Source organism: Pseudomonas brassicacearum (genome assembly GCF_918698105.1).
Lineage (GTDB): Bacteria > Pseudomonadota > Gammaproteobacteria > Pseudomonadales > Pseudomonadaceae > Aquipseudomonas > Aquipseudomonas brassicacearum_F.
On record NZ_CAKKMI010000002.1, the window covers coordinates 57,471 to 115,141 of the forward strand.

Annotated in this window: 43 protein-coding genes (2 of these 43 cut by a window edge); 20 read left to right on the forward strand and 23 right to left on the reverse strand. The window is 60.9% G+C overall.

Annotated features, from left to right (window positions below; all coding sequences use genetic code 11):
* Together ligD and LQ215_RS01365 are read right to left on the reverse strand one after the other, a co-directional pair.
* Nucleotides 1–203 carry the beginning of a DNA ligase D gene (ligD, locus tag LQ215_RS01360; RefSeq protein ID WP_230147063.1) on the reverse strand. The gene continues 1,765 nt to the left of window position 1, outside the view, so 203 of the gene's 1,968 nt are visible here — the first part of the coding sequence; it begins with the start codon at nucleotides 201–203; the stop codon falls past the left edge of the window.
* 32 nt (nucleotides 204–235) lie between these two features.
* Nucleotides 236–1,126, reverse strand: coding sequence for a Ku protein (locus LQ215_RS01365; RefSeq protein ID WP_230147064.1), 891 nt, complete (start codon nucleotides 1,124–1,126; stop codon nucleotides 236–238).
* Nucleotides 1,127–1,326: 200 nt separating this feature from the next.
* Between LQ215_RS01365 and LQ215_RS01370 the strand changes: the two genes are divergently transcribed.
* From LQ215_RS01370 to LQ215_RS01385, 4 genes are all read left to right on the forward strand, one after another.
* On the forward strand, nucleotides 1,327–1,668 hold the full coding sequence (locus LQ215_RS01370) for a hypothetical protein (protein ID WP_230147065.1): 342 nt from the start codon (nucleotides 1,327–1,329) through the stop codon (nucleotides 1,666–1,668).
* 47 nt (nucleotides 1,669–1,715) lie between these two features.
* The gene (locus LQ215_RS01375) at nucleotides 1,716–2,864 is read left to right on the forward strand and encodes a PQQ-dependent sugar dehydrogenase (RefSeq protein WP_230147066.1); all 1,149 of its coding nucleotides are present in this window, start codon (nucleotides 1,716–1,718) and stop codon (nucleotides 2,862–2,864) included.
* A gap of 328 nt (nucleotides 2,865–3,192) precedes the next feature.
* Nucleotides 3,193–4,200: a threonine ammonia-lyase, biosynthetic gene (ilvA, locus tag LQ215_RS01380; protein ID WP_230147067.1), complete on the forward strand. Its 1,008-nt coding sequence runs from the start codon at nucleotides 3,193–3,195 to the stop codon at nucleotides 4,198–4,200.
* Nucleotides 4,201–4,584: 384 nt separating this feature from the next.
* Nucleotides 4,585–4,866, forward strand: coding sequence for a DUF1652 domain-containing protein (locus LQ215_RS01385; RefSeq protein ID WP_230147068.1), 282 nt, complete (start codon nucleotides 4,585–4,587; stop codon nucleotides 4,864–4,866).
* Between the two features lie 81 nt (nucleotides 4,867–4,947).
* Here LQ215_RS01385 and LQ215_RS01390 read toward each other — a convergent pair whose 3' ends face one another.
* The 10 genes from LQ215_RS01390 to LQ215_RS01435 all read right to left on the reverse strand — a co-directional run bounded on the left by LQ215_RS01390 (nucleotide 4,948) and on the right by LQ215_RS01435 (nucleotide 16,595).
* Nucleotides 4,948–5,886 (reverse strand): carbohydrate kinase family protein, encoded by a 939-nt coding sequence (locus LQ215_RS01390; protein WP_230147069.1) that lies wholly within the window; start codon nucleotides 5,884–5,886, stop codon nucleotides 4,948–4,950.
* 12 nt (nucleotides 5,887–5,898) lie between these two features.
* Nucleotides 5,899–7,386: a xylulokinase gene (gene xylB, locus LQ215_RS01395; RefSeq protein ID WP_230147070.1), complete on the reverse strand. Its 1,488-nt coding sequence runs from the start codon at nucleotides 7,384–7,386 to the stop codon at nucleotides 5,899–5,901.
* A gap of 207 nt (nucleotides 7,387–7,593) precedes the next feature.
* The gene (locus LQ215_RS01400; protein ID WP_230147071.1) at nucleotides 7,594–9,075 is read right to left on the reverse strand and encodes a mannitol dehydrogenase family protein; all 1,482 of its coding nucleotides are present in this window, start codon (nucleotides 9,073–9,075) and stop codon (nucleotides 7,594–7,596) included.
* 15 nt (nucleotides 9,076–9,090) lie between these two features.
* Complete coding sequence (locus LQ215_RS01405) at nucleotides 9,091–10,194, reverse strand: ABC transporter ATP-binding protein (RefSeq protein WP_230147072.1); 1,104 nt, start codon at nucleotides 10,192–10,194, stop codon at nucleotides 9,091–9,093.
* Nucleotides 10,195–10,334: 140 nt separating this feature from the next.
* Nucleotides 10,335–11,165, reverse strand: coding sequence for a carbohydrate ABC transporter permease (locus tag LQ215_RS01410; protein WP_230147073.1), 831 nt, complete (start codon nucleotides 11,163–11,165; stop codon nucleotides 10,335–10,337).
* A gap of 10 nt (nucleotides 11,166–11,175) precedes the next feature.
* A complete protein-coding gene (locus LQ215_RS01415) occupies nucleotides 11,176–12,108 on the reverse strand; it encodes a carbohydrate ABC transporter permease (protein WP_024618342.1) in 933 nt (310 codons plus the stop codon).
* 157 nt (nucleotides 12,109–12,265) lie between these two features.
* Nucleotides 12,266–13,576 carry an ABC transporter substrate-binding protein gene (locus LQ215_RS01420; protein ID WP_230147074.1) on the reverse strand — a complete coding sequence of 437 codons (1,311 nt, stop codon included), beginning with the start codon at nucleotides 13,574–13,576 and terminating at the stop codon, nucleotides 12,266–12,268.
* A gap of 301 nt (nucleotides 13,577–13,877) precedes the next feature.
* Nucleotides 13,878–14,783: an AraC family transcriptional regulator gene (locus tag LQ215_RS01425; protein WP_230147075.1), complete on the reverse strand. Its 906-nt coding sequence runs from the start codon at nucleotides 14,781–14,783 to the stop codon at nucleotides 13,878–13,880.
* 70 nt (nucleotides 14,784–14,853) lie between these two features.
* Nucleotides 14,854–16,146: a glycosyltransferase gene (locus tag LQ215_RS01430; RefSeq protein ID WP_230147076.1), complete on the reverse strand. Its 1,293-nt coding sequence runs from the start codon at nucleotides 16,144–16,146 to the stop codon at nucleotides 14,854–14,856.
* Nucleotides 16,147–16,223: 77 nt separating this feature from the next.
* A complete protein-coding gene (locus tag LQ215_RS01435) occupies nucleotides 16,224–16,595 on the reverse strand; it encodes a response regulator (protein WP_230147077.1) in 372 nt (123 codons plus the stop codon).
* A gap of 259 nt (nucleotides 16,596–16,854) precedes the next feature.
* Here LQ215_RS01435 and LQ215_RS01440 point away from each other — a divergent pair, with 259 nt between their 5' ends.
* Genes LQ215_RS01440 through LQ215_RS01460 form a run of 5 tightly spaced genes read left to right on the forward strand, consistent with a single transcriptional unit; the run spans nucleotide 16,855 to nucleotide 23,392 of the window.
* Nucleotides 16,855–20,337: a response regulator gene (locus tag LQ215_RS01440; RefSeq protein ID WP_230147078.1), complete on the forward strand. Its 3,483-nt coding sequence runs from the start codon at nucleotides 16,855–16,857 to the stop codon at nucleotides 20,335–20,337.
* Nucleotides 20,337–21,152: a CheR family methyltransferase gene (locus LQ215_RS01445; RefSeq protein ID WP_230147159.1), complete on the forward strand. Its 816-nt coding sequence runs from the start codon at nucleotides 20,337–20,339 to the stop codon at nucleotides 21,150–21,152. Before LQ215_RS01440 ends, LQ215_RS01445 begins: the two co-directional genes overlap by 1 nt.
* Complete coding sequence (locus LQ215_RS01450) at nucleotides 21,149–21,736, forward strand: chemotaxis protein CheB (RefSeq protein ID WP_230147079.1); 588 nt, start codon at nucleotides 21,149–21,151, stop codon at nucleotides 21,734–21,736. The genes LQ215_RS01445 and LQ215_RS01450 overlap by 4 nt, the downstream gene beginning before the upstream one ends.
* Before the next feature lie 5 nt (nucleotides 21,737–21,741).
* Nucleotides 21,742–23,022, forward strand: coding sequence for a hybrid sensor histidine kinase/response regulator (locus LQ215_RS01455; RefSeq protein WP_230147080.1), 1,281 nt, complete (start codon nucleotides 21,742–21,744; stop codon nucleotides 23,020–23,022).
* The gene (locus tag LQ215_RS01460; RefSeq protein ID WP_230147081.1) at nucleotides 23,015–23,392 is read left to right on the forward strand and encodes a response regulator; all 378 of its coding nucleotides are present in this window, start codon (nucleotides 23,015–23,017) and stop codon (nucleotides 23,390–23,392) included. Before LQ215_RS01455 ends, LQ215_RS01460 begins: the two co-directional genes overlap by 8 nt.
* Before the next feature lie 217 nt (nucleotides 23,393–23,609).
* Here the strand turns inward: LQ215_RS01460 and LQ215_RS01465 are convergent, their stop codons facing one another.
* The 8 genes from LQ215_RS01465 to LQ215_RS01500 form a co-directional block, all read right to left on the reverse strand.
* Nucleotides 23,610–25,283 (reverse strand): response regulator, encoded by a 1,674-nt coding sequence (locus LQ215_RS01465; RefSeq protein WP_230147082.1) that lies wholly within the window; start codon nucleotides 25,281–25,283, stop codon nucleotides 23,610–23,612.
* Nucleotides 25,280–26,782 (reverse strand): ATPase domain-containing protein, encoded by a 1,503-nt coding sequence (locus LQ215_RS01470; RefSeq protein WP_230147083.1) that lies wholly within the window; start codon nucleotides 26,780–26,782, stop codon nucleotides 25,280–25,282. The genes LQ215_RS01465 and LQ215_RS01470 overlap by 4 nt, the downstream gene beginning before the upstream one ends.
* Before the next feature lie 323 nt (nucleotides 26,783–27,105).
* Nucleotides 27,106–28,164 (reverse strand): tetratricopeptide repeat protein, encoded by a 1,059-nt coding sequence (locus tag LQ215_RS01475; RefSeq protein WP_230147084.1) that lies wholly within the window; start codon nucleotides 28,162–28,164, stop codon nucleotides 27,106–27,108.
* 299 nt (nucleotides 28,165–28,463) lie between these two features.
* The gene (locus LQ215_RS01480) at nucleotides 28,464–29,885 is read right to left on the reverse strand and encodes an efflux transporter outer membrane subunit (protein WP_003202299.1); all 1,422 of its coding nucleotides are present in this window, start codon (nucleotides 29,883–29,885) and stop codon (nucleotides 28,464–28,466) included.
* Nucleotides 29,882–33,061 (reverse strand): efflux RND transporter permease subunit, encoded by a 3,180-nt coding sequence (locus LQ215_RS01485; protein ID WP_230147085.1) that lies wholly within the window; start codon nucleotides 33,059–33,061, stop codon nucleotides 29,882–29,884. The genes LQ215_RS01480 and LQ215_RS01485 overlap by 4 nt, the downstream gene beginning before the upstream one ends.
* A gap of 15 nt (nucleotides 33,062–33,076) precedes the next feature.
* The gene (gene mexE, locus LQ215_RS01490) at nucleotides 33,077–34,330 is read right to left on the reverse strand and encodes a multidrug efflux RND transporter periplasmic adaptor subunit MexE (protein ID WP_230147086.1); all 1,254 of its coding nucleotides are present in this window, start codon (nucleotides 34,328–34,330) and stop codon (nucleotides 33,077–33,079) included.
* Between the two features lie 271 nt (nucleotides 34,331–34,601).
* Entirely contained in the window at nucleotides 34,602–35,366 is a 765-nt protein-coding gene (locus tag LQ215_RS01495) for a substrate-binding periplasmic protein (RefSeq protein ID WP_230147160.1), read from the reverse strand.
* Between the two features lie 241 nt (nucleotides 35,367–35,607).
* A complete protein-coding gene (locus LQ215_RS01500; protein ID WP_230147087.1) occupies nucleotides 35,608–36,486 on the reverse strand; it encodes a LysR substrate-binding domain-containing protein in 879 nt (292 codons plus the stop codon).
* 103 nt (nucleotides 36,487–36,589) lie between these two features.
* On the opposite strand from LQ215_RS01500, the gene LQ215_RS01505 reads away from it, so the two are divergent.
* The 4 genes from LQ215_RS01505 to LQ215_RS01520 all read left to right on the forward strand — a co-directional run bounded on the left by LQ215_RS01505 (nucleotide 36,590) and on the right by LQ215_RS01520 (nucleotide 40,010).
* Complete coding sequence (locus tag LQ215_RS01505; protein ID WP_230147088.1) at nucleotides 36,590–37,015, forward strand: VOC family protein; 426 nt, start codon at nucleotides 36,590–36,592, stop codon at nucleotides 37,013–37,015.
* A 101-nt stretch (nucleotides 37,016–37,116) separates the two neighbouring features.
* A complete protein-coding gene (locus tag LQ215_RS01510) occupies nucleotides 37,117–37,737 on the forward strand; it encodes a TetR/AcrR family transcriptional regulator (RefSeq protein ID WP_003202289.1) in 621 nt (206 codons plus the stop codon).
* 138 nt (nucleotides 37,738–37,875) lie between these two features.
* Complete coding sequence (locus tag LQ215_RS01515; protein WP_230147089.1) at nucleotides 37,876–38,688, forward strand: thioesterase family protein; 813 nt, start codon at nucleotides 37,876–37,878, stop codon at nucleotides 38,686–38,688.
* 50 nt (nucleotides 38,689–38,738) lie between these two features.
* Complete coding sequence (locus LQ215_RS01520) at nucleotides 38,739–40,010, forward strand: OmpP1/FadL family transporter (protein WP_230147090.1); 1,272 nt, start codon at nucleotides 38,739–38,741, stop codon at nucleotides 40,008–40,010.
* 86 nt (nucleotides 40,011–40,096) lie between these two features.
* Here LQ215_RS01520 and LQ215_RS01525 read toward each other — a convergent pair whose 3' ends face one another.
* Together LQ215_RS01525 and LQ215_RS01530 are read right to left on the reverse strand one after the other, a co-directional pair.
* Entirely contained in the window at nucleotides 40,097–40,882 is a 786-nt protein-coding gene (locus LQ215_RS01525; protein ID WP_230147091.1) for an SDR family NAD(P)-dependent oxidoreductase, read from the reverse strand.
* Between the two features lie 65 nt (nucleotides 40,883–40,947).
* Nucleotides 40,948–42,408 carry an efflux transporter outer membrane subunit gene (locus tag LQ215_RS01530; protein ID WP_230147092.1) on the reverse strand — a complete coding sequence of 487 codons (1,461 nt, stop codon included), beginning with the start codon at nucleotides 42,406–42,408 and terminating at the stop codon, nucleotides 40,948–40,950.
* A gap of 209 nt (nucleotides 42,409–42,617) precedes the next feature.
* On the opposite strand from LQ215_RS01530, the gene LQ215_RS01535 reads away from it, so the two are divergent.
* The 7 genes from LQ215_RS01535 to LQ215_RS01565 all read left to right on the forward strand — a co-directional run bounded on the left by LQ215_RS01535 (nucleotide 42,618) and on the right by LQ215_RS01565 (nucleotide 57,310).
* Nucleotides 42,618–43,727: an efflux RND transporter periplasmic adaptor subunit gene (locus tag LQ215_RS01535; RefSeq protein WP_230147093.1), complete on the forward strand. Its 1,110-nt coding sequence runs from the start codon at nucleotides 42,618–42,620 to the stop codon at nucleotides 43,725–43,727.
* Complete coding sequence (locus LQ215_RS01540; protein WP_230147094.1) at nucleotides 43,724–46,804, forward strand: efflux RND transporter permease subunit; 3,081 nt, start codon at nucleotides 43,724–43,726, stop codon at nucleotides 46,802–46,804. Before LQ215_RS01535 ends, LQ215_RS01540 begins: the two co-directional genes overlap by 4 nt.
* Nucleotides 46,805–46,856: 52 nt before the next feature.
* On the forward strand, nucleotides 46,857–48,143 hold the full coding sequence (gene fabF, locus LQ215_RS01545; RefSeq protein WP_230147095.1) for a beta-ketoacyl-ACP synthase II: 1,287 nt from the start codon (nucleotides 46,857–46,859) through the stop codon (nucleotides 48,141–48,143).
* A gap of 927 nt (nucleotides 48,144–49,070) precedes the next feature.
* Nucleotides 49,071–50,786, forward strand: coding sequence for a type I secretion system permease/ATPase (locus LQ215_RS01550; protein ID WP_230147096.1), 1,716 nt, complete (start codon nucleotides 49,071–49,073; stop codon nucleotides 50,784–50,786).
* A 19-nt stretch (nucleotides 50,787–50,805) separates the two neighbouring features.
* Nucleotides 50,806–52,116, forward strand: a complete 1,311-nt coding sequence (locus tag LQ215_RS01555; RefSeq protein ID WP_230147097.1) for an HlyD family type I secretion periplasmic adaptor subunit — start codon at nucleotides 50,806–50,808, stop codon at nucleotides 52,114–52,116.
* A 1-nt stretch (nucleotide 52,117) separates the two neighbouring features.
* The gene (locus tag LQ215_RS01560; protein WP_230147098.1) at nucleotides 52,118–53,443 is read left to right on the forward strand and encodes a TolC family protein; all 1,326 of its coding nucleotides are present in this window, start codon (nucleotides 52,118–52,120) and stop codon (nucleotides 53,441–53,443) included.
* A gap of 108 nt (nucleotides 53,444–53,551) precedes the next feature.
* On the forward strand, nucleotides 53,552–57,310 hold the full coding sequence (locus LQ215_RS01565; protein WP_230147099.1) for a M10 family metallopeptidase: 3,759 nt from the start codon (nucleotides 53,552–53,554) through the stop codon (nucleotides 57,308–57,310).
* A 97-nt stretch (nucleotides 57,311–57,407) separates the two neighbouring features.
* On the opposite strand, the gene LQ215_RS01570 is transcribed toward LQ215_RS01565, so the two are convergent.
* On the reverse strand, nucleotides 57,408–57,671 hold the 3' end of the coding sequence (locus LQ215_RS01570; RefSeq protein WP_230147100.1) for a DUF4198 domain-containing protein. The gene runs 561 nt beyond the window's last position; 264 of the gene's 825 nt are visible here — the last part of the coding sequence; its start codon lies beyond the right edge, outside the window — the gene reads right to left on this strand; it ends in the stop codon at nucleotides 57,408–57,410.

The following is a 57,671-nucleotide window of genomic DNA, read 5'->3' on the forward strand; positions in this document are numbered from 1 at the left end:
TCCCCACGTTCGATGCGGGTCAGCAGCCGATATCCGTGGAACTGGACTTCATAGCGCCATTCGCCGGTGGGCGGTTCTTCCACGGGCGTGGCCAATTGCGGCGACAGGCGCTCTGGCAGGCTGTTTTGAGAAGCCTTGCGGGCCGTCGTAGCGGCCGATTCGGCGTTGGACAAACGAGCAGATTCACTCTCGGCGTTGGCCATGACAGATTCCCTTGTATTGCACACGCCAGGGTCTACCCCCGGGAGGCCTTTGTGGCTTTTTTGGCAGGAGCGGATTTGCGGGTTTTCGCAGGTTTTGCAGGGGCCTTGCCGGCGGACTTGTCGGTGGCCTTGCCTTTACCGCCCAGGCTGCGCTTGAGCAATTCGGTAAGGTCGATGACATCGGCGGTCTTGCGTTGTTCTTCGCCTGGGTCGGTCTCCACCGCTTCGAGGCGGCCCTCGTTGGCCTTTTTCTCCACCAGTGCCATGATCTTGTCTTCGAAGCTGTCCCGGTATTCTTGCGGCTCCCAGTCGGCGCTCATGTCTTCGACGAGGCGCTTGGCCATGTCCAGCTCGCCCTTGGCCAGGGTCGGGTTCGTCACCTCGTCGCCCAGCTCCAGGATATCCAGGTCGCGCACCTCCGCGGGCCAGCGCAGCATCACCAGCACCAGCGCCGATTCAAGAGGCATGAGCGCCGCCAGGTGCTGGCGGGTATGCAACACGACATGGGCCAGGGCGACCTTGTTGGTCTTGACCAGGGTTTCTCGCAGCAGGGCATAGACTTTGCCACCGCGTTTGTCGGGGGCAAGAAAGTAGGGGGTGTCGATGTTTTGCAAGGGAATCTTCTCGCTGTCGACAAAAGAAAAGATATCGATGGTCTGGGTGGACTTGGGGTGGGCGGAACGAATTTCTTCCTCGCTGAGCAGCACATACTGGCCCTTCTGGTACTGGACGCCCTTGACGATGTCTTCCTTGGTCACTTCCTTGCCCGTGACCTTGTTGACCCGCTTGTAGCCCACCGGGTCCATGCTGCGCTTGTCCAGCCAGTCAAAATCCACACCCTGGGAAGAGGTGGCCGACACCAGTGCGACAGGAATGTGGACCAGCCCGAAACTGATTGCGCCTTTCCAGATTGCCCGTGCCATGGTGATGTTGTCCTTGCCGGTGGATGTCTTTCTGGTGACCTTCGCGCCCTGGGAAAAGTTTCCATTGTGGAAGCGAGCAAACCCACTTCCACTTTGGCTCGCAGACGTTTCGTTACATCTTCACCCGGACATTTCGCTTAACAAGGGCGAACCTGCGGCGTAGCGTGTTTTCGATATGCCTGAACTCAAGAGGTGTCCGAATGAACAGGCTGATAATTGCCATCATGACGCTATTGCTGACCGCCGCCGCCCAAGCCGCCACGCCATGCGGAGGCCCCGTGGTTCTGGCCCAGAATCTGCCGGGTAACAACAATCCCTACAACAGCCCGACGCGGCGGGCCAATCCCAACAGCATGCAGGGCACGCGGCCCAATGTGCCGACGATTCATGACAACTCGACAGTGCCGGTACCGCGCCCACCGACCCTGGAGAACGGCGGCATCGGCAATGGTTACCCCCGGTCCGGCCAGCCATCGGGTTCGCCGCGCCCCACCATCGAGTCTCCTACACCACCCAGGAGCACCCAAAATGGCAACCGCTAGGGACTGGAGACCGTCGCTCTTTTTTTACACCACAGAAGGAATTGTGCATGTTGCGTAAAACACTCCTGGCCGCCTGTTGCGCCAGCGTTGCCCTGACCCTTGCCACGCCGGCTGCTGCGGCGCCGACCCAATCATTCAAGAGCGAGGAGGGCACCGTGGAAGTGACCACCGTGGTCAAGGGGCTGGAGCACCCTTGGTCTGTCGCATTCTTGCCAGGCCAGCAGGGCATGCTGGTGACGGAGCGACCGGGCAACCTGCGCGTGGTCAGCCCCGATGGCCAATTGTCCGCCCCCTTGAGTGGCGTGCCGCAAGTGTGGGCAAAGGGCCAGGGCGGGCTGCTGGACGTAGTGCTGTCACCCGACTTCAAGCAGGACCGTACCGTCTACCTGTCTTATGCCGAGGCGGGCGCAGACGGCAAGGCCGGCACCGCCGTGGGGCGCGGACAACTGTCCGAAGACCTCAAGAGCCTGAAGAGTTTCGACGTGATCTTTCGTCAGCAACCCAAGCTATCCACGGGCAATCACTTCGGCTCGCGCCTGGTCTTCGACCGCGACGGCTATTTGTTCATTACCCTGGGGGAAAACAACGAGCGGCCCACCGCCCAGGACCTGGACAAGCTGCAAGGCAAGGTCGTGCGCATCTACCCCGACGGCAAGGTGCCCGACGACAATCCGTTTGTCGGCCAGGAAAACGTCCGTCCCGAGATATGGTCCTACGGGATGCGCAACCCCCAAGGTGCTGCCCTCAACCCTTGGAATGGCACATTGTGGGAGAACGAACACGGGCCCAAGGGCGGTGATGAACTGAACATCATCGAGCGCGGCAAGAACTACGGCTGGCCATTGGCGACCCATGGCATCAACTACTCCGGCGCCCCGATTCCCGAAGCCCAGGGCAAGACTGCCGAGGGCACCGTTGGGCCACACCACGTCTGGCAAGTATCACCGGGGCTCAGCGGCATGGCGTTCTACGATCATGATCGCTTCAAGGCCTGGCAGCGCAGCGTGTTCATGGGTGCGCTGGTGTCCGGGGAGCTGATCCGCCTGCAATTGCAGGGCGACAAGGTCGTCCACGAAGAGCGTTTGCTGGGTGAACTCAAGGCGCGAGTGCGGGATGTTCGCCAAGGCCCGGACGGTTATCTGTATGTGCTGACGGATGAGGACGACGGCGCGTTGTATAAGGTCGGACTCAAGTAATTGTAGATGTGGGAGCGAGCTTGCTCGCGATGGCTTTGGGTCAACCGACATTGATGCTGACTGACACACCGCTATCGCGAGCAAGCTCGCTCCCACAGGTAATGCTGTTCACTTAAGACTGTCGCCACAGCTAATCAATATTTGCCATTGACTTGCCACCAACGCACCGCTAATTTCCAACCATGACTTCAACCGTACTGCGCAGCCAGCCAAGCATTATTACCGCCATTCCTTATTTGGCGGGTTAGCTGACGGCTGCACCCAACCCGCCCTGGAGGCGGGTTTTTTCTTTCTGTCTCCTGGGCTCCGCCCGAACCAGGAGATCGCCATGACCGTTACCCGCACCGAGCAAGCCCTGCTTGAGCATTACGTTAAGAAGATTCTCGCCGCGCCGGTCTATGAGCTGGCCGTGCGCACGCCGCTGCAAGCGGCTCCCGCACTGTCCGAGACCTTGGGGAACCGGATCCTGCTCAAGCGCGAAGACCTGCAACCGACCTTTTCCTTCAAGATCCGCGGTGCCTACAACAAACTCGTGCAACTGACCCCGGAGCAGCGCGCCCGTGGCGTCATCACTGCGTCTGCCGGCAATCATGCCCAAGGCGTTGCGCTGGCGGCACGGGAATTGGGGATTTCGGCGAGTATCGTCATGCCCGTAAACACCCCCCAATTGAAGGTGCTGGGCGTACGCAACCGAGGCGCCGAAGCGCTGCTGCACGGGGACAGCTTTCCGTTTGCCCTGGTGTACGCACTGAACCTGGCCGAGCAAACCGGACGGGAGTTCGTCTCGCCTTTCGATGACCCGGACGTGATCGCCGGGCAAGGCACCGTCGCCATGGAAATCCTGCGCCAGCACCCCGGCCAGTTGGATGCGATTTTCGTCCCGGTCGGCGGTGGTGGGCTGATCGCCGGGATCGCGGCCTACGTCAAGTACCTGCGCCCGGAAGTACGCATCGTCGGCGTCGAGTCGCAGCATTCTGCCTGTCTCCAGGCGGCGCTGGCAGCCGGCGAGCGAGTAACCTTGCCAGCGGTGGGAACCTTCGCCGATGGCGTGGCCGTGGCGCAGATCGGCGCCCATGGCTTCGATATCTGCCGTTTCTGCGTCGATGAAGTGATGACCGTGAGCAACGACCAACTGTGCGCCGCGATCAAGGACATCTATGACGATACCCGTTCCATCACCGAACCGTCGGGCGCACTGGCGGTGGCAGGCATCAAGCAGTACGTGGCGCATACGGGCGCGCGAGGCCAGACCCTGGTGGCGATCGATTCCGGTGCCAACATCAATTTCGACAGTTTGCGCCACGTGGCCGAGCGTGCGGCGCTCGGCGCAATTTGATTTTTTTACGCTACGTCACACTTTTTTTGAAGCAGGCGACGGATGCCCACTTGCATCTCCACATTAGGGGCTAATCTAGGTTGCGAACAGGATTAAAGCCATTGCAGTTTGCACGGATAAAATAGCGTTCCCTTGCATTTTGCACGAGACCCCTGGCGCAGAAAGAAGCTAAACGCTTGATTCAGATCACTCCGCAGGGTCGTCAATACAGGCATGCTTCTTGCGGGATGATGCAGGAGTTCGCTCAACGAACCCGATGACTGAAAACGCTGGAAAGAACGAACGAACGGCACGGTATTCGTAGTCCCAGTCCGCAGGGAAGAAACGGACGAAAATACCGCCGACGTGAACATAAGTTGGCCGCCTCAACAGGAGAGAGTCGCCATGTTTCTATCTGCCCTCGAAATGCGAAACATCATTGAAAGCAGCTTGCTGCCCAAGCGCTCGCAATGCACCTTGTCACCTGAGCTCAAGATGACGGTCAAGATTTACGACGATCATGAAACCGACCGCGTGGCCTTGGTCAAGACCGATATCGATGCCAATAAACTCACCGGTTGCCGGGCCATCAACGACCTGATCGCCGAGCTGCGTACCGAGCTCGATCACAACCCTGCGGCTGGCAATCACTTTCATCAGCAACACCAGCGGATGACTGGCCGCTGATAACGGCCTTGTCCTTGTAAGCCTGACGCTCGGGTCCGGTCATGTCCGTACCCGGCGTCCAGTTTTCTTGCGATGTGTCATTCAGTTCAATTGTTGCCTGTAGGGCAGGTCCGGCCCGGTTCTGCTGCAAGTCAGGGCGGCGGCGCGAATGGCGAACTCAAGCATTGCGCTGATCTGTTCCCGGGTCAGGGTGTGCAAGCCCTCCACCGAATCCAATTGTTGTTCAGTCAGCCATGCAATCAGCGCGGCCTGGAAAGTGTCGCCTGCACCTACGGTATCGGCGATCTTCACCGGACAGGAGGGCAGCGACCATGAGCCGTGTTGGCGACTGAAGACCGTAGCGCCCTGGCCGCCACGGGTCAGGAAGACCAATTGGCAGCCGTTCCCCAGCCAACCTTCGATGATCGCCTCGGGTGCCTTCGCGGGATAGAGCAGGCCCAGGTCTTCGTCACTGACCTTGATCAGGTCGGCATATTGCACCAGCGTCGCAATCCGTGAGCGCCACAACCCGATATCCGGTTGCGGGTTGAGCCGCACGTTCGGGTCGAGGCTGATCAGGCGCCGGCCGCTTTCGCGTTGTATCAGGGCCAGGAGCGTGTCGGCGACGGGCTGGACCACCAGCGAGAACGAGCCGACATGCAAGCCGCGCACCTCGGGGCCCAGGTCCGGTAGATGGGCCAGGCTCAGTTGTCGGTCCGCACAGCCTTCGCCGCGAAAACTGTAGTGGGGCGAACCGTTGGCGCCTACGGCAACCATTGCCAGGGTGGTCGGTGCGTCGAAATCCACCAGGTATTGGGCGCTGACCCCTTCATTGAGCAGTACCTGGCGCAAGCGCCGGCCCAGGTAGTCGGTGGACAGCCCGGTAAACAGCGCCGATTCAATACCCAGGCGACGCAGCCCCACGGCCACGTTGAACGGTGAACCGCCGGCAATGGCCTTGTAGTTCACTTGCGAGGCGGAGCCATCCGCCTCGGTCTCACTGAAAAAATCAAACAGCGCCTCACCACACACCAAATACATAGTTTCCCGCTCTCAAAGGGTTGCGACGTGTTGTCGATAACGTTCATAAGCCTGTTGCGATGCCGCGACATGCGCGGCAATTGGCCGGGTTTCGCTGGTCGGGTCGAGCTTGACGCAGCGCTCGCACAGCTCGGCCAGGCCCGTCTGTGAACCGGAGTGGCACCATGCTGCCTGGATCGCCGCCCCCAAGGCAGCGGCTTCGCTCTGTTCGGTGCAAATGACCGTGGTGTCCATGGTGTCGGCGACGATCTGCCGCCACTGCGCGCTCTTCGAGCCACCGCCGATCAGGCGAATGCTCTGGGCCTGGAGTCCGTTGGCCCGCAGCAGGTCCAAGCCATAGCGCAAACCGAAGGTCGTGCCTTCGACCACGGCGCGACACAGGTTGGCCCGGGTCAGGTTGGTGGTGGTCAGGCCCAGCAGGCTGCCGGTGGCATGGGGCAGGGCGGGAACACGCTCGCCGTTGAGGAACGGCAGCATGCACACGCCCTCGGCACCAATCGGAGCCTGGGCTACCAGGGCGTTGAACGCGTCGATGTCCAGCGCCAGCAATTCGCGAATCGCCCCGGTGGCGTTGGTCAGGTTCATGGTGCAGATCAGCGGCAGCCAGCCACCGCTGGAGGAGCAGAACGTCGCCACGGACGGTTGTGGACTGACCGCAGGTTCGGCGGCATAGGCGTAGACCGTGCCGGAGGAACCGAGGCTCATGGTGATCACGCCGGGCTGGATATTACCCGTACCGATGGCACCCATCATGTTGTCGCCACCGCCACTGGCCACCACCGCCTCGGGGTTGATGCCCAGGTGCGCAGCAATGGCTGGCAGGATGCGTCCGACCGGTTGGTGGGCCTCGATCAGTTCCGGCAGCGCCGCCTGCAAGCGTGCGCTGGGGTCGATGTGTTGTAACAGTTGCACGTCCCATTGGCGGGTGCGTACGTTGAAATAGCCGGTTCCCGAGGCATCGCCGTATTCGCTGCAATGGCGGCCGGTGAGCCAGTAGTTGAGAAAGTCGTGGGGCAGCAGGACGCTGGCGATGCGTTCGAAAACCTGGGGATGCTGCTCCCGCGTCCAGAGCAGCTTGGAAACCGTGTAGCCCGGCGCGATCACCACGCCGAGGCGTTCGAGGCTGCCGTCTTCACCGCCCAGGTGCGCCAGGAGCCGATCGTTTTCCGGCGTTGTCTCGGTGTCGCACCACAGCTTGGCCGGGCGCAGCACCTGGCCTTGGTCATCGAGCAACACCAGGCCGTGTTGCTGGCCCGAGACGCCGATGCCGAGGATCGCCTGGCCATCGACCCCAGCGTCCGCCAAGGCTTGCTGAGTCGCCTGGGTGAATGCATCGAGCCATTGCTGAGTGTCTTGTTCACGACGGCCGTTGGGGCCGCTGATCATGGCGTGCGCCGCGGCACCCTGGCCCAGGACCTGGCCACTGGTCGCGTCCAGGATCAGCGCCTTGGTGCCTTGGGTGCCGCAGTCGATGCCCAGGAACAGTTGTTGGTTTGTCATGGAAATCCTCGGTCGGCAGGTCAATAACCAGCAGGTAATAGCAATTCGTCAACAAACACACGATCCGTGGCGAGGGAGCTTGCTCCCGCTGGGCTGCGCAGCAGCCCCCAGTCCAGGCAACGCGATGAACCTGACAAACCCAGGGGGTCGCTTCGCAACCCAGCGGGAGCAAGCTCCCTCGCCACAACAGCGGTTCGCGGTCGATCCTTAGTTCGCGTCAGCCAGCACCCGCTCAAGCGTTCGAGTGACCCCATGCTCGCGCAAGCTGTTGCAGCACCATTCGAATGCTGCCACGAACTCCGGCGAGCGGGGAATGGCGGTGCCAAAGATTTCTTCTACCTCCAGCACCCGCTGGGTCACCAGTGCATCGTCCGCCACCAGTGCCTGGCAGAACGCCGCCCGTGGGTCCGGGATTGAATACGTCACGCCGTTCTCGTCCACGCCCTTCAGGTACACGGCCCAGGCGGCTACCACCAGCGCCGCGCGACGGGTTTCGCCACCGTCGGCGATCAAGCGGTTGATGGTCGGCACCGTGAATTTTGGAAACTTCGACGAGCCGTCCGAACAGACCCGTTCCAACTGGTCGGCAATCGCCTGGTTGGAAAAACGCTCCATCAGGGTGTTCTTGTAGTCGGTCAGGTCGATGCCCGGCACTGGCGCCAGTTGCGGCGTCACGTCCAGGTCCATGTAGGCGCGCATGTAACGCACGAACAGCGGGTCGTTCATGGTCTCGTGGACGAAGCGATAACCCTTGAGAAAGCCCAGGTAGGTCAGCGCCAGGTGGCTGCCGTTGAGCAGCTTGATTTTCATCTCTTCATAAGGTGTGACGTCATCGGTGAATTGCACGCCGACCTTTTCCCAGGCCGGGCGACCGTTGACGAACTTGTCTTCCAGGACCCATTGCACGAACGGTTCGCAGACCACCGGCCAGGCGTCGTCGATGCCATGTTCGTCATGCAGTTGCAGGCGATGGGCCACGCTGGTCATGGGCGTGATGCGATCGACCATGGCGTTGGGGAAGCTGACGTTGCGGTCGATCCATTGCCCCAGCTCCGCATCGCGCAGCGCGGCGAAGGCCAGCAACGCCTTGCGAGTCACGGCGCCGTTGTGGGGCAGGTTATCGCAGGACATCAGGGTGAACGCCGGGGTGCCGGCCGCCCGGCGCTTGACCAGGGCGGCGCAGAGGAAACCGAAGACGGTTTTCGGCGCGTCAGGATGGGCCAGGTCGCGCTGGATCTGCGGCAGGTGGGCCATGAACTCGCCGTTGCTGTCATCGATGCAATAGCCGCCTTCGGTAATGGTCAGCGAGACGATGCGGATCTGCGGGTCGGCCAGTTTGTCGATCAGCGCCTGGGCGCCGTCTTCGGCCAGCAACATGTCATTGATCGCGCCGATCACCCGCACTTCGGTGTCATCGGTGTCGCCCAGTTCGTACAGGGTGAACAGGTAGTCCTGGCCGGCGAGGTCATCCCGGGCACGGCGATCTTCGGCCCGCAGGCCCACGCCGCAGATGGCCCAGTCCAGGTCGGTGCCGGTATTCATCAGCGCATCGGTGTAGTAGGCCTGGTGCGCCCGGTGGAAACCGCCGACGCCGATGTGGGCGATGCCCTGGCGGATGTCGCCCAAAGGGTAGGCGGGCAGGGCGACGCCAGGGTTGAGGTTGTGCAGGTTCTGTCGGTTGAGTTTCATCGCAGGTCTCGGCAATCAGGCGGCGGCGCGCAGCGCGCGGGTCACCGCAACGCCCTCGGCATCGAATAAGTGGCAGTGTTCAGCGTCCAGGTGCAGGCTCAGTTGCTCGCCGAAACGGCTCGCCAGGTCGCCGCGCACGCGCATGGTCAAGGCTTCGCCGGAGGCGGTGACGACGTGACAGAAGGTGTCGCTGCCCAGCCGCTCGCTGACGTCGGCGGTGACTTGCAGGGTGCAATCACCCGGTTGCGCCAGGTTCAGGTGTTCCGGGCGGATCCCCAGGGTCACCGCGCCGCCGACGCTCAGGCTGGCACCGCTCAAGGGCAGGCTGATGCGAGTGCCGGCGTCCAGCAGCACTTCACAGCCCAGGCTGTCCAGGCCGGTGACCTTGCCTTTGAGAAAGCCCATTTTCGGCGTGCCGAGGAACCCGGCGACAAACAGGTTGGCCGGCTGGTGATACAGCTCCAGCGGCGAACCGACCTGCTCGATGCGCCCGCCATTGAGCACTACCACCTTGTCGGCCAGGGTCATGGCTTCGACCTGGTCGTGAGTCACGTAGATCATGGTCGCCTGCAACTCTTTGTGCAGGCGTGCCAGTTCCAGGCGCATCTGCACCCGCAGAGCCGCGTCGAGGTTGGACAGGGGCTCGTCGAACAGGAAGATTTTCGGGTTGCGCACGATGGCCCGGCCGATCGCTACACGCTGGCGCTGGCCGCCAGACAGTTGCTTGGGCTTGCGCTCGAGCATCGGCCCCAGTTCGAGGATGCGCGCCGCTTCGTTGACTTTCTTCTCGACCTCGGCCTTGGGTACGCCGGCCAGGTCCAGGGCGAACGACATGTTCTTGCGCACGCTCATGTGCGGGTACAGGGCGTAGGTCTGGAACACCATCGCCAGGTCGCGCTTGGCCGGGCTGACCTCGGTAATGTCCCGGCCATCCAGTTCGATGGTGCCGTCGCTGACCTCTTCCAGGCCGGCGATCAGCCGTAGCAGCGTGGACTTGCCACAGCCCGACGGGCCGACGAAGACCACGAACTCGCGGTCGTTCACCTCAAGGTCGATGCCCTTGATGATGGAGAAGCCTTCGAAACCCTTTTGCAGATTCTTGATTTTCAGGTTGGCCATGATGATGGGCCTCCACTTGTTATTTATTCGGTTGGCTGGGAAAGATCGCAGTCTCGTTACACTCGACAGCTCCTACAGGGCTTGTGAAGGCTGTGGGCTGTGTGTAGAGGAGCTGGCGAAGCCTGCGATCTTTTGACGGTTCATTTCACTGCGCCGAAGGACAAGCCGCGCACCAGCTGTTTCTGGCTGATCCAGCCGAAGATCAGGATCGGCGCGCAGGCCAGGGTCGAGACGGCCGACAATTTGGCCCAGAACAAACCTTCCGGGCTGGAATAGGAGGCAATCAACGCCGTCAGTGGCGCGGCCTTGGAGGAGGTGAGGTTCAGCGACCAGAAGGCTTCGTTCCAGCACAGGATCAGTGACAGCAGCACGGTGGACGCCAGGCCGCCCTTGGCAATCGGCAGCAGCACGCGGACCATCTCCTGCCACAGCGTGGCGCCATCCAGGCGTGCGGCCTCGAGGATGTCGCGGGGAATGTCCTTGAAGTAGGTGTAAATCATCCAGACCACGATGGGCAGGTTGATCAAGGTGTAGATGATGATCAGCGCGAGACGCGTGTCCAGCAGGCCAAATTGCTTGGCCAGCAGGTAGATTGGCATCAGCACGCCCACTGGCGGCAGCATCTTGGTGGAGAGCATCCACAGCAACGTGCCTTTGGTGCGCTGGGTTTCATAGAACGCCATGGAGTAGGCCGCCGGCACCGCAATCAGCAGGCACAGGGCGGTGGCGCTGAAGGAAATCACCACCGAGTTCCAAGCGAAGCTGAAGTAGTTGCTGCGCTCGTTGATGTGCAGGTAGTTCTCCAGCGTGGGCGTGAAGATGAACTGCGGCGGCGTGGCGAACGCGTCGATTTCGGTCTTGAAGCTGGTCAGCACCATCCAGAAGATCGGGAAGAAGATCAGGATCGCGATGGCCCAGGCCAGCGTGCCCAGCAGCAGGCTTTGCAGGCGACGGGATTGTTGAAGAGTCATGGCGACGGCCTCAGTGCTTGTCGGTGAGGTTTTTGCCGATCATCCGGACCAGGATGATGGCGGCGATGTTGGCAATGACCACGGCAATCAGGCCACCGGCCGAAGCCATGCCGACGTCGAACTGCACCAGTGCCTGGTTGTAGATCAGGTACGCAAGGTTGGTGGAGGCGTAGCCGGGACCACCGTTGGTGGTGGTGAAGATCTCGGCGAACACCGACAGCAGGAAGATCGTCTCGATCATCAGCACCACGGCGATCGGCCGGGCCAGGTGCGGCAGGGTCAGGTGCCAGAAAATCGCGATCGGGCCGGCACCGTCCAGGCGCGCGGCTTCTTTCTGTTCCTGGTCCAGCGACTGCATGGCGGTCATCAGGATCAGGATCGCGAAGGGCAGCCATTGCCAACTCACGATGATGATGATCGACAGCAGTGGGTAATGGGCCAGCCAGTCCACCGGTTGGGCGCCGAACAGTTTCCACACTGAGGCGAGAATCCCCGAGACCGGATGGAAGATCAGGTTCTTCCAGATCAGCGCGCCGACGGTGGGCATGATGAAGAACGGCGAGATCAGCAGCACACGAACGATACCGCGACCAAAAAACTCACTGGCCTCCAGCAGCGCGCTGATCAGCACCCCCAGCACGATACTGATCAGCAGCACGCTGCCCACCAGCAGCAAGGTGTTGGTGGCACCGGGCATGAAACCCGAGTCGGTCAGGAAGTAGGTAAAGTTCTCCAGCCCGACGAATTCGTTTTCGCCGGGGTAAAGCAGGTTGTAGCGGATCAGCGAGAAGTAGACGGTCATGCCCAGCGGCACGATCATCCACAGCAGCAACAAGGCCACCGAAGGACTGACCAGGAACCAACCGGGGTTCGCCAGGCGGATCTTGCGTGCCGGCGGGGCAATCTCGATGGGGGCTTTGGCGGTTGTTGTTGAGCTATTCATGGCATTGAACCGATTTTTGCGGGCCTATGAAGATCCACTGTGGGAGCGAGCTTGCTCGCGATAGCGTCGTGTCAGTCGCCCGTGATGTTGGCTGGGAGGCCCTCATCGCGAGCAAGCTCGCTCCCACAGGAACCGGGAGCGGGCCTCAATGAGCTGACTACTTGGGATACCCAGCGCGTTTCATCTCGCGTTCGGTGGTGGACTGCGCGGCGGTCAACGCCTGGTCCACGGTCTGCTGGCCGGTCAGTGCGCCGGAAAAGAACTTGCCCACCTGGGTGCCGATGGCCTGGAACTCGGGAATGGTCACCAACTGAATGCCGATGTAGGGCACAGGCTTGAGGGTTGGCGCTTTCGGGTCGGCGACTTTCAACGACTCCAGGGTCACCTTGGCAAACGGCGCGGCCTTCATGTACTCGTCGCTGTAGGTCGAAGTGCGGGTGCCTGGCGGTACGTTGGCAATGCCGTCGGTCTTGGCGACCAATTGGCTGTATTCCTTGGACGTCGCCCAGGTGGTAAAGACCGTGGCCGCTTCCTTGGCTTTGGAGCTGGTCGGGATTGCCAGCGACCAGGAGTACATCCACGAAGTGCCCTTGTCGGTTTTTTCGTGGGGGGCGAAGGTGAATCCGACGTGATCGGCCACCTTGCTCTGGGTCTTGTCGGTGACGAACGAACCGGCGACGCTGGCATCCACCCAGATCGCGCATTTGCCGCTGTTGAACAGCGCCAGGTTTTCGTTGAAACCGTTGCTGGAAGCACCGGGCGGGCCGGATTTCTTCATGTTGTCGACATAGAAATTGAGTGCTTCCTTCCACTCGGGCCCATTGAATTGCGGCTGCCACTTCTCATCGAACCAGCGCGCGCCATAACCGTTGGCCAACGTGGTGATGAGCGCCATGTTCTCGCCCCAACCGGCCTTGCCCCGCAGGCACAGGCCATATTGTTCCTTGGATTTGTCGGTGAGTTTTTCGGCGAACTCACCGATCTGGGTCCAGGTCGGGTGTTCGGGCATGGTCAGCCCAGCGTCCTTGAACAGGTCGGTGCGGTAATAGGTGATCGAGCTTTCGGCATAGAACGGCAGGGCGTACAGCGAGCCCTTGACCGACAAGCCATCGCGCACGGAAGGGAAAACGTCGTCCAGGTCGTAGGAAGCCGGCAGGTCTTTCATCGGCTCCAGCCAGCCCTTGGCACCCCAGAGTGCAGCTTCGTACATGCCAATGGTCAGCACGTCGAACTGTCCGCCTTGGGTGGCGATGTCGGTGGTCAGGCGCTGGCGCAGGACGTTTTCTTCGAGCACCACCCAGTTCAGCTTGATGTCCGGGTGCTCGGCCTCGAAGGTTTTCGAGAGCTTTTGCATGCGGATCATGTCGCTGTTGTTGACGGTGGCAATGGTGAGGGTCTGTGCGCCGAAACTGACGCTGCTGAGGGTCATGCAGGTGGAGACAAGCAGAGCTTTTACCGAAGGTTTCATCGCGCACTCCTTTTCCGCGCCCGAAGGCTGCAGAAGGACAGTTATTGTTTTTGTGTCTTCCGGATGAAGGGAAGAATGTGCGCTGATTACAGCCCTCAATGGACGGCGTGACAAATCATCCGTCGCACTTGTGCTGATACTTTTTTGCACTGGAGAGGATTGCGGCTAAACAAAGAACCCTGTGGCGAGGGAGCTTGCTCCCGCTGGGGCGCGTAGCGGCCCTGGCTTTTTGGGCCTGCTTCGCAGCCCAGCGGGAGCAAGCTCCCTCGCCACAGAGGACCCCGTCGGTGCGAAAAAAGTGTCAGCCCTGGTTCTGCTCGGTCAACCGCTGCACCGCCAGCCGCCGGTAATGGGACGGGGTCATGCCCTTGAGCTGCTGGAAACGCCGGTTGAAATTGGAAATGTTGTTGAAACCCGATTCAAAGCACACGTCCGTCACCGGTTTGTCGCCGTCGGCCAGCAACTCGCAGGATTTGCTGATGCGCAGGCGATTGACGAATTCGATGAAGCAGCGGCCAGTGGCCTGCTTGAACACCCGGCTGAAATAGGTGGGTTTCATGCCCAGATGCTCGGCCACTTCTTCCAGGGACAGTTCCCGGGCGTAGTGGGCGAAGATGTAGTCCACCGCGCGGTTGGTGCGGTCGATGCTGTGTTCGTCCGCCGCTTGCGGGGCGGTCGCGCCGGAAAGCAGTTGGTAGTCATCCGTGGCGGCCAGCAGCTCCATCAGGATGAAGAAATGCCCCAGGCGGCTCATGCCTTGGGAGTCGGCGATGCGCTGCATCAGGGTCATGGCCTGGCGAATGGTGCGCTTGCAGCGAAATTCGATGCCGTATTGGGCGCGTTCGAGCAGCGGTGCGACCGTCTTGAGTTCGGCGAATACCTGGTGGCCGCTTTCGAACAACTCGTCAGTGAAGTTCACCAGCATGTCGCGCTTGTGCACCACCTCATCCTCGGCCACCTGGCTGATCCAGTTATGGGGCAGGTTGGGGCCGGTGAGGAACAGCGACTGGGGATAGAAATTGCCGATGTAGTCGCCAATGAACACCTTGCCGGAACTGGCGACGATCAAGTGCAGCTCGTATTCCTTGTGGAAATGCCAGCGCACCAGCGGGCAGGGAAAGCCGTGCTGACGGTAGATGATGGACAACCCGTTATGGTCGTCCATCAACTCGTAGGAGGGGTCAGTGATTCTGGCTGTTCGGGTCATGGGTCTGGCGCTTTTATTGTTATCGCCGTTGGATAATGCCCCCTTCGCCAGGCGCCTGCCACTCTGGCGTCTAACCGTTGCGGTTTTTTTCTTCGATCCACTGGGACATGTATTGGGTGCTTTTGTGCTGGTGGTGACGCAGCATGCTGCCGGTGAAGTTGTCCCGGCGTCGTTGCGCCAGGTCCGCCCGGCAAGCGTTGAGGCTGTCGATCAGCGCCGGGCCATGCACCTGTTGCCGGTAACGGTTCGCCAGTAGGGCTAGGCCTGCCTCCTGGGCCTGGGTCCAGCGCGCCTGGTCGCGGTACAGCTGCACTGCCGCATTGGCGATGCTTTCGGCGCTCTGGGCAATCGCGCCGGGCCAGGGCATGTCGCCGTGCATGGCTTCGGCCCCCACGGGCGTGGTGACGTTGGGGGTGCCGCAGAGCATGGCGTCGATCAGCTTGCCCTTGATGCCGGCGCCGAAACGCAGCGGTGCCAGGCAGATGCGTGCCGCCGACATCACCTGCAAGGCGTCCTCGGCCCAGTTCATGATGTGAAAGCCCTGGGCCGGGTTATGCAGCGCGGCGGCCTTGGGTGGGGTGTAGGCGCCGTACAGGTGCAGTTGGGCGCCGGGTAATTGTTGGCGGATCAGTGGCCAGATGGCGTTTTTCATCCAGAGCACGGCGTCCCAGTTCGGCGCGTGGCGAAAGTTGCCGATGCTCAGGAAATGCGCCCGGTCCTCGAACGGTACCGGCGGCTCGCCGGGCAGCTCCAGCATCAACGGGCACCAGTGCAGCAAGTTACGGGGCAACTTGAAGTGCTCCACCAACAGTTCGATTTCAACCTCGGACACCGTCAGGTTGAGGTCGCAGCGGTACAGTGCAGCGATTTCCCGCTTGGCCAGGTCGGTGTCGGCCATTTGCTGGAACTCCTCGCCCAGGGCCGGGGCGAAGAGGTCGCTGAAATCCTCCCCTGCCTCATCGCACTTCAGGCGATCCTTCAAGCGCTGATGCCGGGCGTGGCGCAGGCTCTGCAAATCTGACGTCTCCAGCACCCGCAGGGCGCCGGGGCAGTGCTTCTCGACCCGCCAGCCGAACTGTTCTTCCATCATGAACTGGTCGAACAGCACGATGTCCGGCGCCAGCTCGCTGATAAAGGTGTCGAAGCTGCTGCTATTGAGTTCGATCGGCACTTCGCGGATACCCAGCGCAACCAGGTCGGCGCGCTGCTCGCCGGGACCCGCCGGACTGCTGAAGGTGATGTCCCAGCCTTGCCCGAGGAAGGTGTCGAGGATCTGCATGACATGCCCACTGGCAGCCGATGAGCGCGGCTCGGGCCAAACGTAGCCGATTACCAGGACCTTGGTGGCGGTGGGGTGATGCATGGGCAGGGGGTTCCTCGAAGCGGATCAGGCGCCATCGGCGCGCGGGGCGCCGATAGTGACCAAGAATACGATCCGGCTCAAGAAAGAATGCGTTTGACCTTGTCCCGCAATTGATCGATGGAGAAGGGCTTGCCGATCACCGACATGCCTTCAGGTACGTCGATACTTTCGGCATAACCACTGGCAAACAGCACAGGCAGCTGTGGCCGCACGGTTCGGGCCTGTTTCGCCAATTCACGCCCATCCATGACCGGCAGGCCGACGTCAGTCATCATCAGTGCGATGGGCTGCGCGTGGTTGTGCAAAAATGCCAGCGCCTGCTCACAACCATCCGCCTCCAGCACCTTGTATTCCAGCTCCTCCAGCACGTCGACGATCAACATCCGCACGATGTCATCGTCTTCGACGACCAGGATGGTGGGCTGGGTGACAGGAGGAGGGATGGACATAGTAGACATTCTCGAAGAAGGGAGCGGGAGGGAGACTCAAAAAAAACGGCCTCTTTCATGAGTAAGGATCGAGGCGGCACAAGTTCCCGGGTTGTACAAGAAAGGATCTATAGTACAAGAGCTGACAAGGATAGTCGCTGCCTTGCTACAAGGTAGATCGTCGCGGGACTTGCGCCTTTGACTCGTCAGATAATGTGGATCCATGTGCCGTTTTTCGGGCAAACTCCACGGTTTTCAACTGTCCACCAAGGCCCTTTCCATGACTCCTTCGTCTTCGGTCGACGAGCAAAGTTTTCGCAAGCTCCTGAGCCGCAATATCAGCCTGCCCCTGGGCATGGGCGCCCTCAGTGCTGTGTTTTTCATCATCCTTATCACGTACCTGTTGTCGGTGATCCAATGGGTCGGCCACACCGACCGGGTGATCAATAACGCCAACGAGGCGTTCAAGCTGAGCGTGGACCTGGAAACTGGCATGCGTGGTTATCTCTTGAGCGGTGACGAGCATTTCCTCGACCCCTATGAAGTCGCCAAGCCCCGGATCGCCGTCGCGTTGGAAACACTGCTGGAATTGACAGCCGACAACCCCGTCCAGACCGACCGCCTGCACAAGATACAAGCCCTCCAGACAGAATGGGCCAACTACGCCCAAGGCATGATCGACCTGCAACGCACCAGTGGCGATTATCGCGGGGCGGTGAAGGCCGGGCGCGGCAAGCGCCTGACCGACGAGATTCGCCAGTCCTTCGAAGACATCGTCGAGACCGAGCAGCAACTGCGCGCGGCGCGCAATGAGGAAGTACGCACCACCACGGTCTGGAGTATCGCCCTGTACCTGCTGTTCGTCGCCGCCGTCAGTGGGTTGCTGGCCTACGTCGGCCGCCGAGACCTGTTGAACCTGTCCGAGAGCTACAGCGCCAGCCTGAAAGTCCAGCAACGCAGCGCTTTGCACCTGGAGAAGCAGGCCTGGCTGCGCAATGGCCAGACGCTGCTGGCAGAGCAGGTCCTGGGGCAGTTGTCCCTGAACCTGTTGGGCCGCAACATCTTGCAGTTCTGTGCCAAGTACCTGGATGTGGCGGTCGCTGCACTCTATGCGCGGGAAGAAAATGGCGTCCTCAAGCGCGTCGCCACCTATGGCCTGTCCCGGGAGGCTGACGAACAGCAGCAGGTGATCGTCGGCGGTGAAGGCATCGCCGGCCAGGCCGTGCAACAGGGGCGTCTCATTCGCCTGGACGACGTACCGGACGATTATCTGAAAGTCAGCTCCGGATTGGGGCAAGGCTTGCCCAACAGCGTGCTGGTAGTGCCCACCAGTGACGATGACCGGATCAACGGTGTCATCGAGCTGGGTTTCCTGCGGCCATTGACCGAGCGCGACATTGAGCTGCTGGAGCTGATTTCCGGCAATATCGGCACCTCCATCGAGGCCGCCCGTTATCGCCAGCGCTTGCAGGAAGTGCTGGCCGAAACCCAGCAGTTGAACGAAGAACTGCAAGTGCAGCAGGAAGAGCTCAAGACCGCCAACGAGGAGTTGGAAGAGCAATCGCGGATTCTCAAGGAGTCCCAGGCCCACTTGGAAGCCCAGCAGCAGGAACTGGAGCAGACCAACGAGCAATTGGCCGAACAGCGCGACGCCATGGACCAGAAGAACAGCGAGCTGAACCTGGCCCAGATCCAGTTGCAGGAGCGCGCCGAAGAGTTGCAGCGTTCGAGCAAGTACAAATCCGAGTTCCTGGCCAACATGTCCCACGAGCTGCGCACGCCGCTCAACAGTTCGTTGATCCTGTCCAAGCTGCTGTCGGAAAACCCGCAGCAGAACCTCAGCGAGGAACAGGTCAAGTTTGCCGAGTCGATCTACTCCGCCGGCAACGACCTGTTGAACCTGATCAACGATATCCTCGACATCTCCAAGGTCGAGGCCGGAAAGCTGGAAGTGCGCCCGGAAAACACCAGCGTGCAGCGTCTGGTCGAAGGCCTGCGGGACATGTTCGAGCCGTTGGCCGCCGACAAGGGCCTGGGGTTCGAGGTCCAGGTATTGCCCGACGCGCCGGCGATGCTCTACACCGACCGCCAGCGCCTGGAACAGGTGATCAAGAACCTGCTGTCCAATGCCGTGAAGTTCACCGAGCAGGGCACTGTCAGCCTGTCGGTGGCCGGGCAGCCGGGCTCGGGCATCGCGTTCATGGTGCGCGACTCCGGGATTGGCATCGCCGCCGATCAGCAGCAAAGCATCTTCGAAGCGTTCCGCCAGGCCGATGGCACGACCAATCGTCGTTACGGCGGTACGGGGCTGGGGTTGTCGATTTCCCGGGACCTGGCCACGTTGCTGGGCGGCTCGATCTCCGTTTCCAGCGAGCCGGGGCAGGGCAGCGTGTTTACGCTGGTATTGCCTGAACGATACGTCGAGCCCGGGGACTCGCCGATGGAACCGATGACGTTCACCCCGACGGCCACCGCGCCAGCGCCGGCTACACCAAAAGCCGCAGCGACGCCGCTGATCGCTGAAGTGGATACGCCGATTGCCCGATTTGCCGACGACCGCGACAAGGCGCCGTTCGACACCCGGTGCATCCTGGTGATCGAGGACGAGCCCAAGTTCGCCCGGATCCTGTTCGACCTGGCCCATGAGCTCGGTTACGGCTGCCTGGTGGCCCACGGTGCCGATGAAGGCTTCGACCTGGCCTTGCAACTGGCTCCCGACGCGATCCTTCTGGACATGCGCCTGCCGGATCATTCCGGGCTGACGGTGCTGCAGCGGCTCAAGGAGCGGGCCGAAACCCGGCACATCCCGGTGCACGTGATTTCCGTCGAAGACCGCGTCGAAGCCGCCATGCACATGGGCGCCATCGGCTATGCCGTCAAGCCGACCACCCGCGAAGAACTCAAGGATGTATTCGCCCGCCTGGAAGCCAAGCTGACCCAGAAGGTCAAGCGAGTGCTGCTGGTGGAAGACGACGACCTGCAACGCGACAGCATTACCCGCCTGATCGGCGACGATGACATCGAGATCACCGCCGTTGGCCTGGCCCAGCAAGCCCTGGACCTGCTGCGGACCAACGTCTACGACTGCATGATCATCGACCTCAAGTTGCCGGACATGCTCGGCAATGACCTGCTCAAGCGCATGTCCACCGAAGACATCTGTTCCTTTCCGCCGGTGATCGTCTATACCGGGCGCAACCTGACCCGCGACGAAGAGGCCGAACTGCGCAAGTATTCGCGCTCGATCATCATCAAGGGCGCCCGTTCGCCAGAGCGCCTGCTGGACGAGGTGACACTCTTTCTGCACAAAGTCGAATCCCGGTTGTCCCATGAACGGCAGCGGATGCTCAAGACCGCCCGCAGCCGTGACAAGGTGTTTGAAGGCCGCAAGGTGCTGCTGGTGGACGACGATGTGCGCAACATCTTTGCCCTGACCAGCGCCCTGGAGGCGAAGGGGGCGATCGTTGTCATCGGCCGTAACGGGCTGGAGGCGATCGATCGCCTGAACGAATTCGACGACATCGACCTGGTGCTGATGGATGTAATGATGCCGGAGATGGACGGTTTCGAAGCCACCGCACTGATCCGCAAGGACCCGCGCTGGCGCAAGCTGCCCATCATTGCCGTGACGGCCAAGGCCATGAAGGATGATCAGGAGCGCTGCCTCGCGGCGGGTTCCAACGACTACCTGGCCAAACCGATCGATCTGGATCGTCTGTTCTCGCTGATTCGCGTGTGGTTGCCGAATATGGAAAGAATTTAGTGGAACGTGACACTGACATTGAAATTCGTCTGTTGATCGAAGCGATCTACCTCAAGTACAGCTACGATTTTCGCGATTATTCCGGTGCGTCCATCAAGCGCCGGGTCCACCATGCGCTGAGCCAGTTCGAGTGCAAGACCATTTCGGCCTTGCAGGAGCGCGTGCTGCACGACCCGGGAGCGTTCATGCAACTGCTGCAACTGCTGACGATCCCGGTCAGCGAGATGTTTCGCGACCCCTCGCATTTCCTCGCGATCCGTGAGGAAGTCGTGCCGCTGCTCAGGACGTATCCTTCGATCAAGATCTGGATCGCCGGATGCAGCACGGGGGAGGAGGTCTACTCCATGGCGATCCTGTTGCGCGAAGAAGGCCTGTTGGACCGTACGCTCATCTATGCCACCGATATCAATCCGCACTCGTTGGAAAAAGCCAAGCAGGGGATTTTCTCCCTGGAAAACGTGCGTGCCTACACCCAGAACTACCAGGCCGCCGGAGGGCGGCGCTCGTTTGCCGACTACTATACCGCCGCCTACGATTATGCGATGTTCGACAAAACCCTGTGCGAGAACGTGACCTTTGCCGATCACAGCCTGGCGACCGACAGTGTCTTTTCAGAAACTCAGTTAATTTCCTGCCGTAATGTCTTGATATATTTCAACAAAAAATTACAAGATCGCGCGTTTGGATTGTTTCACGAGTCTCTTTGTCACCGTGGTTTCCTGGTATTGGGCAGTAAGGAAACGTTGGATTTCTCAGCTTACGGCCATCGATTCGAGCCGTTGGTCAAACAGGAACGGATCTATCGCAAGTTATGAACCAGACGAAGGACAGATCCAACCCGCCCATCGAGGCCATTGTCGTCGGTGCATCGGCCGGTGGCGTCGACGCGCTGCTCAGGGTGTTCGGACACCTGCGCAAAGGTTTTGGCGTGCCCATCCTGGTGGTCTTGCATTTGCCGGACGAACGCGAAAGCCAACTGGCTCGTGTGTTCGGACATCGTCTGGCGGTGCCGGTGGAGGAAGCCCGCGACAAGCAAGACATCGTGCCGGGCACCTTGTACGTCGCCACGCCCGGCTATCACTTGTCGGTCGAGGCTGACCGTAGCCTGTCATTGAGCCTGGAGGAGCCGGTGCATCACTCGCGGCCGGCCATCGATGTGTTGTTTGAATCGGCCGCCGATGTCTACGGCCAGAAATTGCTCGCCGTGGTGCTGACCGGCGCCAACAACGACGGCGCCTGTGGCTTGGCGAAGGTCAGGGCGCTAGGCGGGATCACGGTGGTCCAGGACCCCGCCGAAGCCCAGGTCTCGACCATGCCCGAGGCGGCGCTGGCCCTGCACGAGCCCAACCATATCCTTACTTTGCAAGGCATCGGCCAATTGCTGGCCGGGCTGGAATGAACCACATGCCAAGAGATATTCAAGCCAAACTGCTGATCGTCGATGATCTGCCTGAGAATCTGTTGGCCCTGGAAGCGTTGATCAAGGGGGGCGACCGCGAGGTCTTCAAGGCCCTGTCGGCGGACGAGGCCTTGTCCTTGCTGCTGCAACACGACTTTGCCCTGGCCATCATCGATGTGCAGATGCCTGAGATGAACGGTTTCCAATTGGCCGAGCTGATGCGCGGCACGGAGAAGACCCGCAGCATCCCTATCATCTTCGTCAGTGCCGCCGGTCGTGAACGCAACTATGCCTTTACCGGTTATGAAAACGGTGCGGTGGACTTCCTGCACAAGCCGCTGGACACCCAGGCGGTCAAAAGCAAGGTCAATGTGTTCGTCGAGTTGTACCGCCAACGAAAGGCCATGAAGGAGCAGGTCGTAGCGCTTGAGCAGAGTCGCCGCGAGCAGGAGATTCTGTTGCAGCAACTGGAGGCCACCCGCGGCGAGCTGGAGCAAGCGGTGCGCATGCGTGACGACTTCATGTCCATCGTCGCCCACGAGGTGCGCACGCCCCTCAATGGCCTCATTCTCGAGACGCAACTGCGCAAGATGCACCTGGCACGGGACAACGCCGCAGCCTTCAGCCTGGACAAGGTGCGGGCGATGGTCGAACGCGACGAGCGCCAGATCAAGAGCCTGATCCGGCTGATCGAGGACATGCTGGATGTCTCGCGGATTCGCACCGGCAAGCTGTCGATCCGTCCAACCCGCTTCAACCTGACGGCATTGGTGGAAAACCTGCTGCGCAACTTCCAACCTCAAGTCGCCGTCGCCGAGTGCTCGTTGACCTGTTTGACCGAACCGTCGGTGGAAGGACTTTGGGATGAATTTCGTATCGAACAGGTGATCTCGAACTTGTTGACCAATGCGTTGCGCTACGGTGGCAAGGGCCCGATCGAGGTGCGCGTCTACAAGACGCCCGACCACGCCTGTATCGAGGTCCAGGACCATGGCATCGGTATCAGTGAGGAAAACCAGAAACGTATCTTCCAGCAGTTCGAGCGCGTATCGTCCAAGGCGGCCGCTGCGGGTCTTGGGCTGGGGCTGTTCATTTCCGAGCAGATTGTCACGGCCCATGGCGGGACGATCACGGTGAACAGTCGCCTCAATGAAGGGGCGTTGTTTCGTGTTTGCCTGCCTCTGCAGAAAACTGTCTTGGACAAAACCGCCGAACAGACGCAACCTCTGCGAGACCCCAAGGTCGTATCAGCAGCTATTGATCGAACAAAGGCTTCTCATGAGTGAAGATGCGCAAGATGTTGTATTGATCGTCGAGGATGACCCGTCGATCCTGATGGTGTTGTCGGCCTATCTGTCGGGCGAGGGGTACCGGGTGCTACAGGCCGTTGACGGTGCCCAGGCGTTCGAGATCCTGGCGAGCAAGCCTCATCTGGACATGATGATTACCGATTTTCGCCTGCCAGGTGGTATCACCGGGGTGCAGATCGCCGAGCCTGCGGTCAAGTTGCGTCCCGAGCTGAAGGTCATTTTCATCAGTGGCTACGCCCAGGAAGTGCGCGAGACCGATAGCCCGATTACCCGCAAGGCGCCGATCCTGGACAAGCCGTTTGACCTGGATGAGCTGCAGCGCATCATGCAGTCGATGTTGTCGTAGGTTTTTAGAAGGCTTGTTTGGATTGGGCAAGCTTGTGTAGAGCATGACTTGTGAGGGGCGCACGGTTATTTGAAGCGAGCAGGCTCTTGTGGGAGCAAGGCTTGCCCGCGATGAAGTCGCCTCGGTTTCAGAACAACCCAGTAACCCCCATCGCGGGCAAGCCTTGCTCCCACAGAATCAGGGACCTTCCCACAGAATCAGGGAGCCGCCCGCAGAGTCAAACGGTCTGGATCATCTCCCGCACCTTGGCCGTCAATAGATCAAACGTGAACGGCTTGGTGATCATCTGCATCCCTGGGTCCAGGAAGCCGCCGCGTACCGCGGCATGTTCCGCGTAACCGGTGATGAACAGTACCCGCAGGTGGGGACGGATCTGCCGGCCGATTTCCGCCAGTTGCCGGCCATTCATGCCGGGCAGGCCCACGTCGCTGATCAGCAGGTCGATGCGTTGGCCTGACTGCAGGATCGGCACCGCGCTATCGGCGTCGGCCGCTTCCACAAAGGCATAACCCAGCTCGCTCAACACCGCGCTCACCAGCACTCGTACTGCTGGATCGTCCTCCACGATCAGCACGGTCTCACCATCCTGCGCGTACGGGGCGTGTGACGTGGCGACCTGAGGTTCATGGATTTCCTCACCGCGAAAGCGCGGCAGGTAAAGGTTCACGGTGGTGCCTTTGTCGACTTCGCTGTCGATGGTTACATGCCCGCGCGACTGCTTGCTGAACCCATAGATCATCGACAGGCCCAGCCCGGTGCCCTGGCCGATTGGCTTGGTGGTGAAGAACGGATCGAATGCGCGACCGATGATCGCTTCGGGCATGCCGCAACCGCTGTCCTGCACACTCAGCACCACATAGTCGCCGGGTTCCAGGTTGGTGTAGGCGTCGGTGAAATCGGCGTCCAGGTGCTGGTTGCTGGTCTTTACCACCAGGTTCCCGCCGTTGGGCATGGCATCCCGGGCGTTGAGGACCAGGTTGAGCAGGGCGCTTTCCAGTTGGTTGGGGTCGGCTTCGGCGACCCAGAGCTGTTCGTCCAGCTGCATGTCCAGGCGGATGCTTTCATTGAGGCTGCGTTGCAGTAACTCGCCCATGGACAGCACCAGCGTATTCATCTGGACGGCTTTGGAATCCAGCGATTGTCGCCGGGAAAACGCCAGCAGGCGATGGGTCAGGCCGGCGGCGCGGTTGGCCGAGGTCACGCCCAGGTCGATCAGACTGTCCAGGTCTTCGGTGCGGCCCCGAGCCAGGCGTCGGCGCAGCAGTTCGAGGCTGCCGATGATCCCGGTGAGCATATTGTTGAAGTCGTGGGCGATACCGCCGGTGAGTTGGCCGACTGCTTCCATTTTCTGCGACTGGCGCAGGGCTTCTTCGTTATGGCGCAACTGGGCGGTGCGTTCTTCCACTTGCTGTTCAAGGGTTTCAAGAGTGGTTTGCAGGCGCAGTTCGCTGTTGCTGAGGTCGATCAGGCGGTCGCGAGCTTCGTACTGCCTTAGACGGCCTCGCAGGGCGGTGGTCACCAGGCTGATCAAAGTCACTGGGTGGAAAGGGCGTTCAAGGAAGGTCACGTTGCCCAATTGCATGCCCAGGCGTGCCGCCGGGTTCTGTTCCGGGCCACCGTGATGGGTCAGCAAGACAATGGGCAGGTCGGACCAGGCCGGCTGCTGCTCGATTTGCACGAACAGCGCTTCCAGATCCGGCCCCACCAAGGCCTCCGAGGAAATCACCAGCAGACCGGCACCCTTTTCCAGTTCTTCGCACAGATGGCTTAGATGGCGGCAAATGAGGCCGGCAAAACCGGCTTCATTGAGGATCATCAAGGCGATCTGGCTGTCCCGTCCCAGCGGCGCGAGAATCAGCGCCCGCTCGGACAGGGGCTCGGCCAGCGTCACCGGTGTTCATCCTTGAGCAGCGGGTTGCTTTCGCCCATGTAAGTGGGCACCCCTCGCAAGACGCCTTGGAACGCCTCGAGCGGTTCGCCGATGGTCATGCCCACGCCGCTGATGCGGTATTCGCGGATGGTCGACTCATGGCTGCCGGTGCGTTTCTTGATGATGGAGATCGCCCGGCGCACCTTGCCCAGTGCTTCGAAATAACGCAACAGGATCACCGTATCGGCCAAATAAGTAATGTCCACGGGCGCCTGCATGTCGCCGACCAGACCGTGCTGTGCAACTGTCATGAAGGTCGCCGCGCCCTTGCGGTTGAGATAGAGCAACAATTCATGCATGTGCAGCACCAGGGCGTTCTCTTCCGGCATGGCCGCCTGATAGCCATTGATGCTGTCGATGATCACGGTTTTGATATCGCCCTCATCGACGCAACGGCGCACGCGGTGGGAGAACTCGCCAGGGGACAGCTCGGCGGCGTCCACTTGTTCGATCAACAGGTTGCCGGTCTCTTGCAGGGCTTGCAGATCGATGCCGATGTTCTTCATGCGTTCGAACAACAAGCCCAGTTCTTCATCGAAGATGAACAGCGCGGCCTTCTCGCCACGACGCACGGCGGCGGCGGCAAAAATCAGCGCTATCAGCGACTTGCCGGTCCCCGCCGGGCCCAGGATCAACGTACTGGAGCCAGTCTCGATACCGCCACCCAGCAGGGCGTCCATTTCACCGATGCCGCTGGAGAGCTGCTGGCGCCGGTATTGTCCGCGGTGTTCGGCGGCCACCAGGCGCGGGAATACGTGTACGCCGTCGCCCATGATGGTGAAGTCATGGTAACCGCCACGGTACTTCTGCCCGCGATACTTGACCACCCGGATTCGCCGCCGTTCGGCACCGTAGTTGGGGGTCAGTTCTTCCAGGCGAATCACCCCGTGGGCGACACTGTGGACGGTCTTGTCCAGGGATTCGGTGGTCAGGTCATCAAGCAACAGGACCGTGGCGTCGTAGCGCACGAAATAATGCTTGATCGCCAGGATCTGGCGACGATAGCGCAAGGAGCTTTGCGCCAGCAGGCGAATCTCCGACAGGCTGTCGAGCACCACCCGGGTTGGCTTGACCCGTTCGACCACTTCGAAAATCTGCCGCGTCGCTTCGCCCAGCTCCAAGTCCGAGGAGTACAGCAGGCTCTGCTGGTGTTCGGCATTGAGCAGGCTTTCGGGCGGGGTCAGCTCGAAAATATGAATGTTGTCGTCCAGCGTCCACCCATGGGAGGCTGCGCCCTGACGCAGTTCACGCTCGGTTTCCGAGAGCGTGATGTACAACGAGCGCTCGCCAGCCTTGGCGCCGGCTAACAGAAAATGCAGCGCGACCGTGGTCTTACCAGTCCCCGGTTCCCCCTCGAGCAGGAACACATGGCTGCGGGACAAACCACCGGAAAGGACATCGTCCAGTCCTTCGATGCCGGTGGCGGCTTTTGCACTGATCAACTCGTTAGATGTAGACAAAAATAGCCCTCTCATGACTAGGGAAGTGGGCAGCAGGCGGGGTAACGCCTGAATTCAACTGCCTGAACACTTGACCTTTGGCGGTGATGGCGGTTCCGCTTACATCGACAAAACGCGCTGTACTGCACAACTTTCGGCGTGCGACGTGGGGCCTATAGATCAATGCCAGTCAGTTAAGCGAAATGAAGCCGAGCAGTAATCCTGCGGCAAGGGAGCTTGCTCCCGCTGGGTCGCGAAGCGGCCCTGTTTTGGGGCTGCTGCGCAGCCCAGCGGGAGCAAGCTCCCTCGCCACAGTGGATCTACTCAACTGGTAGGTATTAGGCCTACAGACCCTGCTGCAGCGCTGGGTCGTCCGGGTTCAGCTGTTCAAGTTGCGCCAGCAGGATTTGAACATTCTGCAACTGGCCGGTCTCCTTCCAATAGTTGATCAGCAGCACCCGTGCCTTGCGATCGGCGGGGTAGCGCTGGACGATTTCCTGCAGCTGTTTCTGCGCCGCCTCCACTTCCTGCTCGGCATGCAGGGTGGTCGCCAGGTCATAGCGGTACTGGCGGTTCTCGGGCTCCAGTTCCACGGCCTTTGCCAAGCCGAGCACCGCATACTCGTTCTGGCCGTGTTGCAGCAACCACATGCCCAGCGCATGTTGCAGATAAGCCGACGCGGGCTGGGTTTGCAACTGTCGGGCGAGCAATAATCGTGCGGCTTCGCTTTGGCCCTGTTTGTCCAGCACCTCGATCTGCATGACCAGCGCCGGCAGGTTGTCCGGTTGCAGGCGCAAGGCCTGTTCAAGGGCCAGTTGGGCTTTCTTCAACTCGGCGTTGTGCAGGTGCAGTCGGGCGAGCTGGTAGTGGGTCTCAGCGGTTTTCGGACCGTCCTCGAGCACCTGTTCCCAGGTGTCGATGGCGATCTGCATCGCCCCGAAATACAGGCCGAGGTCATCCGGCGACAAACCCAGCAGCGCGTTCACGGCGGCGAACCGGACATTCTGGTCGTCATCATCCAGGAGCGGGCCGAGCAACAGGCTGCGCTGGCCGGTCGGCACCAGCCCGACGATGCTGCCAATGGCGGCCCGACGCACGTCCGGCGATTCGCTGTGCAGGTCCGCGTCCGCCAGCTTCAGGGCTTGGGGGCTGGGGTAGTTGGGCAGTTCGGCGTGCAGCCACACGCGGCGCTTGGGCGAAAGGTCCGGACGCCCCAATTGCTGGTAAAGCATCCGCGCCGCCCCTGGCTGCCCGTTGCGGGCGCTGCCCAAGGCTTCACTGTAGCCACGCTTGATCGCTTCAGGGATCTGCGGGGTGGTGCTGCGCAGCCATACCGCGACAAGACCAATCACCAACAGGACACAGAGGCTGAGAAGCAGATAGCGGCGGCGAGACGAAGACATGCAGGTAATCCATAACCAGGAGCGTGAAATGCCGCAAGCTTCGGTCAGGTGGGGGCTTGAGTCAAACCCTGTGAGTTATGCGCGTTCAACACTGTGGGAGCGAGCTTGCTCGCGAAGGCGTCGGATCAGCAACGTTGATATTGACTGACACACCGCTATCGCGAGCAAGCTCGCTCCCACAATGGGCTTTCCCAATGGGCTTTGGGTTACAGCCGAAAAAAAGCCCCGCGTCCAAATGAGAAGCGGGGCAAAAATTTGGCTGGTTGCGGCCAACCAAAGGAGCTCGGTTGAGACGGGGATCAGTTGCTGGCAACGGTCTCCGGTTTCCAGCCGCCGCCCAGGGCCTTGTAGATCGCGACGATGCCGCGGTACAGGTCCACTTCGGCCTGGGCCTGGGTGTCTTCGGCGGCCAGGCGTTCGCGCTGGGCGTCGAGCAGCACGAGGAAGTCCACGGTGCCTTCGCGGTAGCGAATCTCGGCCAGGTCGGCGGCGGCACGGCTCGATTCACTCTGGCGGATCAGCGAGATCAGCCGTTGTTGGCGCTTGCCGTAGTCACTGAAGGCGTTCTCCGACTCTTCCAGGGCCAGCAACACTTGCTGTTCGTAGGTCGCCAGGGCGCCGTCGGCCTCGGCGTCGGCACCGCGCAAGCGCGCCCGCACGCTGCCCAGGTCGAAAGCCGCCCAGGTAATGCTCGGGCCCAACGCCCAGGCGTTGGCCGCCGAGGAGCCGATCTGCGAGCCGCGTCCAGCCGTGAAGCCCAAGAAACCGCTCAGGCTGACCCGTGGGAACAGATCGGCCTTGGCCACGCCGATGCGCGCCGTAGCAGCGGCCAGTTGGCGTTCGGCACTGAGAATGTCCGGGCGCCGTTGCAGCAGTTCACCCGGGTCGCCGATGGGCAGGGCCTTGGCGATGGCCGGCAACTGTTTCGGGCTCAGGTCCACGCTGAGTTTATCCGGACGCTCGCCCAGCAACGTGGCGATGCGATTGCGTTGGCGCACCTGTTCGGCCTGCAGTTGCGGCACGCTGGCTTCCACCGAGGCCAGGCGCGCATCGGCCCGCACCACATCGAGCTGATCGCCGACACCGGCATCACGCAGGCTTTCGGTGATCTTGCGTGAATCCTGCTGGTTCTTGAGGTTCGCCAGGGCGATCTTTTCCCGCAGTTGCGCGCCGCGCAATTGACCGTAGGCGTCCACCAGTTCGGCGATCATCGTCACCTGCAACTGATAGAGATCGGCTTCGATCGCCTGCTGATTGGCATCGGTGGCTTCCAGGTTGCGCTGGATGCGTCCGAACAGGTCCAGTTCCCAGGCCATGTCCAGGCCCAGGTCGTAACGCTCGGTATTGACCCGGTCGGTGGTTTGCCCCGGGATCTGGCCTTTGCCCAGGTTGCTGCTGGCACGGCTGGTGATGGTCGGCATGGCGTCATTGCTGGCGTCATCGCGAATCGCCCGGGCGGCCCGCAGACGGGCGAAGGCCACGCGCAACTCGCGGTTGCCTTCCAGGGAACGGGTCACCAACGCGTTAAGGGTCGGGTCGTCGAACTGCTGCCACCAGATGCCTTCGAACCGGGCACGGTCGAAATTCTTCTGGCCGGCGGCGCCGTCGGTGGCGGTGGTGATATTCGCCGCCTCCGTTTGCGGGGCCTTGTAGTCCGGGCCTACGGCGCAGGCACTCAAGGCCAATACCAGCAAGCTCGGCACGAACGCTTTCAAACTCATTGTTGCGCCTCCAGTTTCAAAGCCCGGGCCGCCTTGCGGGCCTCGCTGCGCTCGACGAAGTTGCGGATCAGTACATAGAACACAGGGGTCAGCAGCAGGCCGAAGAAGGTCACGCCGAGCATCCCGGAGAACACCGCCACACCCATGGCATGGCGCATTTCCGCACCGGCGCCACTGGAGAACACCAGGGGCACCACGCCCATGATGAAGGCGAAGGAGGTCATCAGGATCGGCCGCAGACGCAGGCGGCACGCTTCGAGGACCGCCGCCAGCGGGTTCATGCCTTCGAGCTGTTTATCCTTGGCGAACTCGACGATCAGAATCGCGTTCTTGCAGGCAAGCCCCACCAGTACGATCAAGCCGATCTGGGTAAAGATGTTGTTGTCGCCGCCGGAGAGAATCACCCCGGTAATCGCCGACAGCAGGGTCATCGGTACGATCAGGATCACCGCCAATGGCAGGCTCCAGCTTTCGTACTGTGCCGCGAGCACCAGGAACGCCAGCAGTACACAGAGCGGGAACACGAACAGCGCGGTGTTGCCCGAGAGGATCTGCTGGTAGGTCAGGTCGGTCCATTCGTACGTCATGCCGTTGGGCAATTCGTCCTTGAGCAGTTTCTCGATGGCCTTTTCAGCCTGGCCGGAGCTGTAGCCCGGGGCGGCGGCACCGTTGATTTCCGCGGTGATGAAGCCGTTGTAGTGCATCACGCGATCGGGTCCCGAGGTGTCGCTGACCTTGATGAAGGTCGCCAGCGGGATCATCTCGCCACGGTTGTTGCGCACCTTGAGCTGGCCGATCTGGTCCGACTCGAGACGGAACTGCTGCTCGGCCTGGACGTTGACTTGGTAGGTACGGCCGAAGCGGTTGAAGTCGTTGGCATACAACGAACCCAGGTAGATCTGCAGGGTGTCGAAGATGTCGCTGACGGCCACGCCGTGGGTCTTGGCTTTTTCACGGTCGATGGCGGCATCGACCTGAGGCACGTTCACGGTGTAGCTGGTGAACAACCCGGCCAGTTCCGGCACGCTGCGGCTCTTGGTGATGATGTTCATGGTTTCTTTGTACAGCTCGTCGTAGCCCAGGTTGCCCCGGTCCTCGATTTGCAGGCGGAAACCACCGATCGTGCCCAGGCCCTGTACCGGCGGCGGCGGGAAGATCGCCATGTAGGCTTCCTGGATCCCGGCGTACTGGCCGTTCAAGGCGCCGGCGATGGCACCGGCCGACATGCTCGGATCCTTGCGCTCGTCGAAAGGCTTGAGGGTCACGAACACGATGCCGGCGTTCGGGCTGTTGGTAAAACCGTTGATCGACAGGCCAGGGAAGGCCACGGCGCTTTCAACGCCCGGTTGCTTGAGGGCCAGGTCCGACATGCGCTTGATCACGTCTTCGGTACGATCCAGGCTCGCGGCATCCGGCAATTGGGCGAAGGCCACCAGGTATTGCTTGTCCTGGCCAGGCACGAAACCGGTCGGGGTGGTGGAGAAACCGAAGAAGGTCAACACCATCAGGCCGGCATAGAGCACCAGGGCAATGCCGCTGCTACGGATCACTCGGGCGACGGTGCCCACGTAACCATGGCTGGCACGCTCGAAGAAGCGGTTGAATGGACGGAACAGCCAGCCGCCGAAAATCTTGTCCAGGAACTTGGAGAAACGGTCCTTGGGCGCGTCATGCCCCTTGAGCAATACGGCAGCCAGGGCCGGCGACAGGGTCAGGGAGTTGATCGCCGAGATCACCGTGGAAATGGCAATGGTCAGGGCGAACTGCTTATAGAACTGCCCAGTCAAGCCACTGATGAACGCTGCCGGAACGAACACCGCGCACAACACCAGGGCGGTGGCGATGATCGGGCCGGTCACTTCGCCCATGGCGCGCTTGGTCGCCTCCACCGGGGTGAGCCCCAGTTCGATGTTTCGCTCGACGTTCTCCACCACTACGATCGCGTCGTCCACCACGATACCGATCGCCAGTACCAGGCCGAACAGCGACAAGGCGTTCAACGAGAAGCCGAACAGGTGCATCACCGCGAATGTACCGATCAGCGAAACCGGCACCGCCACCAATGGAATGATCGAGGCGCGCCAGGTCTGCAGGAACAGGATCACCACCAGCACCACGAGAATCAGTGCTTCGAACAGGGTATGTACCACTGCCTCGATGGAGCCGCGGACGAAGATCGTCGGGTCATAGACGATGCTGTAGTCCATCCCGGCCGGGAAGCCCTTCTTCAACTCTTCCATCTTCTCGCGAACGTCGTTGGAGATCTGGATGGCGTTGGAGCCCGGACGCTGGAAGATCGGGATCGCCACCGCCGGCTGGTTGTCCAGCAGCGAGCGCAGGGCGTATTGGCTGGAACCCAGTTCGACCCGGGCGATGTCTTTCAGTCGCGTGATCTCACCGTTGGCGCCGGAACGAATGATGATGTTCTCGAACTCTTCCTCATTCACCAGGCGCCCTTGGGTGTTGATCGACAGCTGGAAAGCCTGGGCATTGGGCGCTGGCGGCGCACCCAGGGCGCCGGCAGCCACCTGGCGGTTCTGTTCACGGATCGCGGTGACCACATCGGTCGCGGTCAGGTTGCGCGAAGCCGTCTTGTTCGGATCCAGCCAGACTCGCAGGGAGTAGTCACCCATGCCGAACAGTTGCACATCACCCACACCACCCAGGCGCGCCAGCTCATCCTTGATGTTGAGCAGGGCGTAGTTGGACAGGTAGAGCATGTCGTAGCGTTTGTCCGGCGAGGTCAAGTGCACGACCATGGTCAGGTCGGGCGATGCCTTGTCCACCGTGATGCCGATCCGGGTCACTTCTTCCGGCAGCTTGGGCTCGGTCCGGGTGACGCGGTTCTGCACCTGCACCTGGGCGTTGTCCAGGTCGGTGCCCAGGGCGAAGGTGATGGTCAGGGTGATCTTGCCGTCAGCGGTGGATTGCGAGGACATGTACAGCATGTTCTCGACGCCGGTGATGGCTTGCTCCAGGGGCGCAGCCACGGTCTCGCCGATGACCTTGGGGTTGGCGCCCGGGAAGTTGGCGCGCACGACCACGGTCGGCGGCACGACTTCCGGGTATTCGCTGATCGGCAACTGAAACAGCGAAATGGCGCCGGCGATCAGGATCAGCAGCGAAAGCACTGCTGCGAAGATCGGCCGCGAAATGAAGAACTGGGAAAATTTCATCTTGGATTCAGTCCCTTAACCGCGTGGGGTCGCAGCGGCCAACTTGCCTACCGACTCTGACGCGGCCTTGGATGGCGCGACTTGGGGCAGGTTGCTGGCTTCGAGCGCTTTTCGTTGTTGTGCCAGGGCGGCGATGGTTTCTTCACTGGCCATCGGCACGGTTTCAGGCGTGACCGGTGAACCGGGGCGAGCCCGTTGCAGCCCCTTGACGATGATGGTGTCGTCTTTGTTCAGACCGTTACGCACGATGCGCAGGCCTTCGATCTTCGGCCCCAGCTCGACGGCGCGGTAGGCCGGCTTGTTCTCGGCGTCCATCACCAGCACGAATTTCTTGCCCAGGTCGGTGCCCACGGCTTCGTCGTTGATCAGCACGGCGGAGTAGGTGCCGCTGCCCACCAGCTTCAGGCGGGCATACAGGCCTGGGGTGTAGGCCCCGTCCTTGTTGTCGAATACGGCGCGACCGCGGATGGTGCCGGTCTGCGGGTTGACCTGGTTGTCGACGAAGTTCATCTGGCCCAGGTGCGGGTTGCCGTCTTCGTTGGACAGGCCCATGTAGACCGGTGTGGCCTGGCCGCGCTGGCCCTGGCGGGCAAGTTGGGTGTACTTGAGGAAGACGCGTTCATCGGCATCGAAGTAGGCGTAGACCTTGTCGGTGGAGACCACGCTGGTGAGCGGGGTGACGTCGGCAGTTACCAGGTTGCCGGCGGTGATGGCCGCCCGGCTGACGCGCCCGCTGATAGGCGAGGTCACCCGGGTGAAGCTCAGGTTCAGCTTGGCCAGGTCCAGTTGCGCCTGGATCGCCGCAGCGGCAGCGCGGGCTTCTTGGGCGGCGCTGGTGCGCGAGTCGGCCAGCTCGGCGGAAATGGCGTTGCTCAAGCGCAGGCGTTCGCCACGCTGGGCTTCGTTTTCGCTGCGGGTGGCGGTGGCGCGGGCTTGGGCCAGTTGGGCTTCGAGACGACGTACTTCAGCCTGGAACGGGCGTGGGTCGATCTGGAACAACAGGTCGCCTTTCTTGACCAGCGCACCTTCGGTGAAGGCGACTTCGTCGATTTGCCCGGAAACCCGCGGACGGATTTCGACGGTTTCCGGTGCCTCAAGGCGACCGGTGAATTCATCCCATTCGTTGACAGGCTGCTCCAATACCTTGGCCACACTGACTTTGGCCGGCGGCATGGACGCTGCCGTGTCGGGAGCCTTGCCGCAGGCGCTCATCACCAGCACCGCCAGCAGCGCGAGGGGAAAACGCAGTTTTGAAAGTGAATGTTCCATGGATAGCATCCGCCAATGTATTGAGAATGGGCGGATGATGCGTGGCGCAAGGCAGAGGAACGAATCGAATGAAGCAAAGGTAACTATCATTCAGAATGATATAAGCCATCGATAGGGGCTCTAGTTCGGCGATGCTGTCCATTGGATGTTGAGTTTATTGTGGCGAGGGGATTTATCCCCGCTGGGCTGCGCAGCAGACCCCAAAAGATTCAGGGTTGCTTCGCAACCCAACGGGGCGGTGCAACGTTTCGCTAAATCCCCTCGCCACAGCCTACTGCGGCAAATAGATGTCGTGCACTCGCTTGACGGTCCCATCTGCCCGAAGCGCTTCAACCGCTTGGCGCAAGTCCTCGACCATTTTGGGCGAGCATTGCTTGGAGCAGGCCAGGTATAGATCGGCGCTGCTGCCGACCAAGCTCATGAGCAGTTTGCGTTTGGACACCTTCGGCCAGATGTATCGACTCTCCGGCACACCGTTGAACCACGCATCGATGCGCCCCATCAAGAGCATCTGGGCGGGGTTGTCGCCGATGGCCAACGGGTAGATCTGCTCATCGCTGAACCCTTCGGCGCGCAGGATATCTTCCTGGGCACTGCCCAGGCCGACGCCGATCTTGCGGTAGGTTTCCTTCGCTTGGGCAAAGCTGCTCACCCGCCGATCAAGGCTGAAGAAAGCTCGCTCCATGGGCATGATCGAGGCGATCCAGGTGAAGCGATCCTCGCGGGTGGGAATGCGCGAGAGGGGCGCGATCAGGTGGTCATGTTCTTCACTGACGTGTTTCTGTGCCCTGGCCCAGGGGAGTACATGGATTTTCACGGCGTACCCAGCCTTGGTCATGGCCGCCACGGCGACATCGCCAACGATTCCGTGACCCCTGGGGTCGTCGACGAACGTCAGCGGCGGCGCGTCAAGGATATGCAGTTCTATCTCCAGGGATTCACCGCGTGCGTTATTTACGACCAACAGCGGTAACAACAGACAAAGCCTGGCTAGCGCTCTGGTAGGGGCATTCAAGACGCGTTTGCTCAAGCTCATGATCAATACTTCAGGCATTGGAAGTGGCGCGCCATTCAAAGGGGGCGCGGAAATAGCTTCTTGCAGGCCGATGTTTTATGTCATGCGGCGCACCCGAAGCGGGGTTGCCACAGTCGTTTTATCAGGACACGCCAGTCTGTTGCCTTGGCCTGACTGCGTGTACTTGAAGGTATAGATCATCTGGTCGACTAAAACCTTGAGCCTGCGCACTGGTTTTTGTTTCGGTGCAAAGAGGGGGGATTCATACGGGGTTGGCTCGGGCGTGCTCGGCAATCAATTGCACCATTATCCCCGCGGGTTCAGTGAGGCCTTGTCGAGGTCGATGGACGAGCCCGACATCACGGTGGAAGGTGTGCTCTGCGAGGTCGACGGCGCGCACCCCCTCTGGCCATTTGCGGTGGGTCGCGGTTTGCGGCACCAGGGCTACACCGACGCCGTTTCCAACCAGCTTGATGATGGCCTCCAGTTCATCCAGCTCGCTGACTTCATGCAAGGCAAAGTGCATCTTGCGCAGGAAGCGGTCCACCTGCCGGCCACCGAACGACGCCCGGTCATAACGAATGAAGGGTTGGCTGCCAAGCAGTTCGGCCCAGTCTTCTCCGGGAATCTCGCTTGGAACGATCAGTCGATACGGCTCCAGCGCCAGGGTCATCCAGCGCAGATCGCTTTGCAGCGAGAAAGGTGGACGGATGATGGCGGCCATGTCGATTTCGCCGGCATCCACCAGGTTGATCAACTCCATCGACACGCCAGGCAGCACCCGCGTGCGGCACTGCGGGCATTGTTGGTGAAACCTGGCGAGTGCGTCTGGCAGGAAGGAGCGCTGCACCGAAGCGATAGCGCCGATGTTCACCAGGACGCTGGGGGCAAGCCCGGCAGGGCTCGCGCCAAGATTGTCGTAAAGGCGCAACAGTTCTTGGGCTTGCAAGAGTATTTGATGGCCCATCCGATTGAGGTGGGCCGTGCGTCCCTTGCGGTCGAAAATCTCGAAGCCCAGTTCGGCTTCCAGACGCTGGATCTGCGCGCTGACCGCAGCCTGGGTGAGGCCGATTTTATGGCCTGCGGCAGCGAAAGTGCCTTCCCGGGCTACGGCGATAAGGGTCTTGAGTTCTTTGATCATTCACAAATATTAGTTGTGTCACTGAGAGAAATATATTGTTTTTCTTGTTTTGAGCCCGGCCTTACCATGGCCCGGTCCTTACAAAAAAGCAGCAGGAGCCATGATGAGCCTTTCTCCCTTCCACCTCGCAATCCCTGTTTATGACCTTCCAGGCGCTCGAGCCTTTTATGGCGAAGTGTTTGGGTTGCAAGAGGGCCGCTCCAGCGCGCACTGGGTCGATTTCAACTTCTACGGCCATCAGTTGGTGATCCATGAACAGCCGAAGACCGCTTCCCAAGAGAGCGCCCAGAGCAACCAGGTCGATGGGCACGACGTGCCGGTGCCTCACTTCGGCATCATTCTGGGTTGGCAGGAGTGGGAAGCGCTGGCCGAGCGGCTGAAATCCTTTGGTACCGAGTTCGTGATCGAACCCTACATACGTTTCAAAGGACAGGTTGGAGAGCAGGCGACGATGTTTCTGTTCGATCCTTGCGGTAATGCGCTGGAATTCAAGGCGTTCAAGGATATGAGCCAGATTTTCGCTAAATAGAAGGAAGGGGCGTGCCGACAGCTTGATAGTGGCTGGCTTGTGACGCTATTGAGCAATGGTCACAAGTTGTCAACGATCTTCAGGATGCGTAAGCTGCCTCCATGAACCAGCCCTCAATACCTTCGCCCAGCACCCGCGGCCCCGCCGATCACGACATTCGAAACCAGATTGTCGCGGCGGCCAACGAGCATTTCAGTCAATACGGCTACGGCAAGACCACGGTGTCCGACCTGGCCAAGGCCATTGGGTTCTCCAAGGCCTACATCTACAAGTTTTTCGACTCCAAGCAGGCGATTGGCGAGGCTATCTGTAGCCAGTGCCTGGCAGAAATCGTCGCGGCGGTGGAGCAGGCCATCAGTGAAGATGGGCTTTCAGCGACGGAGCGTTTTCGCCGCCTGGTCAAGGCCCTGATCACCACAGGCGTTAACCTGTTTTTCAATGACCGCAAGCTCTATGACATTGCGGCGTTTTCCGCGTCTGAGCAATGGCCCAGTTCGCAAGTCTACAACGCTCGGATCAAGAGCTTCGTGTTGCAAATCGTGCGCGAGGGACGGGAGCTTGGCGAGTTCGAACGCAAGACACCCTTGGACGAAACCGTAGACGCGATCCATCTGGCGCTGCGGCCTTTCGTCAATCCGTTGCTGCTGCAATACAGTCTCGATTATGTCGAGGTTGCCCCCACGCTCACCTGCAACTTGATCTTGCGCAGCCTCATGCCTTGAGCTCTCGCTGAAGATTGCCCCCCAGGCCATTGCAGGCGCCGCCTTTACCCATCCGATTCACCTCTCGCTCCAAAGGCTGCTGGTCGTCTTTATTTATCCAGTTCGTGACCATTGACACAAATAGTCACATGAATAAATATGACGCATCTGCTCTTAGCCTGGAGCGTCGGTATGACGAGCTTTGCCAAACTGCTGCAGCAATTCGATCCAGACGCCCCCTTTGTTTCTCCGCCCAACTGGCAGCAAGGTCGTACCATTTTCGGCGGGCTTTCGGCAGCGTTATCGCTGCAGGCGGTCTTGCGGGAACGTCCGGCGGACTTCCCTCCGTTCAAGTCCGCCCAGGTGTCATTCATCGCCCCGGTAACACAGGCCCAGACGTTCGATGTAAGCGTATTGCGCCAAGGGCGATCAGTCACCTCGGTATCCGTCGACTGCCTATCGGGTGATGACCTTGCGTTGCGCACGATCCTGCTGTTCGCCCAACCCAGGGCAAGCAGGATTACGCATGATTCCTGGGGCCGGCCGTTTGTGGAGGGGCCGTCCCACTACGCCACGCTGGCGCTGGACAGCAAGATTGCTCCGGCTTGCGCCTATAACTTCGAGATGCGTCCTGCGGGCGGTTCGCTGCCGGTGTCCGGTGCCGAAAGTCCTGAATTATTGATGTGGGTACGCCACCTGGATGCCCAGGGCGTGGATCCGGCCGTTGCCCTGATTGCACTGGCTGACAGTTTGCCGCCGGCCGCCATGACCTGTTTCACCGAACCCGCCGCTATCAGCTCCGCGTCCTGGATGATTGACCTGCCGCAGCCAGCCGCTGCCGGCGAATGGTTTCTTGTCAGCTCTTTCAGCCAGCAGGCGCTGGAAGGGTACTCGCTACAGGACATGGAAATATGGGACGAAAGCGGCCGCCGCGTGCTTTGGGCGCGCCAGACGGTGGCGATTTTCACCTAATACAAACAACCCAGGCTGCAACCCCAGAGTTTCAATCCAGAGTCCCAATAATGAAGAAAATAATACTCAAGGCCCCCGTGGGTCTCGTCGTTGCGCTCGCCACTTCTCACGTGCTTGCAAGCGGTTTTGCCCTGAATGAACAGAGCATCAGCGGGATGGGGTCGGGGTTTGCCGGTCGCTCATCCTCGGCCGAGGACGCGAGCACCGTCTTCGGTAACCCCGCGGGCATGTCTCGCCTCAAGTCAGAGCAGGTCAGCCTGGGGGCGGCGACGCTCTTCGCGAAGAATGACATCAGCCAGACCCGCAGTACTTTTGGCGGCCAGGAAGACGGCGACGTCGTGCCCACGACCACTGTGCCCATGGGTTACTACGTCAAGCCCATCGATGAACATTGGGCGTTCGGCGTGGGTTTCTATGTGCCGTTCGGCCTGATTACCGATTACGGCAGCGACTTTGCCGGGCGCTACTACGGCAACAAAAGCGAGGTCACAACGCTCACGTTCCAGCCCACCATCAGCTATGCCTTCAATGACAGGGTTTCGATCGGGTTCGGCCCGACGGTCAACCGTATCAGTGGCGAGATAACCGGCACAGTGCCCAATCCACTGAGCCCGGGTCGCAATGATGGAAAACTCAAAAGCAACGGCGACGATACCGCCCTTGGTTTCAATGCTGGAGTGCTGGTGCAGGCGACGGATCGGACCCGTGTCGGATTGACCTACCATTCCAAGGTCAGCTACCACCTGGATGCCAAGACCAAGGTCAGCAACGGCATCTTCAGTGTGATAGGGCTTAGCGGGCGCAGCTATGATGCTTCACTGGATGTGGACACCCCGGAGTCCGTGGACATCTCGCTAACTCACCAGCTCGACAATGATTGGACCTTGTACGCGGGCAGCACCTGGACACGCTGGAGTCGCTTCAAGGAACTGACCATCGAGAACACGGGCTTGCCACCTTTATTGAGCGGCGCGCTGGGCACCATCACCGAAGAGCAGAATTGGCACGATACGTGGGCTCACGCCATTGGCACGTCGTATCAGTTGAATAACCAGTGGGTGCTGCGTGCAGGCTTCTCGGTCGACCAGTCGCCCGCCAACAACACCAACCGTGGGCCACGTATTCCTACCGGCGACCGAAAAATCATCAGCTTCGGCGCCGGCTGGACGCCAGTGGACAACGTTACGATCGACGTCGCTTATTCCTATCTGTGGGAGGAGAGCGTACGGGTCAACGAAACCTCGCCGACCAGAGGTGCCTACAGCTCCAAGTACAGGAACAGCGCGAGCGGCCTGGGTACCTCCGTCAGCTATCGCTTCTGATCGATCACCGCTCTAAAGGTCGGGGGCACGCGTGCATTGTCTCCCGACCTTCAGAATGCCGTTTCCCAGGATAAAAGCAGCCTTGCTCAGACGCCCATGATGCGTGCCATGAGGCCCTGATGAAACCAGCGCGGGGTGGCCCAGGTCAGGACGGTGATTGCCTTGTTGCCAAGCCCGGGAACGACACTCATGCGTCCGGCTTGAAGCGCTCGGATTCCAGCGCGCACCACAGGCTGGGGTTGCATCATCACGCTTTTCAAAGCCGGTGTGAGCTTTTGCCTGGCACTCTCTGCAAATCCGGTGTCCGACATGCCCGGGCAAAGGGCTGTCACGGCGATGCCATCGCTTTTGAGTTCGCGATGAAGGGCTTCGGAGAAACGAAGCACGTAGGCTTTTGCGGCAGAGTAGACGGCAAAATTCTTTACGCCCTGGAAGGACAGCAAGCTTGCGACCATAAGGATCTGTCCACGTTGGCGGATTCGCATGTCGCTTGCGAAGAGGTGGGTCAGGGCCGTCACACTGGCGATATCCAGGGCGATCATCGCCAGCGATTGGTCCAGGGACTGAGTCAGGAAAGGCCCCTGCAAGCCGTGGCCGGCATTGTTGATGAGCACATCGATCAGGATATTGCGCTCGCTCAGTCGCGCGTGCAGATCGATGATCGCGGGGATCGAGGACAGGTCGACTTGTTCGACGAGCACATCGATGTGGAAACGCTCGCGCAACTGCGCTGACAGCGCCTCGAGTCTATCCAACCTGCGCGCTACCAGGACGAGCGATTTTCCCTGTGCTGCGTATTGCCGGGCAAACTCTTCGCCAAATCCGCTTGAGGCGCCTGTGATGAGCACCCAGGAGCGTTCGTTCGGTTTCATATCGTTGGTCTCTGGTTGTGAGCTGAAGGAGAGGGGTGCCGCAAGTGTTGTGTTATTGGGTCAACTCAGCGAGTCGCCACCGGCTCGGCCTCAGGAGGTTGCCAGCCGCCACCGAGCGCCCTGAATGCAGCAACCGCCGCCCGTGCCGACTCCATGCGCGCATGGGCCCGCGCATCGGAGACTTGCAGCAGCGTCGCGTCGGCATTCAGGACATCGATCAGGCTGGCCGTGCCTTTCTGATAGGCGATGAATGACGATTGGCGGGCCTGCGCCAGCGAGGTTTCGCCCTGGGTGAGGGTGTTCGCCTGGGATTCTCGATTCACCAGCGCGGAGAAGGCATTCTCGACGTCCTCGGTGGCGCGCAGTACGGACTGGCGGTAAGCCGCCAGCGCTTCGGCTTCCTGCCCCTTGGCCTGGTCGATTTGCGCATTGATGCGGCCAAAGTCGAAGAGTCTCCAGCGCAGGCCCAGCGCGCCGGCTGCCTGGCTGGCATCGCCAGTGAACAGGTTGCCGCCGGAAACCGCCGTGGCACTGCCCAGTAATGCACTGAGGGAAAATTTCGGGTAGTACTCAGCGACAGCTTCGCCGATACGCGCATTGGAGGCGGCAAGACGGCGCTCGGCCACGATCAGGTCTGGCCGGCGGCGCAGCAGATCGGCGGGGGTGCCCATGGCTGTTATCTGCGGCGCCAGGGGGATGCTTCGTCCGTTCGCCAGTTGCGTGCGATGGGTACCGGGTGGCGTGCCAAGCATGACATCCAGCGCATTCATGGCGGCATCCAGGCCGGTCTGCAGCACGGGCACCGTCGCCTGAACCTGCGAGAGGCTGCCCTCGACCTGGTGAACCTGATAGCTGGCCGCAAGGCCCTTGCTGTAGAGCAGTTGGACTTTTTCCAACAGATCCTGCTGCGTCTTGACTTGTCGATTGGCGATGTCCAGCCGCGCCTGCAGCCCGCGGGCGGTGATGTAGAGATCGGCCGTCTGCGCGGCAACGACCAGTCGTGTGGCCGCGACGCCAGCCTCGGACGCCTGGTATTGGGCCAATGCGGCCTCGCGTCCACGGCGCAGGCCGCCGAAGAGATCGATTTCCCAGCTGGCACCCAGGTTAAGTTCGTAGGCGTTGCCGTACCGATCGTATCCAGGCGTGGAATTCAGCACTTGGCCAAGGGGTGTTTCCACGGATTGGTACGAGCGCGCGGCCTGGCCGCTGATGGTTCCAGATGGCAATAACGCAGCATTTGCAGCACCCAGGCCTGCCCTTGCCTGGGTGACGCGCGCCGATGCCTGCACCAGGTCCAGGTTCTGCTCAAGGGCCTGGGCAATCAGGTCGCTGAGCACTGGATCAGCAAAGCCTTCCCACCATGCGACGAGGCTGGCCGATGTCGCTGCGGACCTTTGCTCGACAGCCGCCTGGCCCAGGTAACGATGCGCCAGCGCAGCCTCCGGACGCTGGTAGTCCGGTCCGACCGTGCAACCGGTCATCAAGCTGAAGCTCACCAGCAAAGCGGCGGGGTGGAGGGGCGACATTGAGACTCCTGGAGTCATGGATGATTTGTGACCATATTATATTGTGGTCACAACCTGTCAATGAGCACTCAGAGGATTCAGTCCCACGATCACCTCTAAACCAGCAAGTATTGACGTAACAAGTGCTCCATGATGGGTTGTGACGATTGACAGTAATGGTCACTAGATTGAGAATGAGGCTCCTGTCCTATTTGCCCAAAAGGGAACCTATGCTCCGGCTTCGACCTGTCACCTTTGCCGCTTGCTTGTTGCCTCTCGTCCTGACGGCGTGTGGCGACTCATCCACCGCTAAAGATCCGCGCACGCTTGCGCCCTGGGTGCGGGTCTCTGAAGTCCAGGGTTCGTCTGATCTCTCGCGATCTTTTACCGGCGTCGTGGCGGCTCGGGTCCAGAGCGATCTGGGCTTTCGGGTAGCGGGCAAGGTGCTTGAGCGGCTGGTCGATAGCGGACAGGTCGTCAAGCGGGGGCAGCCGTTGATGCGCCTCGACCCCATCGACCTGGGGCTGCAGGCGCGAGCCCAACAAGAGGCGGTCGCAGCCGCTCGGGCCCGGGCCAAGCAGACCGCCGATGACGAGGCACGCTACCGCGACCTGGTCGCCGCAGGCGCTATTTCCGCATCGGGCTACGACCAGATAAAAGCGGCTGCCGACACGGCCAAGGCACAACTCAGCGCCGCGCAAGCGCAGGCTGACGTCGCCCAAAACGCATCGGGTTATGCCGTGCTGCTCGCCGATGCCGACGGCGTTGTGATGGACACGCTCGCCGAGCCTGGGCAAGTCGTCAGCCCCGGGCAGACCGTGGTTCGACTGGCGCGGGCGGGGCAGCGCGAAGCCGTTGTGCAATTGCCCGAAACCTTGCGGCCTGCCGCAGGCGCCACCGCACAGGCGACGCTTTATGGCGTCACCACGGGGGCGGTCACCGCGAAGCTGAGGCTGCTTTCGGATTCGGCTGACCGCGTGACGCGAACCTTCGAGGCGCGGTACGTGCTGGAGGGGGCGCTGGCCAATGCGCCGCTGGGGTCGACCGTCACCCTTCGCATCGCCGAAGACAGTGCGCAACGGCAGGCGCTGCAAGTGCCGATCGCCGCCGTTTTTGACCCGGGCACCGGCACCGGCGTGTGGGTCATAGACGGGGAGCCGGCGAAAGTCACCTGGCGACCTGTGCAGATCCTGGGTTTGAGCGATGACGCTGCGCGAGTTGCCGGCAAGCTCAATGTGGGCGAGCGTATCGTCGGGCTCGGCGCCCATCTGCTGCGCGAAGGTGAGCAAGTGCGGCTGGCTCAACCGGGTGATGTGAAGGTTGCCGGGGGCCGTCCATGAGCCTCAACCTGTCGGCACTCGCCGTTCGCGAGCGCTCCATTACCGTGTTCCTGATCTTCCTGATTGCCGTCGCGGGGACCTTGGCGTTCTTCCAGTTGGGGCGTGCCGAGGACCCGCCGTTCACGGTCAAGCAGTTGACCGTCATTACGGCATGGCCAGGCGCGACCGCCCAGGAGATGCAGGACCAGGTCGCCGAGCCGCTTGAAAAGCGCCTGCAAGAACTGAAGTGGTACGACCGCACGGACACCTACACCCGTCCGGGCCTGGCCTTCACCATGGTGTCGCTGGTCGATCGCACGCCACCTGCGCAAGTGCAGGAGGAGTTCTACCAGGCACGCAAGAAGCTCCAGGACGAAGCACTCAAGTTGCCGGCGGGCGTGATTGGGCCGATGGTCAATGATGAGTTTTCCGATGTGACGTTCGCGCTGTTCGCCCTGAAAGCCAAAGGCGAACCACAGCGCTTGCTGGTGCGCGATGCTGAAGCGTTGCGCCAGCGCCTGTTGCACGTGGCGGGCGTGAAAAAGGTCAACATCATCGGTGAGCAGCCCGAACGCATCTTTGTTTCCTTCTCCCATGACCGGCTGGCCACTTTGGGCGTCTCGCCCCAGGATATTTTCGCCGCGCTGAACAGCCAGAACCTACTCACGCCCGCCGGCTCCATCGAAACCAACGGGCCACAGGTCTTCCTCCGGGTAGACGGTGCCTTCGATAAATTGGCGAAAATCCGTGACACGCCCCTGGCGATTCAAGGTCGCACGCTCAAGCTCTCGGACGTCGCGACCGTCGAGCGTGGTTATGAAGATCCGGCCACCTTCCTGGTGCGCAATAACGGCGAAGAAGCGCTGTTGCTGGGGGTCATAATGCGCGAGGGCTGGAACGGCCTGGACCTGGGCAAGGCCCTGGACGCGGAGACGGCCAAGATCAATGAAGGCATGCCACTGGGCATGACATTGACCAAGGTCACCGATCAAGCCGTGAACATTGACTCGGCCGTCGGTGAGTTCATGGTCAAGTTTTTTGTCGCGCTGCTGGTTGTAATGCTCGTTTGCTTTCTCAGCATGGGCTGGCGTGTCGGCGTTGTGGTCGCAGCCGCCGTACCGTTGACACTGGCGATAGTGTTTGTGGTGATGGCGGCCACCGGCAAGAACTTCGACCGGATCACCCTGGGTTCGCTGATCCTGGCGCTCGGGCTGTTGGTGGACGACGCCATCATCGCGATCGAAATGATGGTGGTGAAAATGGAGGAGGGCTACGACCGGATCAAAGCCTCCGCCTATGCCTGGAGCCATACCGCTGCACCGATGCTGTCCGGCACGCTGGTGACGGCTATCGGATTCATGCCTAACGGCTTCGCCCAGTCGACCGCCGGTGAGTACACCAGCAACATGTTCTGGATCGTCGGCATTGCCCTGATCGCCTCCTGGGTGGTGGCGGTGGCCTTCACCCCTTACCTGGGGGTGAAGCTGTTGCCGGACATCAAGCAGGTCGAGGGCGGTCACGCAGCCATCTACAACACCCGCCACTACAATCGTTTCCGCCAGGTCCTGACCCGCGTCATCGCGCGTAAGTGGTGGGTGGCCGGCACCGTGATCGCGACATTTGTCGTGGCGATTCTCGGCATGGGGCTGGTCAAGAAACAGTTCTTCCCGACCTCCGACCGTCCCGAGGTGATGGTCGAGGTGCAGATGCCCTATGGCACCTCCATCGAGCAGACCAGCGCCGCCACGGCCAAGGTCGAGGCCTGGTTGCAAAAACAGGATGAGGCAAAAATCGTCACGGCCTACATCGGCCAAGGCGCGCCACGCTTCTATCTGGCGATGGCGCCGGAACTGCCCGATCCTTCGTTCGCCAAGATCGTGGTGTTGACCGAGAACCAGGAAGCGCGCGAGACCCTCAAGTTCCGTCTTCGTGAGGCGGCTGCCGAGGGGCTTGCCCCAGAAGCACGGATCCGGGTGACGCAACTGGTGTTCGGTCCGTATTCGCCATTTCCGGTTGCCTACCGGGTGATGGGGCCTGATCCGTCGAAATTGCGCGAGATCGCGGGCCAGGTCCAGGATGTCATGCAGGCGAGCCCGCTGATGCGAACCGTCAATACCGACTGGGGGCCACTGGTGCCGACGTTGCATTTCACCTTGGACCAGGATCGTTTGCAGGCGGTCGGCCTGACGTCAAATGCCGTCGCGCAGCAATTGCAGTTCCTGCTCTCGGGAGTGCCGATCACGGCGGTTCGCGAGGACATCCGTTCGGTGCAGGTGGTCGGTCGTGCTGCCGGTGACATTCGCCTCGATCCGGCCAGGATCGAAGGGTTTACCCTGGTGGGCGCGGCGGGCCAGCGCATTCCGCTGTCCCAGGTGGGCGAAGTCGATGTGCGCATGGAGGATCCGATTCTTCGTCGTCGTGATCGCACCCCGACCATTACCGTGCGTGGCGACATTGCCGAAGGCTTGCAGCCACCGGACGTTTCGAGCGCGATCATAAAGGCACTGCAGCCGGTCATCGAGACGCTGCCGAGCGGCTACCGGATCGAGCAGGCAGGCGCCATCGAGGAGTCGGGCAAGGCCGGCAAGGCGATCGTGCCGCTGGTGCCGATCATGGTGGCCCTGACGCTGCTGATCATCATCGCGCAGGTGCGTTCGATCTCGGCAATGATCATGGTGTTCCTCACTGCACCGCTGGGCCTGATTGGCGTGGTGCCGACCCTGCTCATTTTCCAGCAGCCGTTCGGGATCAACGCCTTGGTCGGCCTGATCGCACTCTCGGGCATCCTGATGCGCAACACACTGATCCTGATCGGGCAGATCCATCACAACAAACAGGAAGGGTTGGACCCGTTCCACGCGGTCATCGAAGCCACGGTACAACGGGCCCGCCCGGTGCTGCTGACGGCGCTGGCAGCGATCCTGGCCTTCATTCCGCTGACGCATTCGGTGTTCTGGGGGACGCTGGCCTACACACTGATCGGCGGCACGTTCGTGGGCACCATCATGACGCTGGTGTTCCTGCCAGCGATGTATTCCATCTGGTTCAGGATACGTCCTGACCCTTCAGCGCACGCTCAGACAGCAACGCAGGTTTAAGCCCGCGCACTTGTGCTTTTTAGTGAACATTGACTGATATGAAGAGGTTCCAATGATGACTTCCCAAGGTCAAAAACGCATCGTCGTCACCGGCGTGGGCATTGTCGGCCCGTTGGGCTGTGGCGTTGAAGAAGTCTGGCAGCGGTTGTTGGCCGGGCGCTCCGGCATTCGCATCCTGTCTGACGATATTACTGAGGGAACGGGCGTGGCCGTGGGCGGCCAGGTGCCTTCGTTGGCGGAGGACGCCATCGCCGGTTACGACCCGGAGCGCATCATCCCGGCCAAGGATCGCAAGAAGATGGACCGCTTCATCGAGTTCGCGCTGGTGGCGGCCGCAGAAGCGTTGCAACAGGCCGCCTGGCAACCGACCGATGCCCATAACCAGGAGCGGACGGCGACCATCATCGCCTCGGGCGTGGGGGGCTTTGGCACGATTGCCGATGCCGTGCGCACCACCGATGCCCGTGGTCCGCGCCGATTGTCACCGTTCACGGCACCGGCCTTTCTGGCGAATATGGCGGCCGGGCAGGTGTCCATCCGGCACGGGTTCAAAGGCCCGCTTGGCGCGCCGGTCACCGCTTGTGCGGCCGGGGTTCAGGCCATTGGCGACGCGGCCAGGCTCATCCGAAGCGGCGAAGCAGATATCGCGATATGCGGCGGTACGGAAGCGGCAATAGACCGCGTGACCCTGGGTTGTTTTGCCGCCGCCCGCGCACTGTCCAGCGGTTTTGCCGAGCGCCCGCAAGAAGCCTCGCGGCCGTTTGATCGTGATCGCGACGGCTTTGTCATGGCCGAGGGCGCCGGGTTGCTGGTGATCGAGTCACTGGAACACGCTCTCGCCCGTGGCGCCAAGCCCCTGGCAGAACTGGTGGGTTATGGCACCAGCGCTGATGCTTATCACCTGACAGCGGGGCCGGAAGACGGCAACGGGGCCCGGCGTGCGATGGAACAGGCGCTGCGCCAAGCCGCTGTCAGTTCAGCCGATGTGCAGCATATCAATGCCCACGCGACGTCTACTCAGGTTGGCGATAACGGCGAGCTGGCGGCGATTCGTTCGGTATTCGGGCGCGGCTCCGATGTGGCGATCACTTCCACCAAATCGGCCACCGGTCATCTTCTGGGGGCGGCTGGTGGTATCGAGGCTATTTTCACGGTGTTGGCGCTTCGGGACCAGATCGTTCCGCCTACCCTGAATCTGGTTCATCCTGACGAGGCCGCTGCGGGGCTTGATCTGGTTGGCCTGAAGGCCAGGAAGATGCCGATTACCCATGCGCTTTCCAATGGGTTTGGGTTTGGTGGGGTTAATGCCAGTGTGTTGTTTCGTCGTTGGGAGGCGTGAGTGTGGGTAGTTGGGTTAGGTGTGTATGTCCGTTGCTGCGGTAACGGCCGAGCTATCCCGGCATCCATGCCGGGATGCCCACTCCACAATGCCTGCGTTCGGCCATCGTGGTTAACGGGGCGCCCGAGATCAACGTCCATCCCGAGGCGGCCTTATAGCCGACCTGGTTCTTGATGGAGACCGCGTTTCCCCTGTGGGAGCGAGCCTGCTCGCGAAAAGGCCGGCAAGCCCGGCATCCATGTGACTGAACCACCGCCATCGCGAGCAGGCTCCCACATTGGGTTTTCAGCAGCCCCGCAATCAATGTTCACCGCAAGTCCCTGTGGGAGCGAGCTTGCTCGCGAAAAGGCCGGCAAGCCCAGCATCCATGTAACTGAACCACCGCCATCGCGAGCAGGCTCGCTCCCACATTGGGCTTTCAGCAGCCCCGCAATCAATGTTCACCGCAAGTCCCTGTGGGAGCGAGCCTGCTCGCGAAAAGGCCGGCAGGCCCAGCATCCATGTGACTGAGCCACCGCCATCGCGAGCAGGCTCGCTCCCACATTGGGTTTTCAGCAGCCCCGCAATCAATGTTCACCGCAAGTCCCTGTGGGAGCGAGCTTGCTCGCGAAAAGGCCGGCAAGCCCGGCATCCATGTGACTGAACCACCGCCATCGCGAGCAGGCTCGCTCCCACACCCCCCTAAAACCCATCCATAAAACCTAGGCCAAAAAGGGCGCTTTCCATTTTTTAGAGAGACGCGGTCCTCTCGGTGACGCCAATTTCAATTTTTCCTTAAGAACTGAAAAAACGTGCCGATACAACGGGGTAGATCCGATTGTGCGGGCGCTTCAGTGCTGTCCCGCCGAAAGATATTCCAGGCGCTCATGCACCTGTGCCCTTGTGATTTTTCAGGTTTGATCAGAATCGGACCTCAGGTAACGAACCATGTCAGCCCACGCCAGGACCGAACTGGAAGGCGCCCTTGCCGTCTGCAAAGGTAGTTTTCTTTCCGTTGGTCTTTTCAGTTTTTTCGTCAACTTGCTGATGCTGGTTCCTTCGTTCTACATGCTGCAGGTGTATGACCGCGCGGTAGGAAGCGCCAGCCTGTCGACGCTGTTGATGCTGACGCTGATCATGTTGCTGTTGATGATCACCATGGGTGGTTTGGAGTGGGTGCGTTCGCGAATCATGGTGCGGATCAGCACTCGCCTGGACACGCTGCTGAGCCAGCGCCTGTTCGACGCCAGTTTCAAGCAGGCGCTCAATACCAGCGGCATGAATGCCACTGCCCAGCCTTTGAGCGATCTGAACGGTTTGCGCCAGTTTCTGACGGGTAATGGCCTGTTTGCCTTTTTCGATGCGCCGTGGATCCCGATCTACCTGGCCGTCATGTTCATGTTTCATTCCTGGTACGGCTGGATGGGGATCGTGAGTGCCGTGTTGCTGGGCGCGCTGGCCTTTGCCAACGAAAAGCTCACCCACTCGCCGCTACAGACTGCCAACCGTGAACAGATGGCGGCCACTGCGTTCACCAACAAGAGCTTGCGCAATGCCGAAGTGGTGCAGTCCATGGGCATGCTTGCCAGCCTGCGCCAGCACTGGAGCGGGCGAACCCACAAGGTCCTCGCGCTGCAAAGCCTGGCCAGTGACCGCGCCGCAACCATGACGTCGGCGTCCAGGACATTCCGGCAGATCGTTCAGTCGCTGGTGCTGGGCCTGGGCGCCTATTTGACGATCAATCACCAGATTTCGTCCGGGCTGATGATTGCTGGCTCGATTTTGCTAGGGCGCGCGTTGGCGCCCATCGATCAGTTGATCGGGGTATGGAAAGGTTTCCTGGGCGCCCGCTCGCAATATGCCCGGCTGCACGAATTGCTGCTCAAGATTGCCGCCGAGCCTGAACGCATGTCGCTACCGGCACCTGAAGGGGCGATTCGCGTCGAGGGTCTTTCGGCCGGTTCCCCGGACGCTCGTAAGCCGATTATTCGCGGCGTGAGCTTTCAGGTGGCCGCGGGCGAGGCAGTGGGCATCATTGGCCCCAGCGGTGCCGGGAAGTCGACCCTGGCCAGGGCGTTGTTGGGCGTCTGGCCAAGCCTGGCCGGCACCGTGCGCCTGGACGGTGCGGACATCAGCCAATGGCGTCGGGAGGAGTTGGGCCCGTACATCGGTTATCTGCCACAGGACATCGAGTTGTTCGAGGGCACGATCAGCCAGAACATTTCCCGCTTCGGCCCGGTGGACGCACCTGCCGTGGTCGCTGCCGCGCGCATGGCGGGTGTGCATGAGCTGGTTCTGCAACTGAGCGATGGCTACGACACTTTGATCGGCGCCAATGGCGGTGGATTGTCCGGCGGCCAGCGGCAACGTGTCGGCCTGGCGCGCGCCTTGTACGGTGAGCCGCGCCTGGTGGTGCTCGATGAACCAAACTCCAACCTGGATGAGGCCGGCGAAAAAATGCTCGCCGAGGCGCTGCAAAAGCTCAAGCAGAGCAGGGCGACGGTGTTTGTCATTACCCATCGACCCGGGGTGTTGGCGCAGGTGGATAAATTGTTGGTGCTCAATCATGGTGAACTAAGCCTGTTTGGGCCGCGGGACCAGGTTCTGGCCCGCTTGCGCGACGCGACACCCACGGCCCGCCAGGCTGGCGCAATTCAACCGTAGGAAGCGGATGAGCGAATTCATGCAAAACAGTCAACACTCATCCACCCCGTTGCTTGTCGATGACACGCCGGTAAGACGCGTCGGCTACCTCATGCTGCTGGTCACCTTTGGCCTGTTCGGTGGCTGGGCTGCGTTGGCCCCGCTCGACAGTTCGGCACTCGCGCCGGGCGTGGTCACGGTCAAAAGCTACCGCAAGACGGTGCAGCACCTTGAAGGCGGCATCGTGCGCGAGCTGCGCGTGCATGACGGTGATCGGGTGAAAGCCGGCGATGTGTTGCTGGTGCTCGACAACACCCAGGCCCGTTCGGAAATGGAAGCCATGCGCAGCCAGTTGATTGCCACGCTCGCACTGCAGGCCCGGTTGGAGGCTGAACGTGACGCACTGCCCGAGCCTCTGGCGCTGCCTACCCTCGATCCCGCAGACCCGCGAGTGCAGGAGGCCCGCGACAGTGAAGCCCGGATCTTCCAGACCCGACGGACCTCGTTGCTGGGCGAAATCGGCTTGCAAGAGAAGACCATCGGACAAATCGAAGAACAGATTCGCGGATTCAAGGCCATCATCGCCAGCAAGCAGGCGCTGGCGGCTTCCTATCAAGAAGAAATAGTCGATTTGCGGGCGCTGCTTGCCGAAGGCTACGTGGACAAACAGCGTCTGCGCGAGCAGGAGCGCAGCCTCTCTCGCCTGCAAACTGAAATAGCTGAAAGCCAGTCCGAGATTGCGCAAGCGCATGTCCATATCGACGAGGCGAGATTGAAGATCCTGCAGTTGAAAAAGACCTTCGCCAGCGAAGTAGCCGGCCTGTTGGGCGATGCACGGACCAAGGTGTACGAACTGCGCGAGCGACTGGCCACTCTGCAGGATCGCGATCAACGGACCGATATCCTCGCACCCGAGTCCGGAATGGTCATCGGCATGACGGTCCATACCCTCGGCGCCGTGGTCAGCCCAGGCACTGCGCTGCTGGACATCGTCCCGGCCAACGAGGAACTGATCGTCGAGGCGCAAGTGTCGCCGATGGACATCGACCGCATCGCATTGGGCAAGCTGGCGGACATTCGCTTCAGCGCGTTCAAGAGCAGCACCACGCCCGTCATCGAAGGGCGGTTGGTGCAGGTTTCCGCCGACCGCCTGATCAACAAGGACACCGGCACGGCTTATTACCTGGCACGCGTGGCGCTGACGGACAAAGGGCGCCAGACGCTGGGCAACCTGACCCTGGTGCCGGGAATGCCGGTCGAAGTGCTGGTCAATACGGGCGCGCGAACGTTGTTGCAGTACTTGATACAGCCGGCGAGCAATGTGTTCGCCCGTTCGTTGATCGAGGACTGAGATGAAGCTCCTGATCACGCTGTGCCTGGCCCTCATCCCGCTGGGAGCGCTCGCTGACGATACGTATGTCGACCTGTGGCAATTGCACCAGGAAGCGCAGGGCGCTGATCCGCGTGTGCTGCGGGCCCAAGCCCTGGTTCGAAGCGGCGAGGGCAAGGAGCGCGCGGCCTTCGGTCAATTGTTGCCGCAGCTCAATGCCAGCGGCAGCGTCAACCGCGGCCGACGCGACGACGACCTGAACCGTACCCAGTACAACGGCAAGCGCATGGCCGTGGTGCTCAATCAGGTGATCTACGATCCGCAGGTCTGGCGCAGTTATCAGAAGTACATTGAATTGACCCGGCAGAGTGGCTACGAGTCGGCCGATACGCAGGTGCAGGCCAGCATTGATTTGTCCGAGCGTTACTTCGCCGTGCTTGCGGCGGAGGACGAGTTGACGCTGGTGCGCAGCGAGCTGCAGGCCACCGAACGTAACCTCAAGCGGGTCAAGGCCTTGTACGCGCGGCAGATGGCGATGGTGACCGACGCACTCGATCTTGAGGCGCGGGTGGATGCGCTCAAGGCTGACGAGATCGAAGCCAGCAACACAGTCCTGGTCAGTCGCGAAGCCATTTCCGAACTGGTAGGGCGCGATGTCAGCGAGCGGTTCAAGCGCATCGGCGACAATCCAGCCTTCAGCCTGCCGGCCCAGGCGCAGGATTACTGGATACAGACGGCGCTCGACAGCAACCCGGCACTGCACGCCCGCGAGCACAGTGTCCGCGCCGCCGAGGCGGCTATCGATGAAAACAAGGCGGGTCATCTTCCTCGGCTGGGCCTGAACCTGACGGCGCAACGCAGTGATATTGGCTATGAAGGCGCCGTGACGCCTCGCTCGGACAACCTCGTCGCCTCCCTGGACTTGCAGGTGCCGCTCTACAGCGGGGGCTCCACCCGTGCACGTGTAGCGAGTTCCGAAAGTGACAAGGAAGCCGCCCAGCAAGAACTGGAAGCCTTGCGTCGCCAGGTCATCAAGGAAACCCGCACGGCTTATCTCGGTATGAGCGCCGAACTCAGCCGGATCAAGGCCACACGGCGTGCGCTGGAATCGGCTGAAAAGTCTCGGGTAGCCACGGAAAAAGCCTTCGGCTACGGCGTCAAGAACGCAGTCGATGTGCTGGACAGCATCAAGGAAGAGTTCCGTGCACGGCGTGATTTCTATCAGTCCCAATACAAATTCGTGACCAGCTTGCTGGTGCTGCATCGCTGGAGCGGAAGATTGGGAGATGGGGATATTCGCCAGGCTAATGAATGGTTGGTTGCACCATCATTGTCGGATTCCGGATGAAAAAAAGCAGTGGCCAAATGATATCAATGCTGCTGTTTCTCATGCAAAATACCCACTATGTAGCGGCCGCATCCAGGAAGGTCCGCAGCTAGCCCACAGGAAGCTTAGATGCCCAGTCCATTAGGTTACTCATCCATTTCGTATGCAAGACTGACCGGCAGTACACAGGTCAACAGCTTGCTCTACGGCACTTATTGGGCTGGAAATACGAGCACTGGAGCGTTTACCACGTCCCTGACGTACAGCTTCATGACCATGAGTTCGTATTTCGCCAGCGACTACAGCAGCGAAAATGAATATGAAGCCGGTTACGTTCTTTCGTCGGCGCAGAAAAATGGCATTGTCAGTGCGCTAGGTACATGGAGTTCGGTTGCCAACATCAAATTCCAACAGGTGAGCGAGACGGCCAGCAACGTCGGTGACTTGCGATTCGGCGGTTACCTGAACATGGACGGCGACACCGCTGCCTGGGGCTATTTTCCTGGTAATACCCCCAGCGCCGGTGATGTCTGGCTGGGGCCAGTCACGAACAACCCGGCTCCGGCCAAGGGCACCTACGACTACTTGGTGTTCATGCATGAGATCGGTCACGCCCTGGGCCTCAAACATCCGTTTTCCCCAAGCGCGTCGAACTCCACGGTGCTTTCTGCTCAGTACGATGACGTCCGTTACACGATCATGAGTTACAACACCGCTTACGCCTATGAGCCGACCACGCCGATGTTGTTGGACATTGCCGCCATACAGAGTCTCTATGGCGCAAACACCCAGTGGCAGACGGGTAATAACACCTACAGCTGGGCCGTCGGCCAATCGGTTTTCGAGACGATCTGGGACGCAGGCGGCAATGACACGATTGACGCCAGCAACCAGCTGGCAGCGGTGCGCATCAATCTGAATGAAGGCCAGTTCAGCAAGATCGGCCAAACGTTTCTCAAGCTCGACACCCAAACGGCCTTCAATGAAGGATTGGCGATCGCCTACGGCGCCAAAATTGAGAACGCAGTCGGTTCGGCCAATGACGACACACTGATCGGCAATGCGTTGGCCAACCTTCTGAACGGTCGTGCCGGCAAGGATACGATGATCGGTGGCACGGGCAACGACACTTACATTGTCGATAACATCGGTGACAGGGTGCAGGAAAGCAGCACCTTGGCCAGCGAAATTGACACGGTCATCTCGTCCGTCAATTACACCCTGGGCGCCAACATCGAGACCCTGACACTGGGCTCAACCGCCAATCTCAACGGCGCGGGCAACACGTTGAACAACCGCATCAACGGCAACGCCGGCGCCAATACCCTGGATGGTGGCGGCGGTATCGATACCCTGGTTGGCGGTGCCGGCAATGATACTTACGTGGTCGACAACCTCAAGGATGTCGTCACCGAAACCAGCACCCTGGCCAGCGAAATCGATACCGTGCGCGCTTCGGTGAGCTGGACGCTGGGTGCCAACCTGGAAAACCTCGTCCTGACCGGTTCCGCTCATCTTAATGGCACTGGCAACGCGCGGAACAATGTGCTGACCGGCAACGCCGGCAACAACGTGCTGAACGGTGGCGCCGGGCGGGACACCCTGATCGGCGGCGCGGGGAATGACACCTATGTACTCGAGCGGGCCGATGAATTGGTCCTGGTACAAGAGAGTGTCAATCAGGGCAGTGATGGCCTGATCGTCACTTACGCTGGCGGTTCATCGAGCAGTGTCGTCAACCTGAACTTGAGCAATCTGCGCACCGTCGAAAGCGTCACCCTGAGCGGCACTGGGGCGTTCACGTTGATCGGCAACGACCTGAGCAACGGTCTGGTGGGCAATGCCTCAGTGAACAACCTTCAGGGCGGGGCAGGCAACGATTACCTTGATGGTCGTGCGGGTGCCGATACCTTGATTGGCGGTGTTGGCAACGACACCTACGTGGTCGATAACCTCAAGGATGTCGTCAGCGAAACCAGTACCCTGGCCGGTGAAATCGATACCGTGCGCTCCTCCCTGAGTTGGAGCCTGGGGGCCAATCTGGAGAACCTCGCGCTGGTCGGCAGCGCCAATCTCAATGGCAACGGCAACGGCCTGAACAACGTGCTGATCGGCAACGCCGGCAACAACGTACTCAGTGGTGGAGCAGGCAACGACACGCTGAACGGCAGCAGCGGTATCGATACCCTTGTTGGCGGTACCGGCAGCGACACTTATCTGGTCGACAACCTCAAGGATGTCATCAGGGAAACCAGCACCCTGGCCAGCGAAATCGATACTGTGCGCTCCTCGGTGACCTGGACCTTGGGCGCGAATCTGGAGACCCTCATCCTCACCGGCTCCGCCCTGCTCAACGGCACTGGCAACGCCTTGGGCAACGTGCTGATCGGCAACGCCGGCAACAATGTGCTGAGTGGTGGCGCTGGCCGCGACACACTGGACGGCGGTAGCGGTATCGATACCTTGGTTGGCGGTACCGGCAACGACACTTATCTGGTCGACAACCTCAAGGATGTCGTCAGCGAAACCACCGTCCTGGCCAGCGAAATCGACACCGTGCGTTCTTCGGTGAACTGGGCCCTGGGCGCCAACCTGGAAAACCTCGTCCTGACCGGTTCGGCTCATCTCAATGGCACCGGCAACGCGCTGAACAATGTGCTGACCGGCAACGCCGGCAACAACGTGCTGAACGGTGGCGCCGGGCGGGACACCCTGATCGGCGGCGCGGGAAATGACGCCTATGTGCTCGATCGGGCCGATGAACTGACCCTGGTACAAGAGAGTGCCGATCAGGGCCGCGATGGCTTGACCCTCTCTTATGCCGCCAGTTCGTCGAGCAGTGTCGTCAACTTGAACCTGAACAATCTACGCAACGTCGAAAACGTCGTCCTCAACGGCATCGGGGCATTCACGGTGATCGGCAACGATCTGAGCAACAGTCTAGTGGGCAACGCCTCCGTGAACAACCTTCAGGGCGGGGCAGGCAACGATTTCCTTGATGGTGGTGCGGGTGCCGATACCTTGAGTGGCGGCACTGGCAACGACACCTACGTGGTCGACAACCTCAAGGATGTCATCAGCGAAACCAGCACCCTGGCCGGTGAAATCGATACCGTGCGCTCCTCCCTGAGTTGGAGCCTGGGTGCCAATCTGGAGAACCTCACGCTGACCGGCAGCGCCAACCTCAATGGCAACGGCAACGACCTGAACAACGTGCTGATCGGCAACACCGGCAACAACGTACTCAGTGGTGGAGCAGGCAACGACACACTGGACGGCGGCAGCGGTATCGATACCCTTGTTGGCGGTACAGGCAACGACACCTACGTGGTCGACAACCTCAGCGATGTCATCAGCGAAACCACCGTTCAGGGCAGTGAAATCGATACCGTGCGTTCTTCGGTTGGCTGGATCCTGGGTGCCAACCTGGAGAATCTCACGCTGACGGGCACTGCCTTCATCGGTATCGGCAATGACCTGGACAATGTGCTGATCGGCAACGCCGGGCGTAACGTGCTGGATGGCGGGGCGGGCAATGACACACTGATCGGCGGCCTGGGCAGTGACAGTCTCACTGGCGGAACCGGAAGCGACCTTTTTATTTTCAATACGCCGGGTGAGCTGGGCACAGGTTTCAACCGTGATTCCATTTCCGACTTCAGCAGCCTGCAGGGCGACAAGCTGGACCTGTCGAAGCTGGATGCAAATCTCCTGACTGCGCTCGCCGACTCGTTCAGCTTCATCGATTCGAATGCCTTCACGGCTGCAGGACAACTGCGCTTCGTCGATCAGGTGCTGTATGGCAACGTCAATGGCGACCTGGGGGCGGATTTTGAGATTCAGCTGGTGGGTGTCAATACGCTCACTGCCAATGATCTGATCGCTTGAAAGAGCGGTTTCGGGCCCTGTGGGAAACAATCCTGGGCCCGGAACCGGGCTCACTGGTAAACATCTGCGCGTGAGCCTTGGGATTTGCCGCGCGTTGTCACTTCATGTCCCTGGCCTGCACCCACAGCACCGCGTCTTGCGACAGGGGTTTGCCCTTGTGGGTTTTCGTCGAACCGATGTCGAGCGCCGCGATGCCCCACCAGCCGGCCCGGGGCAGGCCGATGGTCACAATGCCTTGGGCGTCCGCATAGGTGCTCTGGGCTTTGAATGACGCTTGGGGGGCGGTGACATAGTCTTGCTGGCCGAAGGCGTTTTTCTCGAGGTCAACGGAATGGTTGACGTATTCGATTTCAACTTCGGC

Coding starts and splice junctions, on each gene's coding strand:
- LQ215_RS01365 (WP_230147064.1), bottom strand. CDS start 1,126: ATGGCACGGGCAATCTGGAAAGGCGCAATCAGTTTCGGGCTGGTCCAC.
- LQ215_RS01370 (WP_230147065.1), top strand. CDS start 1,327: ATGAACAGGCTGATAATTGCCATCATGACGCTATTGCTGACCGCCGCC.
- LQ215_RS01375 (WP_230147066.1), top strand. CDS start 1,716: ATGTTGCGTAAAACACTCCTGGCCGCCTGTTGCGCCAGCGTTGCCCTG.
- ilvA (WP_230147067.1), top strand. CDS start 3,193: ATGACCGTTACCCGCACCGAGCAAGCCCTGCTTGAGCATTACGTTAAG.
- LQ215_RS01385 (WP_230147068.1), top strand. CDS start 4,585: ATGTTTCTATCTGCCCTCGAAATGCGAAACATCATTGAAAGCAGCTTG.
- LQ215_RS01390 (WP_230147069.1), bottom strand. CDS start 5,886: ATGTATTTGGTGTGTGGTGAGGCGCTGTTTGATTTTTTCAGTGAGACC.
- xylB (WP_230147070.1), bottom strand. CDS start 7,386: ATGACAAACCAACAACTGTTCCTGGGCATCGACTGCGGCACCCAAGGC.
- LQ215_RS01400 (WP_230147071.1), bottom strand. CDS start 9,075: ATGAAACTCAACCGACAGAACCTGCACAACCTCAACCCTGGCGTCGCC.
- LQ215_RS01405 (WP_230147072.1), bottom strand. CDS start 10,194: ATGGCCAACCTGAAAATCAAGAATCTGCAAAAGGGTTTCGAAGGCTTC.
- LQ215_RS01410 (WP_230147073.1), bottom strand. CDS start 11,165: ATGACTCTTCAACAATCCCGTCGCCTGCAAAGCCTGCTGCTGGGCACG.
- LQ215_RS01415 (WP_024618342.1), bottom strand. CDS start 12,108: ATGAATAGCTCAACAACAACCGCCAAAGCCCCCATCGAGATTGCCCCG.
- LQ215_RS01420 (WP_230147074.1), bottom strand. CDS start 13,576: ATGAAACCTTCGGTAAAAGCTCTGCTTGTCTCCACCTGCATGACCCTC.
- LQ215_RS01425 (WP_230147075.1), bottom strand. CDS start 14,783: ATGACCCGAACAGCCAGAATCACTGACCCCTCCTACGAGTTGATGGAC.
- LQ215_RS01430 (WP_230147076.1), bottom strand. CDS start 16,146: ATGCATCACCCCACCGCCACCAAGGTCCTGGTAATCGGCTACGTTTGG.
- LQ215_RS01435 (WP_230147077.1), bottom strand. CDS start 16,595: ATGTCCATCCCTCCTCCTGTCACCCAGCCCACCATCCTGGTCGTCGAA.
- LQ215_RS01440 (WP_230147078.1), top strand. CDS start 16,855: ATGACTCCTTCGTCTTCGGTCGACGAGCAAAGTTTTCGCAAGCTCCTG.
- LQ215_RS01450 (WP_230147079.1), top strand. CDS start 21,149: ATGAACCAGACGAAGGACAGATCCAACCCGCCCATCGAGGCCATTGTC.
- LQ215_RS01455 (WP_230147080.1), top strand. CDS start 21,742: ATGCCAAGAGATATTCAAGCCAAACTGCTGATCGTCGATGATCTGCCT.
- LQ215_RS01460 (WP_230147081.1), top strand. CDS start 23,015: ATGAGTGAAGATGCGCAAGATGTTGTATTGATCGTCGAGGATGACCCG.
- LQ215_RS01475 (WP_230147084.1), bottom strand. CDS start 28,164: ATGTCTTCGTCTCGCCGCCGCTATCTGCTTCTCAGCCTCTGTGTCCTG.
- LQ215_RS01480 (WP_003202299.1), bottom strand. CDS start 29,885: ATGAGTTTGAAAGCGTTCGTGCCGAGCTTGCTGGTATTGGCCTTGAGT.
- LQ215_RS01485 (WP_230147085.1), bottom strand. CDS start 33,061: ATGAAATTTTCCCAGTTCTTCATTTCGCGGCCGATCTTCGCAGCAGTG.
- mexE (WP_230147086.1), bottom strand. CDS start 34,330: ATGGAACATTCACTTTCAAAACTGCGTTTTCCCCTCGCGCTGCTGGCG.
- LQ215_RS01495 (WP_230147160.1), bottom strand. CDS start 35,366: ATGAGCTTGAGCAAACGCGTCTTGAATGCCCCTACCAGAGCGCTAGCC.
- LQ215_RS01500 (WP_230147087.1), bottom strand. CDS start 36,486: ATGATCAAAGAACTCAAGACCCTTATCGCCGTAGCCCGGGAAGGCACT.
- LQ215_RS01505 (WP_230147088.1), top strand. CDS start 36,590: ATGAGCCTTTCTCCCTTCCACCTCGCAATCCCTGTTTATGACCTTCCA.
- LQ215_RS01510 (WP_003202289.1), top strand. CDS start 37,117: ATGAACCAGCCCTCAATACCTTCGCCCAGCACCCGCGGCCCCGCCGAT.
- LQ215_RS01515 (WP_230147089.1), top strand. CDS start 37,876: ATGACGCATCTGCTCTTAGCCTGGAGCGTCGGTATGACGAGCTTTGCC.
- LQ215_RS01520 (WP_230147090.1), top strand. CDS start 38,739: ATGAAGAAAATAATACTCAAGGCCCCCGTGGGTCTCGTCGTTGCGCTC.
- LQ215_RS01525 (WP_230147091.1), bottom strand. CDS start 40,882: ATGAAACCGAACGAACGCTCCTGGGTGCTCATCACAGGCGCCTCAAGC.
- LQ215_RS01530 (WP_230147092.1), bottom strand. CDS start 42,408: ATGTCGCCCCTCCACCCCGCCGCTTTGCTGGTGAGCTTCAGCTTGATG.
- LQ215_RS01535 (WP_230147093.1), top strand. CDS start 42,618: ATGCTCCGGCTTCGACCTGTCACCTTTGCCGCTTGCTTGTTGCCTCTC.
- LQ215_RS01540 (WP_230147094.1), top strand. CDS start 43,724: ATGAGCCTCAACCTGTCGGCACTCGCCGTTCGCGAGCGCTCCATTACC.
- fabF (WP_230147095.1), top strand. CDS start 46,857: ATGATGACTTCCCAAGGTCAAAAACGCATCGTCGTCACCGGCGTGGGC.
- LQ215_RS01550 (WP_230147096.1), top strand. CDS start 49,071: ATGTCAGCCCACGCCAGGACCGAACTGGAAGGCGCCCTTGCCGTCTGC.
- LQ215_RS01555 (WP_230147097.1), top strand. CDS start 50,806: ATGCAAAACAGTCAACACTCATCCACCCCGTTGCTTGTCGATGACACG.
- LQ215_RS01560 (WP_230147098.1), top strand. CDS start 52,118: ATGAAGCTCCTGATCACGCTGTGCCTGGCCCTCATCCCGCTGGGAGCG.
- LQ215_RS01565 (WP_230147099.1), top strand. CDS start 53,552: ATGCCCAGTCCATTAGGTTACTCATCCATTTCGTATGCAAGACTGACC.